The organism is Comamonas sp. C24C (assembly GCF_053345995.1).
The window spans coordinates 55,683-113,353 of the sequence record NZ_JBKFBC010000006.1 but is presented as its reverse complement, the minus strand read 5'-3'; the positions used below and the strand labels follow the sequence as shown (position 1 = coordinate 113,353).

The window sequence follows — 57,671 nt, the reverse complement described above, 5'->3', positions numbered from 1 at the left end:
GCTTGCGGCGCCCTGGAGATGGTGGGCGTCACCGCTCCGGCGCAGGTGATGCGCAGCATGGAAGCTGCGGTCAACCGCTTCGTACAGCGTCCCGAATACTGCACGCAGGAAGCGGCGACCACGCTGGAGCGCACGCATTTTGCGTTGATGGAATTCCTGGAGGCCGTGCTGGCCGGTCAGCAGGTCTCTGCCGTAGCCTTGTTCCCCCAGTACCGCGAGACCCAGGTGCTGGCCGGCAACGACAAGGCACACCCGGCAGACCTGTGGCCTGCGGAGCGCCGTGCGCGCGAGCCCCGCTGGACCGGGACCATGCCCGAGCCGCTGGCCTATGGTCCGCATGCACGTGCCATGCTGGACGGCGTGGTGCTGCGCATGGTCAAGAGTGACGACCAGGAAGCAGCTGCGCAGATGTGCGAGCTCTGCCGGCGCTTTGCGGCCGCTCAGTCCGAAGATGTGGCGGCGCGCAGTTTCTGGAAGATTGCCGCGGCCTTCTTTGACGGCCTGGCACGCGGACTCATCACCGCCGACATCTACGTCAAGCGCATGGCTTCGCGCGTGCTCATGCAGTACGCCAGCATGGCCAAGGGCGACAGCCTTCCGCCCGCCCGCCTGCTGCAGGATTTGATGTTCTTCTGCGCGCAGGCCAAGCCCCGCGAGCAGGCCGGCGAGAGCCTGAAGGCCGTGCACGAGGCCTATGCCATGGAGCATATGCCGGTGGTGGACTACCACGTGGCGCGCTATGGGCGTTTCGATCCCTCGGTGCTGGTGCAGGCGCGCAAGCGCATTGCCGCCGCCGCCGAAACCTGGTCAGCGGTCGCCGGCGGCGACCGCAGCAAGATCCGGTCCATGGCCGAGCAGTTCGGGCTGGTGTCCGAGTCGCTGGTCAAGTTGCAGCCTGTCAGTCACGGTCTGGCCCGCGCGCTGATTCGTGTGGCCGAGACGGTGGAGCGCATCGGCGAGCCACCACCGGCCGAGCTGGCCATGGAGGTGGCAACCGCAGTGCTGTATCTGCAGGCCAGCTTCATGACCGCCGGGCATGACGACGAGATACAGGCCGCCCAGTCCAGCGTGCTGGTCCAGCGCCTGGATGCGGCGTTGCATGGCGCGCAGTCCGAGCCGCTGGAAATCTGGATGGAGGAGCTCTACCGTCAGGCCAGCGACCAGCAGACCATGGGATCGGTGGTGGGCGAGTTGCGCATCACCCTGGGCGAGGCAGAGAAGCAGCTGGATCTGTTCTTTCGTAACCCCTCCGACATCTCGGTGCTGGCCTCGGTGCCGGGCCAGATGGCGCAGATGCGCGGCGTGCTGTCGGTGCTGGGCTTCGAGCAGGCTGCGACCGCCATGCAGCGCATGCGTGACACCGTCGAGCATCTGATGCTCGGCGAGGTGGCGGTCGAGAATCAGCCCCGTATCTTCGAGAAGCTGGGCAGCAGCCTGGGCGCCATGGGCTTTCTCATCGACATGCTCAGCTACCAGCGCAATATGGCGCGCAAGCTGTTTGTCTATGACGAGGAAAAGGACGAGCTACGCATCGTCATGGGTCACAGCCGCAGTCGCGGCCCCGAAGCTTTCCGGCCGACCGTGGATATTCCCATGGATGGCGTGCCATCCGCGCAGCCTGCGGTCGCAGCGGTTGCCGCAGCGGCCATCCCAACAGCTGCAGCGGCCATCGAGCCTTCGGTCGCTGCACCGCCGCCGCCCGCCGAAGTGCAGCCTGCGGCACAGCCGCAGCCCTTGCAGGTTGGGCTCACAGACGATGAGGACACCCCGCCCTGGGCCGCAACCGAGCCAGGTGCCTTGCCCGACTTCGAGGCAAGGCCTGCACCTGTTGCGTCCGAGCCGGCGGTGGCAGGCTCCGATGCCCTGGCCGATGCCATGGCCCAGGTGTTTGCGGACATGCAATCGGGCAGACCGGCAGCGGATGAGGCCGTCACTGCTTCTCATGCAGGCCAGGATCCGGCCGGCCCGGGCAGCGCAGCAGTTGCTGCGACAGAGCCCCTGTCTGCTGCTGCCGAGCTGAGCGCCGAAGAGCTGGATGGCGATGATGAGCTGCTGTCCATCTTCCTGGAGGAAGCCCGTGAAGTCGTGGATAACGGCCTGCAGGCCCTTCAGGCTCTGGCCGATGAGCCCGGCAATCTGAGCGAACAGACCACGCTGCGCCGTGCGTTTCACACGCTCAAGGGCAGCTCGCGCATGGTGGGGCTGGATGAGTTTGGCGAAGCCGGCTGGGCCATGGAGCAGATGCTCAATGCTTGGCTGGCAGAGCAGCGGCCCATGCCGCAGGCCATGCAGCAGCTGGCTCAGGATGCACTGAAAGCCTTTGCTGCCTGGGCCCGGGATATCGAGAACCGGCAGGCGCAGAACTGGTCGGCCACGGCCTTCCGAGCTGCCGCCGACGCCATGCGTCTGCAGGGCGAGCGTGCCGACGTGGCCCTGGTTCCACGTCGCTCCGAGCGCGCGGAGCGCATGGAGCCGGTGTTGGACGTGGCCGAGGTGGAAGCCGCTGCAGCGCACGAGCCAGTGCCGGAGCTGCCCCCCGCGCTGGCCGCCGAAGTGCAGGAGTGGCCGCAGGCGTTCGAGGCCGAGGCTGCAGAGCACGGCTCCGATGCCCAGACTGCCCGGAGCGAGCCCGCATTTGCCATGCCAGAACTGGACTTCTCCCTGGAGGAGCTGTCTTCCGTGCCCGGGCAGGAGCCTGTTCCTGAACCGGAGGCGACAACGGCCGACTTTGCCTTGCCGCAGCTGGATATTCCCGACGATCTGTTGCAGCAGCTGGCGGCTCCGGAGTCGCTCGACGCATCCGCGCTGCCTACGCTGGAGTCGGAAGGCGAGCCAGCGCCAGAGCAGACCGAAGGCGCTGCTGTCGATGCCGTGATCGAGGCTCAGTCCTCGCCAGAGCAAAGAAGCAGTGCGGACGAGGTGCAGGAGCTGGACTTCGCCGCCTTCGAAGCGGCCATGCGTGAAAGCGAACAGGCTGCCATTGCCGTGCAGACCGCCCTGGAGGCGGATACGGCCTCCGTGGATACGGCCCCTGTGGAAACGGCCTCCGCTGAGACGGCCTCCGCAGATGCGGCTTCCGTGGAGACGGCCGCCGTGGACACTGCGGCCGAGTTGCCGTCCGCAGAGGCAGTGCTTGAGCTGGAGGCGATTGAAGCCTTGCTGGATGGTGCGCCCGAGCCAGTCGTGGCCGAAGAGTCGGTTCAGGCAGCAGAGTCCGAAGTCCCGGCGACGGAGCAGCCGCCCGAGCAGGCAGCCGAGCCGGACGACGGCTATCGCAATATTGACGGCCTGCGCATCAGCACAGCGCTGTACAACGTCTATCTCAACGAAGCGGACGACTGGTCCGAGCGTCTGGGCGAGGTGTTGCAGCAGTGGCTGCAGGAGCCCGGCGAAGCCATTCCTGACGATGCGATCGCGCTGGCGCATTCGCTGGCAGGCAGCTCCGGCACCGTGGGCTTCAAGGCCTTGTCTGAGCTGGCGCGTTTGCTCGAGCATGCACTGCTGCATCTGCAGCCTCAGGGCTACGCCAGCGCGCTGCAGATTCAGCAATGCCTGAGCGCGTCCGATGAGGTGCGCCGTCTGCTGCATCAGTTTGCGGCGGGTTTTCTCAAGGAAGCCTTGCCCGCCGTCGAAGAGGCGCTGCGCGAAATTCTGGACACCACCATCGATGCCAGCGCCCTGGGCGAGTCGGTCAATCTCGAGCCGGTCGATCTGGTCGGGCTGGACGAGGCAGAGTGGCCCGAGGTGCAGGCGCTGCAGCAGCCCGCCGACCTCAAGGATATGCCGCTGGACTTTGCCGCCGAGCTGTCTGAGGAAGCGTCTTTGCCCTCGCTTTCCGATGCTTTTGCTGAGGAGCCTGTCGATGAAGTCGTGAATGCAGCGGCTGCCGATCCCTTGCTGGATGTGGCGCCGCCCCCAGCGCAGCAGCCGCCGTACTCCATGGTGCCTGCCGGAGGCAGCGTGGAGCATGAGGCCGAGCTGCAACGCCGCATCGATGAAGCCATCGCGCTGGCGGTGCATGCCAGCGATGACGAAGACGACATCGATGTGCTCGATCAGGTCGATCCCGACCTGTTCCCCATCTTCGAGGAAGAAGCCATCGACCTGTTGCCCAAGCTCGGCGCCGCACTGCGCCGCTGGCATGGGCGCCCGGCGCTGGATGAAGCCCGCAACGAGGTCCTGCGTGCCCTGCACACCATCAAGGGCAGCGCCCGCCTGGCGGGTGCCATGCGCATGGGCGAAATGGCCCACCGTCTGGAATCGGCGGTGGAACGCATCGACCAGGAGCGTCCCGCTGCCGACGCGATAGAGCCGCTGCTGAGCAGTTTCGACGCTTTGCAGGCCAGCTTTGATGTGCTGCGCATGGCCGGTGAGCAGGAGCCCGAGCCGCCGCTGGCGCAGCTGGACGACCATCTGGCACCGGCAGCGCTGCATCTGGGTGCGGCAGAGACCGAGGCGACGCCGACCGCGATGGCTGCTGAAGCTGGCGAGAAGAGCGCCGCAGAGACCGCGCAGGCGATTCAGCTGCCGGCGCCGGTGGTGCCACGCGCCGCCTCGCAGCAGACCGTGCGCGTGCGTGCCCAGCTGCTGGACCGCCTGATTTCCCAGACCGGCGAAGTGTTGATTGCGCGCTCGCGCGTCGATGCGCGTCTGTCGCAGGCACGCTCGGCGCTCCATGATCTGACGGGTAACCTGGAGCGTCTGCGCACGCAGCTGCGCGACATTGAGGTGCAAGCCGAAAGCCAGATGCAGTCGCGTCTGGCCCTGTCCAAGGACACGGCGGCCGGCTTTGATCCGCTGGAGTTCGACCGCTTCACGCGCGTGCAGGAACTCACGCGCATGATGGCCGAGTCGGTCAACGACGTGGCCACGGTGCAGCGCAATCTGCAGCGGGATCTGGCGGCTGCCGAAGACGATCTGGTGGCCCAGGGCCGGCAGGCGCGCGATCTGCAGCGCGATCTGCTGCGCACGCGCATGGTGGAGTTCGACTCCTTTGCCGAGCGCCTGTATGCCGTGGTGCGCCAGACCTCCAAGGAGATGGGCAAGCAGGTGCGCCTGAACATTCTGGGTGGCACCATCGAAATGGACCGCGGCATGCTGGAGCGCATGATGCCGGCCTTCGAGCATCTGCTGCGCAACTGCGTGGCTCACGGCATTGAATCGCCCGAGCAGCGCGAGGCGCTGGGCAAGCCGGCTGTCGGCACCATCGAGATCGTGCTGAGTCAGGAGCGCAACGACGTGGCACTGTCGGTGGAAGACGACGGCGCCGGCCTGGACCTGGAGCGGATTCGCAGCAAGGCCATGAGCCTCAAGCTGTGGACTGATGAGCGCCCCATGACGCTGGAAGATGCGGCGCGCCTGATCTTCGAGCCGGGCTTCACCACGGCCACCGAGGTGACGGGCGTTGCCGGTCGCGGCATCGGCATGGATGTGGTGCGCTCCGAGGTCAACGCCCTGGGCGGTCGTATCGAGACCCATACCGAGCCCGGCAGGGGCAGCGCCTTCCGTCTGGTGCTGCCGCTGACCACGGCCGTGACCCAGGTGGTGATGCTGCGCATGGGTGCCGTGTCCATGGGCGTGCCCGCCAATCTGGTGGAAATCGTGCGCCGCGTACCTGTCGATGTGCTGGAGGAAAGCTATCGTAGGCAGGAGTTCCAGGACGGCAGCGAAGTCATGCCTTTTTACTGGGCTGGCGCGCTGTGGCAGACCTCGCTGCGCAGCGAGGAGAACCTCGGCCGCACGCGCCCCGTGGTGATTGTGCGCAGTGCCTCGCAGCGCGTGGCGCTGCATGTGGACGAAGTGCTGGGCAACCAGGAAGTGGTGATCAAGAACCTGGGCCCGCAGCTGTCGCGCCTGCCGGGTCTGACCGGCATGTCCGTGCTGCCCTCGGGTGCTGTCGTGCAGATCTACAACCCGGTGGCGCTGGCCAACGTCCATGGCGAACATGTGCGCGCCATGCTGGCCAGGGCCGAGCAGGCGGCAGCCGAGGGCGGCCAGCAGGCCGAGGCCGGTGGCGTCGATCTGCTCGGCGCCGATGCCGCGCAGACCACGGTGCCGCTGGTGCTGGTGGTGGATGACTCCATCACCGTGCGCCGCGTCACCCAGCGTCTGCTGCAGCGCGAAGGCTACCGAGTCACGCTGGCTGCCGACGGCCTGCAAGCCATGGAGCGTCTGCAGGACGAGCGCCCGACCCTGGTGCTGTCGGACATCGAAATGCCGCGTATGGACGGCTTCGATTTGCTGCGCAATATCCGCGCCGATCAGACGCTGGGAGGCCTGCCCGTGGTCATGATCACTTCACGCATTGCCCAGAAGCACCGTGAAATGGCCCGTGATCTGGGTGCCAATCACTATCTGGGCAAGCCCTATTCCGATGAGGAACTGCTGGGCCTGATCCGGCATTACGCGCTGCAGCGCAGCGGTCCTGCACCCGAGCGCAGCCCGCTTGGCGGGCCTGCCGAGGAGCCGGGAGTGGTGGTCGAATAAGCGCTGCTCCTGATAAGGAAGCGGCTTGCGCAAGTCAGTATTGCATTTCAGGTTGATATCAGTCTGAAATGTAGGAGGGACTTGCGCAAGCCGCTTCTTTTTTTTGAAGACGAACCTAATGGGTACCTGACAGCCTCGTGTAAAGCAGCATGTACCGTGCCTTTGGGCAGGACCGTCACAGGGCCTGAAGGCAGAAAGGCAGATCAGGACTCCTTCTTGAGGATTCCGTAGCGCGCCAGGGTTTTCTCTCGCGCCGCCGCATGATCCACGACGGGCAAGGGATAGTCGCGCCCCAGTGCGATGCCTGCTTCGGCCAGTTCCAGCGGCTTGGCCAGCCAGGGAGCATGCCGCAGCTTGGCCGGCAAGGGCGTCAGCTCGGGGACGTAGCGCACGATGAACTTGCCGTCCGGATCGAATTTCTCGCTCTGGGTCACCGGGTTGAAGATGCGGAACCAGGGCTGGGCATCGCAGCCCGTGGAGGCCGCCCATTGCCAGCCGCCGTTATTGGCCGCCAGATCGAAGTCATTGAGCTTTTCGGCGAAATAGGCTTCGCCCCGGCGCCAGTCCAGACCCAGGTCCTTGACCAGAAAGCTGGCCGTGACCATGCGCAGCCGGTTGTGCATATAGCCGCTGGTATTGAGCTGGCGCATGGCGGCATCGACCAGCGGGTAGCCGGTGCGGCCTTCGCACCAGGCGGCAAAGAGGGTGTCGGCTTCGGCTCCCGTCTCCCATTCGATAGCGTCATAGGCTGGCTTGAAGCTGCGTTCCACGACATAGGGTTGGTGGGCCAGGATCTGGAAGTAGAAGTCGCGCCAGATCAGCTCGCTGAGCCAGGTGGCCGCCCCTTCGCGCGCTGCGGCAGACCAGTCCTCGTTGTGCGCCGCCTCATGGGCGAGTCGGGCCAGCTCGCGTATCGACACGGTGCCGAAGCGCAGATGGACGCTGAGATAGCTGGGCCCCTTGAGGGCAGGAAAGTCGCGCGCCGTCTTGTACTGCGGCAGGCGCGGCAGAAAATCGGCCAGCAACTGGCGCGCACCGCTGACTCCGGTGGGCAGGCGCAGGCCGGCCAGCGTGTCCGGGGCAAAACCCAGATCCGCAGCCGTGGGGATCGGGCGGCGCTCGGTGTCCGGCAGATCGGCCAGCTTGTTCGCCAGATCGCGCTCGCTGGGGTAAGCCGAGAGATAGAACGGTGTGATTTTCCGCAGCCAGGCGTTCTTGTAGGGCGTGAAGACCGAAAACGGCGACAGGCTCTGGGTCAGCACCTCGTCGCGCGCAAAGATGCGGTGGTCCTTGAAGCGCAACAGCAACTGCCCCTGGCTCTTGAGGCTGCGCGCCACCTGGGCATCGCGGGCGAGAGCCGCCGGCTCGTCGTCGTCGTTGCAGAAGACGGCGCCCGCGCCCAGCTCCCCGGCCAGGGCCGGGATGATGTCCTGGGGCAGACCGCGCCGCGTGATCAGCCCTGTCTGCGGGCGCCCCGTGGTCTCGCGCAGGGCCGCATCCAGCTCGGACAGACTCTGGCAGATGAATTCCACGCGGCGGTCGGCGCGGGGCAGGGTGGCAAGAATGCTGTCGTCGAAGACAAAGACGCAATACAGCTTTTCACATTGCTGCAATGCATGATAAAGGGCCGCGTTATCGGCCAGGCGCAGGTCGCGCCGCAGCCAGATCAAGCCCACAGGGTAAGAAGGAGTCATGGATCGCCATTAAAATCGCTGCATGTCTGCAGAATCTGCGCCTATCAACTTGACGCACCACTTCCTGATTGCCATGCCCGGCCTGGAAGATGAGTCGTTTTCGCGCAGCGTTGTTTACCTGTGCGAGCATAGCGAGCGTGGCGCGCTCGGTCTGATTATCAACAAGCCCTCCAAGCTCAGCCTGCAAGGCCTGCTGCAAAAAGTGGATTTGGGTCTCAAGCGCGATGATTTGCGCGATCAGCAGGTCTTTACCGGTGGCCCGGTGCAGACCGATCGCGGCTTTGTGCTGCATGAGCCCATGGTCATCGAAGGCGCACCCGAGAACGAATCGGCCTATGCCTCGACCATGACCATTCCAGGCGGTCTGGAGATGACCACGTCCAAGGATGTGCTCGAAGCCCTGTCTGACGGTGCCGGCCCCAAGCGCGTGCTGGTCACGCTGGGTTACTCCTCCTGGGATGAGGGCCAGCTCGAATCCGAGATCGGCGAAAACGCCTGGCTGACCGTGGAAGCCGACCCCGAGGTGATCTTCAGCACCCCGGTGGACGAGCGCTATGACCGCGCTCTGGGCCTGCTGGGTCTGCAGCGCTGGATGCTGTCCCCGGAGTCGGGTCGCGCATGAACGATATTTCCTCTTCCAACAAGGCCGCCGATGCGGCCTTTTCCTCGACTTTTTCCTCGGCCGAAAATGCGGCTGCCAGGCCTGCAGCGGCACCCGCACCGCAAAAGCCCGAGGTACCGGCCCATTTCCAGCAGTTCCTGGGTTTTGACTTCGGCATCAAGCGCACGGGCTGCGCCTCGGGCAACCGCGTGCTGGGCGGCGCCAACCCGCTGCCCACCATCAAGGCCGAAGGGGCGGATGCACGCCTGGCCGCAGTGGAGAAGCTGATCCGCGAGTGGCAGCCCAATGCCCTGGTGATAGGCGTGCCCTACCACCCAGATGGCGCTGCCCACGAGAACACGGCCCGGGCCCTGAAATTCGGCCGCCAGCTCAGAAGCCGCTTCAAGCTGCCGGTGTACGAGGTGGACGAACGCTACAGCACGACCGAAGCCCTGGCGGGTGGCGCACGCGACGCCGACGCAGCTTCGGCCTGCATCATTCTTGAACAGTTTTTGAGGAGTCTCCCATGAGTGAAACCATTGCGGGTCAGGGCAGCCTGATCCTGGACGCCGAAGCCCTGTATAGCGAGCTGCTGCGCGGCGTGCAGCGCATCATGGGCCCCAATACCCGTCTGGCGGGCATCACCTCCGGCGGGGCCTGGCTGGTCGAGCGTCTGCACAAGGATCTGAACCTCAAGGGCAAGCCCAGCGTGCTGTCTTCCTCGCTGCACCGCGACGATTTTGCCCAGCGCGGCATGGCTTCCAGCGCCCAGACCCAGATCGCCTTCGATGTGAACGGCGCCGATGTGCTGGTGCTGGACGATGTGCTCTACACCGGCCGCACCGTGCGCGCCGTGCTCAACGAACTCTATGACTACGGCCGTCCCGCCAGCGTGCGACTGGCCGTTCTGGTGGACCGGGGAGGGCGTGAGCTGCCCATCCAGGCCGACTTTGCCGCAGCGCGCGTGGCGCTGCCGGCCGACCGTTCCCTGGCGCTGGCGCGCGACGAGAGCGGTGTTTTCCACTTCCGCATTCAAGAGGCCTGATCGTGCTGTACAAGCGCAACCCCCAACTCAACAAGAACGGCGAGCTGATCCACCTGCTCTCCACCGAAGGCCTGTCCAAGGACATCCTGACCCAGATTCTCGACACGGCCAGCAACTTCGTCAGCGTCAACGACCGTGAAGTCAAGAAGGTGCCTCTGCTGCGCGGCAAGAGCGTGTTCAATCTGTTCTTCGAGAACAGCACGCGCACCCGAACCACCTTCGAGATTGCGGCCAAGCGCCTGTCGGCCGACGTGTTCAACCTGGACATCGCGCGCAGCTCGGCCAGCAAGGGCGAGACCCTGCTGGACACCATCGACAACCTCTCGGCCATGGCGGCCGACATCTTTGTCGTGCGCCACAGCGAGTCCGGTGCTCCCTATCTGATCGCCAAGCATGTGGCGCCCCATGTGCATGTGGTCAATGCCGGCGACGGCCGCCATGCCCACCCCACCCAGGGCCTGCTGGACATGTACACCATCCGACACTACAAGCAGGACTTCTCCAATCTGCGCGTGGCCATCGTGGGCGACGTGCTGCACTCGCGCGTGGCGCGCTCGGACATCCACGCCCTGACCACGCTCGGCGCTGCCGAGGTTCGCGTGGTCGGCCCGCGTACCCTGGTGCCCTCGGACATGGCCAGCATGGGCGTGCGCGTCTTCCACAATCTAGAGGAGGGCATCAAGGACTGCGACGTCATCATCATGCTGCGCCTGCAGAACGAGCGCATGAGCGGCGCGCTGCTGCCTTCGAGCCAGGAATACTTCAAGAGCTTCGGCCTGACTGAAAAGCGCCTGGAACTGGCCAAGCCCGATGCCATCGTCATGCACCCCGGCCCCATCAACCGCGGCGTGGAGATCGACTCCGCCGTGGTGGATGGCCCGCAGGCCGTGATCCTGTCTCAGGTGACCTTCGGCATCGCCGTGCGCATGGCTGTCATGTCCATCGTCGCGGGGAATGAGGCTTGAACACCCCCTGAGCCGCTGCGCGGCTTCCCCCTCTCTCGCGATGCGGGAGGGGGACGACACCTCGCGTCGGGGCGGCCCTAGCTCGGTGTCCCGTGCGAAAGTCGACGAAGCAAACTGCAGTTGCTGGTTGTGACGGCTTTTAGAGATGTTTTTATAGCTGCTAGCGCTTGTGTGGCAAGGGCTGGGAGCCAATTTGGTGCCAAACCATGAAGATTCTGATTCGCAATGGCCGGGTGATGGACCCGGCACGAGGTTTCGACCAGCAGGCCGATATCGCCATCGATGGCAGCGTGATCGCCGCCATCGGCACGGTGCCCGATGGTTTTGTGGCCGAGCGTGAAATCGACGCCTCGGGCCAGTGGGTGCTGCCCGGTCTGGTGGACCTGGCCGTGCGCCTGCGCGAGCCCGGCCACGAGCATGAAGGCATGCTGCAGTCCGAGATGGCGGCTGCCGTGGCCGGCGGCGTGACCAGCCTGGTCTGCCCGCCCGATACCGAGCCCGTGCTCGACGAGCAGGGCCTGGTGGAAATGCTCAAGTTCCGTGCCGAGAAGCAGCACAAGTCACGTCTGTTCCCCATGGGCGCGCTGACCGTAGGCCTCAAGGGCGAAACGCTGACCGAGATGGCCGAGCTGACCGAGTCCGGCTGCGTGGCCTTCGGTCAGGCGGACGTGCCGCTGTCCAGCATCACCACGCTCAGCCGTGCGCTGAGCTACGCCAACACCTTCGGCTATGCCGTGTGGCTGCGCCCGCAGGACAAGGATCTGGGCAAGGGCGTGGCCGCCAGCGGCGCGCTGGCCACCCGCATGGGTCTGGCCGGGGTGTCCGTGGCGGCAGAGACGATTGCGCTGCACACCATCTTCGAGCTGATCCGTGGCTCGCAGACACGGATTCACCTGTGCCGCATCTCCAGCGCAGCAGGCGTGGAGCTGGTGCGCCGGGCCAAGGCCGAAGGCCTGAACGTGACCGCCGACGTGTCCATCAACTCGCTGCTGCTGACCGAGAACGATATCGGCTACTTCGACAGCAGCGCCCGTGTGGTGCCCGTGCTGCGCCAGCAGCGCGACCGCGATGCGCTGTCTGCTGCACTGGCGGACGGCACCATCGATGCGCTGGTTTCCGATCACTGCCCAGTGGACGAAGACGCCAAGGTGCTGCCTTTTGCCGAAGCCGAACCCGGTGCGACCGGCGTGGAGCTGCTGCTGTCCATCGCCGTGAAGTGGAGCCGCGACTACAAGGTGCCGCTGAACCGCGCACTGGCAGTCGTGACTTCGGCGCCCGTGGCCGTGCTGGGCAGTGCGCTGGGCGAGCAGCAATCCCTGCTGGGGCAGCTCAGCGTGGGCGGCGTGGCTGATCTGTGCATCGTCGACCCCGAGGCCGAGTGGACGGTCGATCCCAAGGCGCTGCAGAGCCAGGGCAAGAGCACTCCCTTCAATGGCTACGAGCTGCCTGCGCGCGTGGTAACGACTATCGTTGACGGCGCTGTTGCCTATCAACGATAGGCTCCCCTGAGCGGCTTTGCCGCTTCCCCCTCTCGCGATGCGTTGCATCGGGAGGAGGACGAGACCCTTGGTGCGCGGCGGCGCTTGCTCGGTACCTCTGACTTTGCATTGCGCCAGTCTTAGGCGCTTGCCGGTTTCAAGTTGGTGCAACTTGTGCGGGGCGAGTCGCTAAACTCTTTGAGAATCATGGCAAACGGCTTGCACAAAATCAGAACCGGCTTGCGCGCAGTCTGGCGCGGACTGCGTCTGCTGGCCCATGTGGCCAAGGGCGCCTGGATCGTGGCGTTTCGCTTTCCGCAGCTGCACTACCAGCAGCAGCATGAGCATGTGCAGGCCTGGGCCGCAGCGCTGCTGCTGCGCGCTGGGGTGCAGCTGGAGGTCAGAGGCCTGCCGCCAGCCAAAGGGCCGGTGCTGATGGTCAGCAACCATATCTCCTGGCTCGATATTCCCTTGCTGCATGCGGCACGCCATTGCCGCTTCATCTCCAAGTCCGATGTCAAGGGCTGGCCCATCATCGGCACGCTGGCGACGGCAGCGGGCACGCTCTACATCCAGCGCAGCTCGCGCCGCGATGCAGTGCGCATGGTGGGTGCCATGGAAGAGGCCTTCAAACGCGGCGAAATCCTGGCCGTCTTCCCCGAGGGGACGACGGGTGACGGGCGCAGCCTGCTCTCGTTTCACTCCAATCTGCTCGAAGCCGCCGTGCAATGCGATGCGCCGGTGCAGCCCGTGGGGCTGCGCTTTGTCGATGGCAAAACCGGCGGCACCAGCTATGCCGCCACCTATGTGGGCGACGAGACCCTGCTGGGCTCCATCTGGCGCGTGCTTTGCTCGGACCAGCTGATTGCCGTGGTGCATTACGGCGAGGCAGAGACTGGCCATGGACGCGACCGCCGCGCCTGGGCCAAGGACCTGCACACCGAGGTGGACAGGCTGCGCCAGAGCTAGGTGCTCTGCCGGCGCTTTCCGCGGTCGGTCAAACCCGTGTAGGCTGCGCGCATGCACGCCAGAGTTTTGCGCTATCTCGATGAAGTGGTCCGCCGCGGCTCCATCCGCAAGGCGGCCGAGTACCTGCATGTGGCTCCCACGGCCGTGAACCGGCAGATCCTCGATCTGGAGGCCGAACTGGGTGCGCCGCTGTTCGACCGCATCCACAATCGTCTGCGTCTGACGCCTCTGGGTGAGATGGTGCTGACCCATGTGCGCAGCACCTTGCGCGAACATGCAGCGCTGCGCGAGCGCATTGCCGACTTCAAGGGCATGAGACGCGGCGAGATCACGGTGGCGGCGACGTCGGGCCTGGCGGGCTCCTTGCTGCCATCGCTGGTGCATGACTTTCGCAGCAGCCATCCGGGGATGGTCGTGCGTGTCATCGACCTGCCCATACAGGCCATTGTGTCTGCCGTGGAAGCAGGGGAGGTGGACCTGGGTCTTGCCTACGATCTGGCGCCCAGACCCGGTTTGCGCATGCTGGCAGCCAGCGAATGGCAGATCGGAGCCATCCTGCCGGTCAAGCACCCACTGGCCCATCAGTCGTCGCTGCTGCTCAGCGAATGCGTGGGTCATCCGCTGATTCTGCCGGCACCTGCCCTGACCATACGCAGTCTGCTCAACGAAGCCTTCGCGCGCAGTGCCATCGAGGTGACGCCGGTGGCCGAGTCCACCTCCATGGCCTTGATACAGCGCCTGGTCATGCTGGGCGAAGGCATTGCCCTGCTCAACGCGCTGGATGTGCTGGAGGAGCTGGATCGCGGCTCGCTCAGTTTCGTGCCTCTGCGCGACGCACATCTGCAGCGCCAGACCCTGATGCTGTTCGTACGCAAGGGCGCGGAGCTGAGTGCCGCCGCAGCACTCATGGCGGCAAGCATCGAATCCGCGCTGGCGCGGCTCTACGCCAGAAAACACTGATTCTTTGTCCACATTTTGTGGACATGGTTGGCGGAATTCAGCGCTATCGCGCGCCTGGGCGGCTCTCTAGACTTGCGCTTCTTGTTTAGAGAGAAAGAAACCATGACCCTGATAGCCCTGAATGCCGACGTACTGGTCACCATGGATGCGCAGCGCCGCGAGATCAAAGATGGCGCTCTGGTGGCGGACGGCCCAGCCCTGCTGTGGGTGGGCACAACGGCCGAGCTGCCGGCGCAGTATCGCCGCATGGCAGACGAGGGCCAGGCGCGCGTGCTGGACATGCGCGGCAAGGTCGTGACGCCGGGCCTGGTCAACACCCACCACCACATGTATCAGAGCCTGACGCGTGCCGTGCCGGCCGCTCAGGATGCCGAGCTGTTCTCGTGGCTGCAGAACCTCTACATGCTGTGGTCACACCTGACGCCCGAGATGATTCATGTCTCGACCCAGACCGCCATGGCCGAACTCATGCTGTCGGGCTGCACCACGACCAGCGACCATCTTTACCTGTTTCCCAATGGCTCGCGCCTGGACGACTCCATCGCGGCTGCGCAGCAGATGGGCATGCGCTTTCACGCCGCACGTGGCTCCATGAGTCTGGGCCGCAGCAAGGGCGGCTTGCCGCCCGATGTGGTGGTGGAAGAGGAAGAGGCCATTCTGCGCGACAGCCTGCGACTGATCCAGCAGTACCACGACGGCTCGCGCCACTCCATGCTGCGCGTGGTGCTGGCGCCTTGTTCGCCGTTCTCGGTGACCCGCGATCTGATGCGCGAATCGGCGGTGCTGGCGCGCGCGCACGGCGTCTCGCTGCACACCCATCTGGCCGAGAACGACAACGACGTGGCTTTCTCGCGGGAGAAGTTCGGCCTGACCCCGGCGCAATACGCCGAGGACCTGGGCTGGGTGGGGCGCGACGTCTGGCATGCGCACTGCGTCAAGCTCGATCCCGAAGGCATTGCGCTGTTTGCGCGCACCGGCACCGGTGTGGCGCATTGCCCATGCTCCAACATGCGCCTGGCCTCTGGCATCGCGCCCATTCGCAGCATGCGCGATGCGGGCGTTCCCGTGGCCCTGGGTGTGGACGGCAGCGCATCGAACGACGGAGCCCACATGCTGGGCGAGGCGCGCCAGGCCATGCTGCTGCAGCGCGTGGGCTACGGCCCGGCGGCCATGAGTGCCCGCGAGGCGCTGGAAATTGCCACGCTGGGCGGTGCACGCGTGCTCAACCGCGACGACATCGGCGCGCTGGCCCCCGGCATGTCGGCCGACTTCGTGGCCTTCGACATGGAGGCTGTCGGCTATGCGGGCGCAGGCCATGACCCCGTGGCGGCGCTGGTGTTCTGCACGCCGGCCAATGTGTCCAGCAGCGTCATCAACGGCCGCGTGGTGGTCGAGGATGGACGCCTGCTGACTGCCGACCTGCCCGTGGTGCTGGGCCAGCACCGCAATCTTGCGCGCAGCCTGTTCGAGCGGGCTGCAGCAGGACATTGAGACTTTTCGGTGACGGCCATCGCGGGTCCATTGCGATGGCCGGACATCGGTGTGAGAGAGATTCCAAGCCTTTTCGGCACTGGAAGAAAAGTGGGCTCGGGACTGGTGTCAGGTGACTTGGAGTGCCAGAAATTCTTTCTCGATACCGGACAAGCTATACGGCGCCGCGCATGGGCTGTATCGGCAACGGCATATGAGAGCTCCCGGTTGCGTGCTTAGTCTTGTGGCCTTCGCGGGGAAGCCTATTCCCCGGCGATTGCATACCTAAAAAACAGGAGACAAGACCATGGAAAAACTGCTTTACGGGGTGGAAGACCGTCCGCCCAGCCTCATCACCACCACGCTGCTTTCGCTGCAGCATCTGCTCGCTGCGCTGGGCGGCATCATCGCCGTACCGCTGGTGTTCGGCGGTGCGCTCAAGCTGCCGGCCGACCAGATCGTGGCCCTGGTCAATGCGGCTTTGCTGGGCTCGGGCGTCGTCACCATCATCCAGTGCCGCGGCGTGGGGCCTGTCGGCATACGCCTGCCTTGCGTGATGGGTACAAGCTTTGCTTTTGTCGGCGCAGGCATCAGCGTGGGGCTGGAGCATGGCGTTCCCGGCATCCTGGGCTCCTCGCTGGTGGGCTCGCTGGTGATGATCATCGGCAGCTTTTTCATGCCGGTGATCCGTCGCTTCTTTCCGCATACCGTGACCAGCGTGGTCGTGACCATGATCGGGCTGTCGCTCACGCCCGTCGCCGTGGACTGGGCCGCAGGCGGCGTGGGCAGCGGCAGCTACGGCGCCGTGGGCAATCTGGCGATTGCGGGCTTTGTGCTGGCGCTGGTGATCGGCTTTGTGCAATGGGGTAAGGGCGTGATCTCGGCATCGGCCGTGGTGCTGGGGATTGCCTGCGGTTATCTGCTGTGCCTGGCCCTGGGTCTGATCGACTTCACCCAGGTGCGCGAGGCGCCGATCTTCGCGATTCCGCAGCCGCTGCATTTCGGCATGAGCTTTCCGGTATCGGGCATCGTTGCCATGTCCATCGCCTTTCTCGTGACCATTGTCGAGACCACGGGCACTTTCATGGCACTGGGAGCGGCAACGCAGACGCCGATCCGCGGCAAGCGCCTGGCCAGCGGCATGTTGTGCGACGGCGTGGGCTCGGCCTTTGCCGCCGTGATGTCGAGCCCGCCGGTTTCCACCTTCGCGCAGAACGTGGGCGTGGTTTCGCTCACCGGCGTGGCCAGCCGCCATGTGGTGATGCTGACCGGCGTAATGCTGCTGCTGGCCGGACTGTTCCCGGTGCTGGGCGCGCTGGTGGTGACGATTCCCCAGCCCGTGCTTGGCGGCGCGGGTCTGATGATGTTCGCCATGATCATCCTGGCCGGCATCCGCATGCTCAGCAGCGCCGAGCAAACACGCCGCAGCGGTCTGATCATTGCGGTCTCGCTGGGCTGTGGTCTGGCCGTGACGGTGCGGCCCGATCTGCTCTCCAAGATGCCGGCCTTTGTACGCGAGGTCTTCGGCTCGGGCATCACCGTGGGTGCGCTGGTGGCCGTAGGCCTGAATCTGCTGCTGCCTGGGCGCGAGCTCGATGCGCATGAGGAAGAGCTGGAGCCGGCGACGGCTGTCGTGACCGCCACTTCTGCTGCGGCCTGATGCCTCAGTGCTGCCCGCTCACAGCGTCATCTTGCTGTCGATGATGACGTTGCGCCAGCGCGCAAGGTCCCTGGCGATCAGATCGCCAAAGACCTTGGGTGTGCTGGGCATGGGCTGGGCGCCTTCGCTTTGCAGACGTTCCAGAATGGCCGGGCTTTTGAGCGAAGCATTGATCTGCTGATTGATTCTGGCGACCACATCGGTAGGCATGTTGGCCGGGCCGACCACGCCATACCATTGGTCGGCCTCGAAGCCGGGTAGGCCTGCTTCGGCCACGGTGGGCACCTTGGACAGCGCAGGGATGCGTTGCGGTGACGACACGGCTATCGCCTTGATCTGGCCTGCGCGGATCTGCGCAAGCACGGCGGGAATGCCGGTGAACAGGGCCTGTACCTGACCGGCCACCAGATCATTGACGGCGGGGGCCGTGCCCTTGTAGGGCACATGCTGCATCTTCAGCCCTGCTTGCAGGCTCAGATAGGCCATGGTCATATGCGCGGCGCTGCCGTTGCCGCCCGAACTGAAGTTCACCGCTCCGGGATGGGCCTTGGTGTAGCTGATGAACGATTCCAGATCATGGACCGGCAGCGAAGGATGCACGACCAGCACATTGGGCACACGCGCAACCCAGGCCAGGGGCGTAAAGCTCTTGATGGGGTCGTAAGGCAGCTTGGGGTAGAGCGTGGGTGTAACGGCCAGCGTGCCCACATGGCCCATGAGCAGGGTGTAGCCATCTGCACCGGCCTTGGCCACGCGGTCCGCGCCAATGCTGCCGCCTGCGCCGGCAACGTTTTCCGGCACCACACTCTGGCCCCAGGCCAGGGTCAGCTCGTGACCGATGGCACGTCCAAGAATGTCGGCAGAGCCGCCCGGAGTGAACGGGATGACCAGGCGTATGGCCTTGGCGGGGTATTTGGCATCTTGCGCCAGGGCTGTTCCGGCCAGCCCTCCCAGGGCGGCTGCTGCAGCCCATTGGCTCCATTGGCGACGGGTCAGCGTCAGGGGCTCGCGCTCGGTGAAAGCGGTCATTGATGTCTCCTCTTGATGTTTTGCAGACAGTCTATGAGATGGCGCACAGCCTGGCTCTGGCGCTGCCGGCATAGCTGCTATGTGACGACTGCGGGCAAGGCCGGGCTCGCTACACTGCAGCTATGAGTACAAGTACAGACACCCCCGTGAATCGTCCCGACATCACCATCTTCCACAACAACCGCTGCAGCAATTCGCGTGGCGCACTGGCATTGCTGCGCGAGCGTGGCATCGAGCCCAATATCGTGGATTACCTCGCCACACCACTGACTGCGCCGGAGCTGGCCGAGCTGGTGGCGCATCTGGGCGTGCCTGTGCGTGACTTGCTGCGCAGCAAGGAGGCCCAGTTCAAGGAACTGGGTCTGGACAACGCCGCTGTCGGCGATGTGCAGCTGATTCAGGCCGTGGCTGCGCATCCGGTGCTGCTCAATCGCCCCATCGTGGTCACGCCCAAGGGCGCCAGACTCTGCCGTCCGCCAGAGCTAGTGCTGGAGCTGATCTGAGTGAGGCGAGTCTCAGGCGCAAGAGGCCTGAGCTCACGGGGCGGCAAGTGGCGGCGGATGCCGATTCAGGAGCCTTGCTGAAAACCGAGAGCGCCTAAGTCTCGCCTAAGTGTGGATGGTCAAACTTCCCTTCAATGACACCGATCCGGTGCTTTTCTTTGAAAGGATGACCATGAACACAATTCTGTCCACGCCTCGCCGACTGGTGATGGCCCTGGTGGCTGCTGGTGCGATTGGCGCACTGGGCGCCACCGGTGCCGGTCTGGTGGGAACCCGCAGCGCAGCCCAGGCCACCGAGTCTGCTGTGGCTGCACAGCCCGCAGCGCTTAACCTGCCTGCGGTGAATGCTCCCAATTTTGCGGATATCACGGCACGTAACGGCGCGGCCGTGGTCAATATCAGCGTGGTGGGTTCCTCTCGTGCCATGAGCGACGATGAAGGCGACCAGGCCAGCGAACGTCAGCAACAGGGCCCGGGCATCAGCCCTGACGATCCCTTCTTTGAATTCTTCCGCCAGTTCGGCATTCCTGGCATGCCCGGTGGTCAGGGCATGGGGCCGCGTGCGCAGCAGCCCGATACACCCATGCGCGGACAGGGCTCGGGCTTTATCGTGTCCAGCGATGGCGTGATTCTGACCAACGCCCATGTGGTGCGCGGAGCCAAGGAAGTGACGGTCAAGCTCAATGACCGCCGCGAGTTCAGGGCCAAGGTGCTGGGAGCCGATCCCAAGACCGATGTGGCGGTACTCAAGATTGACGCCAGCGGCCTGCCCACGGTCAAGCTGGGCCAGACCAGCCAGTTGCGTGTGGGGGACTGGGTGCTGGCGATAGGCTCGCCCTTCGGATTTGAAAACAGCGTGACGGCCGGTGTGGTGAGTGCCAAGGGGCGTTCTCTACCTGATGACTCCTTTGTGCCTTTTCTGCAGACGGACGTGGCAATCAACCCCGGCAACTCCGGTGGCCCGCTGTTCAATGCTCAGGGCGAGGTCGTGGGCATCAACAGCCAGATCTACACCCGCTCGGGGGGCTATCAGGGGGTGTCGTTTGCGATTCCCATCGAACTGGCAACCCGTGTGCAACAGCAGATTCAGACAACAGGCAAGGCACAGCATGCCAAGCTGGGCGTGAGCGTGCAGGAGGTCAACCAGGCCTTTGCCGACTCCTTCAAGCTGGACAAGCCGGAAGGTGCATTGGTGGCCAGTGTCGAGAAGAACGGCCCCGCCGCCAAGGCCGGGCTGGAGCCGGGCGATGTGGTGCGCAAGGTGGATGGCAAGCCGGTGGTCGGCTCCGGCGATCTGCCAGCCTTCATCGGCCAGGCCCTGCCTGGGCAGAAGGTGACGCTGGAAGTCTGGCGCAAGGGTGAATCCAAGACCCTGAGCGCAACGTTGGGTGATGCCAGTGACAAGGCGGTGAAGGTGGCCAAGTCCTCACCCGATGGTGACAAGGGCAAGCTGGGTCTGGCGCTGCGCCCACTGCAGCCCGAGGAGAAGCAGCAGATCGGCGTGGATTCCGGTCTGCTGGTGGCCCAGGCCAGCGGTCCGGCTGCTGCCGCAGGCATCAGCCAGGGTGATGTGCTGCTGTCCATCAACGGCGCACCTGCCGGGAATATCGACGAGGTGCGGGCCGCAGTCGCCAAGGCGGACAAGACCGTGGCCGTGCTGATCTGGCGCGATGGCAACAAGATCTTTGTGCCGGTGCGACTGGGTTGACTGGCGCCTTGACTACGCAGAAAACCGCTACCGTTTCGGTTGCGGTTTTTCTTTATCCGATATTTATTGATTTAAAACAAAAAACATCTAAATAAATGATTTTTAAGTGGATTTCCCCATGTTGTTGTCATGTTTCCAGAGGTAACGAGTTGCTGAGGATGTAATGCCATAGACTGCCGGCCAAAACATTCATTCGCCTTTTGGCGCCATGCGGTGGCGATTCGGTGTGACCGCAAACAAATCGTGACGGCCCTCGAAGCAGGCGCTGCGAAGGGGACATTCTTGGATCAGCAACACAGTCTGCAAGTGCAAGGCCTGGGCGCTTCATTCGGTCCGCGAGTGGTTTTGGCCGAAGTGGATTTCACGCTGCCGCAATCAGGCGTAACCGCTTTGCTGGGTCCTGCGGGCACGGGCAAGTCCACGCTGCTGCGCACGCTGGCTGGACTGAATGCGAGCAATCCGCGCTTTCGCAGCTGGGGGCAGGTGGTCTATGCCGATCAGCCATTGCACATGCCTTTGAGTGCCGATGGCGAGCAGGTCTTGCCTCGCCTGGTGCAGCAGCATGCCAGGCTGATGCGCGCCAACACCCTTGATGCGCTGATCGAGAAAGCACGCCATAGCGAGTCACGTGCACCACTGCAATGGCGTCATTGGGTGAGCGAGCAGCTGCAGCACTATGGCCTGGCCGAGCTGGCCCAGGTACTGGACAAGCCCACCATGCTGTTGAGTGCGGTGCAGCAACGTGCCGTGGCTATTTTGCGCGAGGCCTGGGCCAGGCCGGCGGTGTTGATGATCGATGAGCCCACGGCCGAGCTGGAGGGCTATGAGGCTTTTTTACTGCTGGACGTGATCAAGCAGATCGGTCAGCAGCGCAGTGTGCTGCTGGTCACGCACCAGCAGCAGCATGCACAGGCTGCTGCGCAGCAGATGCTGTTGCTCGCCGGCGGGCGTATCCAGGAAGCTGCGGCAATGGCGGAGTTCATCCAGCATCCGCTCAGCGCTGCCGGTCAGCAGTTTGTGCGCAGCGGCAGCTGCGCCGTCCCCATGCCGGGAACGCCTGTGCATGAGCTGGCAGACGATGTGCTGCCGCCGCCTCCCTTGCCTGCCGCAGCTCTGGCCGCCATTGCTGAATTTGCCGACCTGCGCATATCGTCTTCAGCCGTGAGCGAGGTCGTGGAGCCCATGCTGCCTGCGGCAAAGCCTGTATCGGCATCAGAGCCTGCGGCGCCTAGGCCGGTCGCGGCCGCAGCGCTTGTGGCATCTGACACGACCGCTAGAGACCGCCATCAGCCTCGCCCCGTCAATGCGGCCGTGCTGATGGAAATGCAGCCATTGCAGGCCGCTGAAAATGCCGTGCCAGCCAGCCGTGGTCCGAGCGGATTTTCCTGGCTGGTGCCAGGGCGGCTGGCAGGTACTCCCTGGCCAGGCGTGGTGCACGACATGGACGCCGATCTCAAGGCTTTGGGCCGCTGCGGCGTCACCATGCTGATCACGCTGACGGAGAGGGATTTCCCGCAGGAAGCGCTGACCCGCAACGGGCTCAGGAACTTTCACCTGCCGGTCTATGACCACGAGCCGCCGACCGTGGCGCAGATGCAGATGCTGCTGGCGCGCATGTCTGCCGCCCTGCGTCGTGGCGAGGTGTTGGCCGTGCACTGTCTTGCCGGATTGGGTCGCACCGGCACCGTGCTGGCGGCCTGGCTGGTGCGCGAGGGCCTGACTGCCGAAGAGGCTTTGCGTCGCGTGCGATTGATTGACGCTCAGTACGTGCAGTCCGAGGCGCAGGAGGCGCTGCTATATGAATTCGAAAACGCATTGCTGCAAAAGATGGCGTGATGTTTTCAAGACCGCTTTGACATGTTCCCTGCCGACGGCGAAAGGGTGCATGACGCCAAAGATAAGCAATAGGAAAGAGAGAACCCAATGAGTTTGGATGCTGTGTTGACGCAGGCCGTGGCTTTGGTGCCTGAATGTCTGGCTGCTGGTTACGTGGATGCTGCCTCGGGCATGCTGCTATCGATCCGCACCGTGGATTCCCACCCGCGCGAAGTGATTGATCTGGTGGCGGCTGCCACGGCCGATCTGTTCAACGGCCCCAACGTCTCCATGATCGAGACCTTGTTCAAGCGTTCGCGCGGCATCAGCGATGATGGCCATCACTACTTTCAGGAAATCATCATCAACAGCGATAACCTGATTCATGTCTTTCTGCGCAGCAAGGCAGTCCCCGACTATGTGGCTGTCTTTGTCTGCCGCCGTACTGCCAACCTGGGCATGGCATTGACCAAGGCGCGTATGGCGATGCCGGGCATCGAAGCTGCGGTGTAACCGGCAGCCCTTCATGTGAGGTGTCGGCTTGCCCGCTTGGGGTGAGGCTGCATCGCTTGTCACGTTTCGCCTTGCGTGGATGCATGCAGGTGGTTTGCGATGCACCCTTTGTTTCTGGTACCGGGCATTCCCGCTTTAGCGGCGCTATCCTTGCGCCATGCGTTTACTGCTCGTTGAAGATGACACCATGATCGGCCAGGCCGTGCAGGCACTGCTGCGTGGTGAAGGCTATGTGGTGGACTGGGTTCAGGACGGAGCCCGGGCCGATACGGCCTTGCGCGGGCATCAGTACGATCTGGTTCTGCTCGATCTGGGGCTGCCGGAAATGGACGGCCTGCAGGTGCTGCGCCAGCTGCGCGCGCGCAAGGACGCAACGCCCGTGCTGGTCGCCACGGCGCGTGATGGGGTGCGTGATCGCATTGCCGGCCTGGACGCAGGGGCCGATGACTATGTCATCAAACCCTATGACATGGATGAGCTGCTGGCCCGCATTCGTGCACTGGCACGCCGCGCGGCCGGGCATCTGGAGGCTGTGTACGAGCATGGCGGCATCATGCTGAACCCCAATACCCGCGAAGCCAGCGTGAATGGTCAGCCGGTCACCCTGTCAGGCCGTGAATGGGCGGTGCTGCAGGCATTGCTGGCAAGGCCCGGGGCCACGCTGTCGCGCCAGCAGCTCGAAGACAAGCTTTACGGCTGGGGCGATGAGGTCAGCAGCAATGCCGTGGAGGTCTATATCCACGGGCTGCGTAAAAAGCTCGGTGCCGCAGCAGTGCTCAATGTGCGCGGTCTTGGATATATGGTGCCCAGACCATGAGCAAAAACCAGGCATTGAAGCGGCTGAAACTACCCGGTTCGCTGGGCGGACGTCTGCTGCTGTTCATCGGCATGGCGATTTTGCTGGTGGCTGTTCTGCAGGGGGCATTTGCCTATCGCAATGCACTGGAGCAGACCGATACCTTGTTCGATTACCAGATGCAGCAGACGGCGTTTGCGCTGCGAGCGGGTCTGCCAGTCGATGTCAAAGGCCGGGCGCAGGGGGCACCGCCCGAAGATGAGAACAACGAATTCATCGTGCAGGTCTGGACCAATGAGGGCCTGAGAATCTTCGAGTCGGCCCTGGGCGAGGCTTTGCCCCAGATGGCTGTGCTTGGTTTTGCCGATGTGCCGGCACGTGGCACCACCTATCGTGTGTTCTCGCTGCAGACACGCTCTCAGGTGATTCAGATTGCCCAGGACATGCGCGTGCGTCAACTTCTGGCGCGCGCTGCGGCCTGGCGCAGCCTGCTGCCTGTGGTCTTGCTGCTGCCGCTGCTGGCTTTGGCTGTGTGGTGGGTGATTCGCCGTTCGCTGACGCCCGTGCAGCGGGTGCGCAGGGAGTTGGCCCTGCGTCAGCCCCAGGATCTGGCGCCGGTTGCGGAGCATGATTTACCGGATGAAATGCGCCCTCTGGTGCAGGAGTTCAACAGCTTGCTGCAGCGCGTGCGCGAGGCTTTTGAGACTCAGCAGAATTTCGTGGCAGACGCAGCACATGAGTTGCGCTCGCCGCTGGCCGCCCTGCAGCTGCAATTGCAGCTGCTGCGTAAAGCTACGGACAGCACCGAGCGTGAGGCGGCGCAGGCGCGCCTCGCGGAAGGTATCGAGCGCGCCAGACGCCTGGTGGAGCAATTGCTGGCATTGGCCAGGCAGGAGGCCAAGCCGCAGACCGAAGGCGCACCGCTGGCCGATTTGCGCTTGCTGGTGGAACAGGCGCTGGTGGATGCCGCACCGGCAGCCCAGGCCAAAGGGCTGGACATGGGTTTGAGTGAGGAGCCGCAGCAGCAGTCCTCATTCAGCGTGCCTGCCGACACGGAGGCGCTGGCAGTACTGCTGCGAAATCTGCTGGACAACGCGATCAAGTACGTGCCCGCAGGCGGGCGTGTCGACGTGGGCTGGCTGCAGGACGAGCAAGGCCGGGCGCTGGTGGTGGAGGATTCGGGCGCTGGCATCGCCGCGGCCGAGCGCCAGCGCGTTCTGCAGCGCTTTGTGCGTGGCCAGGGAGCTGGTGGCATGGCCGGCGGCAGTGGACTGGGGCTGGCAATTGTGCAGAGCATTGCAAGAAGCAGTGGTGCTGAGCTTTTGCTTGACGAGTCACCGCAACTGGGCGGCCTGCGTGTGAGAGTGATCTGGCCTCAGGTCTAGTCCCACAGTCGATTGCATGAAAATACGGGCGTTGAAATCCGGCATTCATTGCATGATTGGCGGATTGTCTGAGCCGCATGCAAGCGATGATGTCGAGACTTCAGACCTTGTTTGAGCAGCCGCACTTGTCGTGTGTTCCTTCCCCAAAATTGCACCATGCCATCAATTGTTCAGCGCCTTTCCCGGACCGTATCCAATTCTCAGAACCTGCCCAGCTTCACGCGGCCTCTGCTGGAAATCATGGTCGAGGTGACGGATCTCGAGTCGGCCTATCTCACCACCGTGGACGAGGGACGCGGCATTCAGAATGTCCTGTATTCGCTCAACACGGGAGGGATGACGATTCCCGAAGGACTGGAGGTGCCATGGAACGACACCTTGTGCAAGCGCTCGCTCGATGAAGGGCGCAGCTATACCGGCAATGTGGCCGAGTGCTGGGGCGACTCGGATGCCGCGCGCCAGCTGGGTATCCAGACCTATGTGAGCACGCCCGTGCGCTTTTCCGATGGCGCATTGTTCGGCACTTTGTGTGCCGCCAGCGATCACTCCGTCGCGCTGGCGGGCGAGGCCGAGGATTTGCTGCGCCTGTTCGCCAAGATCATCGCGGGCTTTGCAGAGCGCGAGCAACTGGTGCGCTCGCTGCAGCATGCCAACGAGGAGCTGGCTTCGCTCGCCATGCTTGATGCCCTGACCGGATTGCCCAATCGCCGCTGCGTGACCGAGGAACTCAACCGGCTCATCGCCCATTGCCGACGCACCCGTGAATGGGTGCTGGTGGGCTTCGTGGATCTTGATCGCTTCAAACAGATCAATGACCAGTTTGGTCATGAAGCCGGGGATGCATTGCTGCGAGTCATGGCCGAGCAATTGCGCGCCGGCCTGCGCAGCAGTGACATGCTGGCTCGCTTTGGCGGAGATGAATTCGTCATGGTCGGCACAGGGCCCTTGCTCGATGAGGACGGTGACAGCGTGATCAGGGAGATGCAGCTCAGGCTGAGCAAGGCCTCTGTCGCCAGCTTGCAGCTGGCCGATGGGCGCAAGATCGACTATGCCGGCGCCAGCGTGGGCATGGTCTGCTTGATGCCTGATGAGACCGATGTGGACGATGCTCTGCAGAAAGCCGATGCCGCCATGTACAAGGTGAAAGCCGCAAGGCAGAGGCTGCCCGAGGCGATCTGAGCCGAGAGACTCCTGCGGGAGTCTTTTTTCATGGCGCCGGGACAGCCCATCGATCCTGCGCAAGAGGGCATGCGCACAGGCCTGTCGTCTCGGTAATAATTGTTGACGGAGGTATCGTTTGTGAAAAATTCTCTCGCTGAAGGTCTGGACTTTGAGGATATGTTCAACCTGGCTCCGGTATCGCTCTGGATGGAGGATTACAGCGGCCTCAGACAGATATTCGATCAGTGGCGAGCGGATGGAGTCCGCGATCTGCTGAGCTTCCTCAGAGAGGATCCGGAGCGGCTCAAGCTGTGCAGTCAGTCCTACAAGGTGCTGCGGGTCAACCAATACACGCTGGATCTGTTCAAGGCCGCAGACGAGCAAACCCTGAAGAGCCGGCTGAGCGAAGTCTTTCGCGGCGACATGCTCGACAGCATCATGAACGAGCTGCTCGCTCTCTGGGACGGGGTGCTGAGTTTCGAGACCCGTTCGGTCAACTATGCCCTGGATGGGCGGCGACTCGATGTGCAGGTGAGGGCACGTGTGCTGCCGGGCTACGAGCAAAGCTGGAGCCGGGTGCTGGTCTCCCTGGAGGATGTGACGGCCGAAGTGCAGAGCACGACGCGGCTGCAGAGCAGCGAGCAGTACGCCAGGGACCTGTTCGAGTACTCTCCGGTGTCGCTGTGGGTTGAGGACTTCAGCGTGGTCAAGCGCCTGATGGACGATGTTCGGGCGCGCGGGATCACCGATTTCAGAACCTTTCTGAAGGTGCACCCGGAGTTCGTGACGCGCTGCATGCAGGAGATCCAGGTCCTTGATGTGAATCGCCAGACGCTGCAGATGTTCGGTGCCGAGAGCAAGCAGCAGTTGCTGCAGAACCTGTCCAGGGTTTTCAGGGGCGAAATGTATGACTCGTTCGCCGAGCAGCTGATAGACCTGTGGGATGGCAAGCTGGTGCAGCAGCGGGAAGTGGTGAACTACGGCCTGGCCGGTGATGTGCTCCATATTCACATGGAGTTCGCCATCATGAGCAGCCACGCGGAAAAATGGGGCCTGGTGCTGCTGTCGCTGGTGGATATCACGGCCCGCAAGAAGGCTGAGGCTTATCTTGAATATCTGGGCAAGCATGATGTACTTACACAGTTGCGCAACCGCGCTTTTTATACCGAAGAACTGAACCGGTTGTCGCGCAAGGGCCCCTGGCCCTTGTCCATGATCGCCATAGATATGAATGGCCTCAAGGTCGTCAACGACGAACATGGCCATACGGCAGGCGATGCCATGCTGAGGCGTATGGGAGAGGTTCTGACCAAGGCCGTCGATGCGCCGGCCTGCGCAGCCCGTATCGGCGGTGACGAGTTTGTCGTGCTCCTGCCGGGAACCGATGAGCGCGGTGCCGTGGCATTGCAGGAGCGCATCTTGTCCTTGCTGGAGTTGAACAATCAGTTCTATCCGGGCCACAGTATTCAGGTCTCGATGGGCCATGCCTGCGGCCAGGAGGGCACCTCTATAGAGAGCATTGTTCAGGGGGCCGACAAGGCGATGTATGCTGAAAAGGCGCGCCTGTATCGGGACAAGGAGCGCGACAGGCGTGTGAGCCCTGTCTGAAATCAGGTTGGGTGCGGCGCGGTCCAGATCGCTCGGCAGGCGTTGGAGCTGGCATCGACCGCACATATTGCCCAATGACTGCCTCGGTCCTGCTTTGAAATGTCAGGGGAGAAATCTATGAGAGTCGCCGGATCCGCCTTGTTCATCGCCATCGCTGTCAGTGCCTGCAGCGCTGTGCCACCTCGGGATGCGGAGCGTGAAGTAGCCTTCACCTGTACCAATGGAGAATCGATCTCGGTGCGTTTTTTGCCGGCCAGCAGCAAGGCGGTCCTGATACGTGGCGGTCAAAGCGTTGAGTTGTCGCAGCAACCCAGCGGTTCCGGGTTTGTGTACAGCAACGGGCCCAACACCATTCGAGGCAAAGGGCTGGACCTGACGGTGGAGATCGGCCGCATGGTGCCGATTCAATGCAAGGCCCGTTGAGACCGAGCTTGCCTGTGATCACTCCATTCCAGTCTATGGGCTCGGTCGAAGGTACAGACTTATAGCCACACCGTCTCTGATGCGGCAGGCCGGGTGAGAGACCGGCCTTTTTCGCGAATCTGATCGCCTTATGCTGTCAGCTGCTTTTGCAACTCCTCGATAAAGCGTTGCGTGCGCTCCGAAGGAGCGGAATGACCTGGCAGTGCCAGCACGACTTCTACGGAGCATTCGGGGAGAAAGGGCTTGATGCAGAGGCTTGAGGCAAACGTTGCCGCCACATAGGGATTCACCACACCCAATCCCGTACCTTGCGCAGCTAGGCAGCAGATGGTGGAGGAGTAGGTGGTTTCGACGGTTGATCCTGGATGGACGTCATGCTCGAGCATGGTTCGCTGAAGCTGCAGGTAGATGTTGTCGTCCGAATTCAAGGTCAGCAGCAGCTGGCCCTCCAGATCTTTGACATGCAGGCTGCTGCGCTGAGCCAGCGGATGGTCTGGATGCATGACGCACACTGCCCGGGTCTGGTGCAGCACGCTTGCGTTGAGCTCGGGCGAGCCAATGGCCATGGTGCTGACCACCAGATCGAACTGACCGTGCAGCAGCCCTTCCCGAAGATGCGTGGTGCCTAGCGTCTGCAGGCTGATGTGGGTGCCCGGGTAGTAGGGCAAGAAGTTGTGCAGTGCTGCAGGAACAATGGATAAGCCCAGTGCCGGAGTGCAGCCTATGCGCAAGGTGCCGGCACCGAATTGCCGCAGCCCCTGCAGGTCGCGCTCTATGCGGTCCAGACCGACGAAGTGCTGCTGCACGGTCGAGAACAGCTCTCTTGCCTCTGCGGTTGGGCGCAGCCGTCCTTTATGCATATCAAACAGCTTCAGGCCTGCGCCTGTCTGCATCTGAGCCAGCAGGCGGCTGATGGACGGCTGCGTGGTGTGCAGCAGCTGGGCCGCAGCGGTCGTGGTGCCGGTTTGCATCACGGCACGAAAGGCTTCGATTTCCTTAAAACTCAAGGGGCGTGGCATGGCGCAGGCGGTTCGATGGTGAGATGCAAGGGTATACCAGCTGCGTATAGGTAGGTTTGAAAAATGAATTTTTCTGAGTAGGGCTGGCTTCCTACACTGACTTCCAACGAAACAATGCATGCGCTTTCTGGCATCGAGAGCGCAGAAATAAATCCAAGGAGTCATTAGATGGTTTGCATTAGCGCTCGTCGCTCTCTGTGTCTGGGTGTGCTGGCTGCCGCAACACTGGCAGGAATCGGTTCTGCCCAGGCTGAAGGAAGCTCTGCATATCCCAATCCTGCTCGTCAGATTCGCATCATCGTGCCGTTCACTGCAGGTGGCAGCTCGGATGTGCAAGCCCGCATGCTCGCCGATAGGCTGGGTCGTCTGTGGAACCAGCCAGTGGTGGTGGAAAACAAGCCTGGGGCGGGCGGTCATCTGGGCGGGAAATACGTGTCCGACCAGCCCGCGGATGGCTATACGCTGATGGTGGGGTCCATAGGACTGCATGCTGCCTACGCTGTCTACAAAAAATTGCCTTACGACCCCGCCAAGGAACTGCGCGTTGTCACCGTGCTGGCAGAGATGCCTCATGTGGTGGTGGCAACCCCCAATCTGTCAGTCAGGAACCTGCAGGAGCTGACCGCGCTTGCCAAGCAGGAGCCAGGCAGCATCAATTTTGGCTCTGCCGGCGTGGGCTCGTCGGTTCACATGATGGGGGAGTTGTACAAGCTGCAGTCCGGTGCGCCTATCGTTCATGTTCCCTATCGTGGCAGCTCGGCAGCGCTCAACGATTTGCTGGGTGGCCAGATCCAGCTGATGTTCGAGAACCCTCCGACAGTGCTGGCGCACGTCAAGGGCGGCAAGCTCAAGGCGCTGGCGGTGACCGGCAATGAACGCCTGGCCGCATTGCCGGATGTTCCGACGGCCAGTGAGGCCGGAATGAAGGACTATGTGGCCACGTCATGGACCACTGTCGCCGTGTCTTCCAAGGTGCCCCAGGCCGTGGTGCAGAAGCTCAGCGAAGACATCCGCAAGGTGGTCAATACGCCCGAGTTCCGCAAGGGGCTGCAAGAGCAGGGGATGAGTGCCGTGGCCAATACCTTGCCAGAAGCGCAGAGCTTTGTGGCCAGGGAAAAACAGCGCTGGGATCAGGTGATCGCTGCCGGAAAGATCACGGCGAACTGACCAGAGCCGGGCCTCTGTGCAGGCCTGGAACCGCTTTCGAGTCGCAGCCCGACGCTGCGACGCTACTGCTTGACATCCAATGACTACTTCCTTTGACTCTTCCTTTGTTCCCTGCCGACGCGTGGGCAGCAGCAACCTGCACCACTTCTTCGGCTACTACAACAAGTCCAACTGGGACAGGAGCAATAGCCTGCTCGCGGCGCAGCAAACACCCTGGATGGACATCTATCTGACCCCAGAGGCCAGGGCCACGATCGGCTATTTCGACACCCACGACGGCGACCGCTTTCACGCGGTGGGCGAGACTGGCGCCTGGAACTTCCAGATGGGCAGCCAGCTGCAATGGCTGGACGGTGCCTCGGGCCGCAAGCTGATCTATAACGATCGCACGGGCGATATGGCCGCTCCCTACCCGGGCTTTGGCGCCGTGGTAGTGGATGTGGATACGCAAGAGCGCCGCGTTCTGCCCATGCCCGTGTACGTGGTGGCACCCAGCAGTGACTGGGCACTGTCGGTCAACTACCGGCGCCTTTACATCACGCACGAGACCATTGGCTACAGCGAGCCGGGCCAGCCGTTTGAGTTGCCTCTGGCGCCCGCCGATGACGGCATCTGGCGCATGGAGCTGGCGACAGGCGATGCCCGGCTACTGGTCAGCTATGCGCAACTCAAGGCATTCCATCCAGTGGCTTCGATGGACAAGGCCATCCACTGGGTGAGTCATATCGAGGTCAATCCGGCCTCCTCACGCATACTTTTTCTGCATCGCTGGACAGAGCGTGTGAAGGACGAGACCTGCTTTTTGCACCGTCTTATCACCATGAATCCGGACGGCACCGACATGCGCCTGCTGGAGTGCTCCGATCATCCGCTGCCGCAACTGGCCGACGACTTCGACCCCGATGCCGTAGGCACGTTTGACTATGAAAAGTCGGAGTACCAGATCTCTCACCCGCTGTGGCAGGACAACGAGCACATCATCGTCTGGGGGCCGCATGCCGGCGAGATCCACTACCACCTCTACCACGATGTCGACGAAGGCGAGGTACTGGTGATCGGCCGCGATGTGCTGGTGGAAAACGGCCATATGACCTTCTCTCCGGTCAGTACCCGCTGGATGCTCAGTGATACCTATCCCGACGACAGCACGCACGAGCGCTTTCTGTTCCTGTTCGACATGCAGACCGGCCAGCGTCGCAATCTGGGCAGCTTCTATGCCACTCCGGAACTGAGCAAGGAAAACCGCTGTGACCTGCACCCACGCTGGAGTCGGGATGGCAAGCAGGTCTGCATTGACTCGGTGCACGAGGGCCAACGCCAGATGTATGTGCTGGATGTCTCGTCGATTTTGGATGCAGCCTGAAGACTGAAAGCAGCTCTATCGGTGATGAGGTTTTGTCGATCCGAGCTGCACTGTGCCTCAAGGGAGTGAAAGCTCTGGCGCCTGGTGGCTTCGTCTGCAGGAGATATCTGAGGCGAAGAAGCCCTGGGCGTAGAGGGCTGATATGCTTTTTTCGCTGGAACACAGCAAGTGCGGTTGTGTTCCATGTGCTGGCGCTGCTTTCGGTGACTGCAGACTTTATCCTCGGCATGTACGAGCGCCCGGGCGACTGGGCTAGAATTTCTGCATCGGGAAAGCAGCCTCCCGTCCCGCAAGGGTAGACGGTGTCCCGTCCAAGAGCTGGATATTCCCTATGGAGCTTTTATGGACACCGCTTTGCCCAGGCCCACCAATCCGGTTGCGCCCGTCTCTCTTTCGCTTTCAGAAGCGCTGCGTTTCTGGTTGAAGCTGGGCTTCATCAGCTTTGGTGGCCCCGCAGGTCAAATAGCACTCATGCATGAGGAGCTGGTAGATCGGCGTCGATGGATTTCCGAGAAGCGATTTCTTCACGCCCTGAACTACTGCATGCTGCTGCCGGGGCCCGAGGCGCAGCAGCTTGCCACCTACCTGGGGTGGTTGCTCCACCGGACATGGGGCGGCATTCTGGCAGGGGTTCTCTTTGTCTTGCCATCGCTGTTCATCATCATGGCTCTGGCCTGGCTGTATATGGCCCATGGCGACATACCGCTGATTGCGGGCTTCTTCTACGGCATCAAACCAGCGGTGACGGCGCTTGTGGCTCAGGCCGCTTACCGGGTGGGCTCCAGATCGCTCAAGAACAGCTGGCATTGGGGCATTGCGGCAGCTGCCTTTCTCGCCATATTCACACTCAATATTCCGTTTCCGCTCATCGTCATTGCGGCTGCAGCCATCGGCTTCGTTGGGGGTAAATTGCGTCCCGAAGCCTTTGGAGGCCCCAGCCATGAAAAAGGCAATGCGCATCAGTCACCAGGGGCTGCATTGATCGATGACGACACTCCCACTCCGCCGCATGCGCGATTTTCCTGGCGAGGATTCTGGCGGGTATTGCTGGTCTGCCTGACGCTGTGGGCCGGCGTGATGGGCGTGCTCGCCACGGCGTTTGGCCTGGAGTCTGCCTTGGTGCAAATGGGGTGGTTCTTCACCAAGGCCGCGCTGATGACCTTTGGGGGTGCATATGCGGTGCTGCCCTATGTTTACCAGGGCGCGGTGGAGAACTTCCATTGGTTGACGGCAACACAAATGATCGATGGGCTGGCTTTGGGAGAGACCACTCCAGGCCCTCTCATCATGGTGGTGTCCTTTGTGGCCTTTGTAGGCGGCTGGACCAAAGCGATCTTCGGTGCGGATTCGCTGCTGCTGGCCGGAGTCGCCGCAGCAGTGATCGCGACCTTCTTCACTTTTCTACCGTCGTTCTTTTTCATTTTGCTGGGCGGCCCCTTCATAGAGTCCACCCACGGCAAGCTGAAGTTCACTGCGCCACTGGTCGGCATCACCGCTGCGGTCGTGGGAGTCATCCTGAATCTGGCCGTCTTCTTTGCCTACCACGTCATTTGGCCCCAAGGCTTTGCAGGGCGCATTGAGTGGCCCTCGATTGCCATCGGGCTGGCAGCAGGCATCGCCTTGCTCCGCTTCAAGATCAATGTCATCTACGTCATCATTGCTGCCGGGATGATGGGGCTGCTCATGCAATTGTGGAGATAGGGCAAGACCTCGCACTGGGGGAAGTCATGGGCGTTCAGCGACTGCCACTGGCCGGGAGCTCTGGTTAAACTTGACCTCCCGTACCATCCACCAGGCTCCCGTTTCCTTGCCACGAGCCGTGCTGGTACTCATGCCGCATAGGTCCAGGTGATGCCTTCCGTCAAATCCGTCATCCCGCTCGAATTGGCTCCGACCCTGTTCAAGAGCGCCAAAGCCTTTGAGGCCTGGCTGAAGAAGAATCACGCTGCTTCCGAAGGGCTCTGGCTCAAGATCGCCAAGCGAGGAGCCAATGAGCCCAGTGTCACCTATCCCGAGGCGGTGGAGATTGCGCTGTGCTGGGGCTGGATCGATGGACAGAAGAAAAGTCTCGACGACCAGCACTATCTTCAGCGCTTCACGCCGCGTCGCGCGCGCAGCGTCTGGTCAAAGATCAATGTCGAGAAGGTGCAGGCTCTTATTGAGGCGGGCCGCATGCAGGCACCGGGTCAGGCCCAGATAGAGGCAGCCAAGGCTGACGGGCGCTGGGCGCGCGCCTATGACGGTGCGCGTACCTCTACCGTACCCGAGGACCTGCAGGCTGCGCTGGAAGCCGAGCCTTTGGCCAAGGCTTTTTTTGCTGGCCTCAATGCCTCCAATCGCTACGCGATACTGTGGCGTATCCAGACGGCCGCCAAGGCCGAGACACGTGCCAGGCGCATCGAGCAACTGGTGGCTATGCTTGCTCGCGGTGAGACCATCCATATCTTCAAACCCCGCCCCAAGGCCTGATTGCGCAACACGTGTACGCCCTTGTTTTGGGCGTTGAGCTGCCCGTGCTTGGGCGGCGGTGGCCAAGCCTCCGAGTCATGCGCCAAGGCTGCGGCAGAGCTGACAGGAATGTCATCGCGCTGTCCTGATTTTGATGGGCTCCGATCTCTAGCATCCACACATCTTCTCCTCAGCTTGAAGCAGGCCAAGGAGTTGTGTTCCCTAGACTTTTTTGGAGCCAACCATGTCTCAACATCGCATTTCACTGTCCCTTGCACTGGCCGGTGTGGCCACAGCCTTCACGCTTGCACTTCCCGGTACTGCTGCTGCCGCCTACGAGCATCCGGCAAACAATGAACAAGGCGTGACCGTTCATCCGGACCATTTCGTGAGCCAGAAAACCCGAGCACAGGTCAAAGCCGAGACCGAAGCAGCCCTCAAGCAGGGAGGTCTGTCGTTTGGCGAAAGCAGTTTTCCGAGAGAGATTCCCCGCAGCGGGTCCAGCAAAACCCGCGAGCAAGTGATTCAGGAATTGCGTGACGAATCGCCGTCCGCGCGAGAGGCGCGCCTGCGTTCCATCTCGGGCTAGGGAAACTTGGCGCACAGCAGCAAGTGCGAGTGTCTGGCTCAGGCAAACTCATATTGAGCGGCAGAATGTGCAGGCGGAAAGGATGTTTGCACATCTGCAAGTCGGTCTTCAGTCCTAGGGCATGTCCGCGCGCCAGTCTTGGCGACGGGGCATGATCAGTTGCTCTTTTCTGGATAATGAAAGGTGATAGCTCAGCTCGCCACTACTGGAGAGTACTGGCGATGCAAGGATGAGGTCGCCTTCTGTTCGACGCTGATAATTCCTGAGCTTGTCCATCGACGGTTTTACGGCTGGAGTGGACAGGCGCCCGAACCGCCGCCATACGATGCGTTTGAGTTGAGAGCTACTGTCATGACCACACAGTCCAATGGAAGAAGAGTGTTGCTGGCGGGCGCAACGGGCCTGGTCGGCAGCATGATGCTTCAAGCCTTGCTGGCCGACGCACAGGTCGAGCGGGTACATGCACTGAGTCGTCGGACGCTGAACATCCGCCATCCCAAGCTCCAGGTGCATATCGTCGATTTCAGCCACCTTCCCGCGCTGCCTGAGGTCGATGAGGTCTATCTGGCTTTGGGGACGACCATCAAGGTGGCGGGCAGCCAAGATGCATTCCGTGCCGTCGACCTGGACGCAAATCTGGCCGTGGCCAGGGCGGCGGTGGCTGCGGGAGCCCGGCGAGTGGGTCTGGTCAGTGCCGTGGGGGCCAGCGCACGCTCTTCGACGTTCTACAACCGCGTCAAGGGCGAGTTGGAGGATGCGTTGAAGGCGCTGGATCTCCTGACGCTGGTAATCGCCCAGCCATCGCTGCTTCTCGATAAACGTGATGGCCTGCAGCAACCTCCGCGCCTTGGCGAGCGGTTTGCAATTCCAATCGCCAGGCTGTTGGCTCCGCTGCTCCCCGGCAAGTACCGGCCAGTCCATGCACGGGCAGTCGCTTTGGCGCTGTTGCATACCGTACCGGTGGCACTGGGGCTGGTCGTTCTGGCTTCGGACGAGATGGCTCGCCTGGAGGTCGGCCGCTGAAGTCGACGGCATGATGGAAATAGAACTCTGACGGCTGATTCTTCGGTTCGGTAAAAAAGAGAACACTGCCAGGTTCTTTTCATGAAACGCAATGAAAGCCTTGGACGCATGTCCGCATTCGTCATTGTTAAAGCGATGAATGAAAGTGGCGTCAATACCCTAGCTTCAAAGCTAGGTTCGCTATTTTCAGTACTGATTGAATACCCGGAGATATTATTGAGCTGAGTCTTTATTGGTATTTATGGGAGATAAAGCTGCTCGGCAGTTTTATTTTCAGCATCAGTTTCTGGTGTGCAGCATGAACTGGCCGGCTCGGTCTCTGCTGCTCAGGTGCGCAGGGACCTCTGCAGATAGGCATCTGCAGTTGCGGCGTCACATCTTGCGGCGCGAGTGGCAGACTGGATGAGCATACGAAAAAGAGATTTTGTATTCGTATTTTCTTTGATCTGATTCTGATTTAAATCAATAAAATCAAGTGAGGAGTTGTTTCCAATGGGAGTGGTTAACTTTATTCTTAAGTCGTTCATGACTATTTCATCGAATTGCCTGCAGTCAGTTTTCCATTTGGAGATCTCCATTTAAATATATGCAATTGTGAATGCAGATAATTATTATTTCACCGACAAAGGAGTAATTGATGATCAAGGAAGTTAGCGGCGATATTCTCTTGAGCAATGCAGATTTGCTGGGGCACGGTATCTCGGCGTTCGATCCCTTTGACAGTGGCCTGGCTCTGGCCTTGCGTGAGCGCTGGCCCTCTCTGGTGAAGGATTACCGTCACGACACGCGCAACAAGTCCATTGTTCCCGGCGATGTCTGGGGCTGGACGGGCGTGCAGGAAGGTGGCGGTGTGCGCAAGATCATCAATCTGGTCACACAGAACACGATGGGGCAGGGGCCTGGCGCCAAGCCCGGCAAAGCGAGCGTGGAAAACGTGCGCCGCGCACTGCAGAACCTGTCGAGATATATCAAGGAAGAGAAGATCCAAAGCGTTGCATTGCCCCGTCTTGCAACCGGTGTGGGCGGCTTGGAATGGGAGGATGTGAAACCTCTTATTTCTCAGTACCTTGGTGAGGCGGGCATCCCGGTGATCATTTATTCGACTTATCGCAAGGGTGAGAAGGCCGACGAGGGTCTTTGATCGACAATATCGACCTCGCGGTGCAAGGCAGCTTTTAGGCTGCCTTTTTTATGCCGGGCATCGCGCTGCTATTGCACGTCTGTGCCGCATCCGCTGTTGGCGCCTTCTCTAGGCGAGGTGGGAGGCGGAGCGATTCGACGCGCATGCAGGTACCCGATCTCTCAAGCTCTGAGCCAGTCAGCCACCGACTGCTGTGGGGCAGGCGGTTCGATTGAATGCATTGGAGTGGTTGAGCGGTGCCTTGGAGCATCGCCATGCCTTGAGCTGCAAACCGAACTGCTCAAGCGGATGTCCGTCTGCGAGCTTGCGGCACAAAACGACATCAGAGCCCCCACTGTTGACAATAGCCTGCAAGAGCAATCTGTTGCCGCGTATCGCTTCGGCAATGCCTGCCAGGCATCGGGCAGGCATTGGAGATGTCGGTCACGTTCTATGGGGGTGAAACTCTGCCGTTGCTGGCACGTTTGATACCTTCAAGAAGTGGCAGTGCATGAAACATGCGAGGTTTCAAGCTCATCGGGCGGCCTATGCGGCACAGCTTTTCGTCCCTTGAAGATCGGTGGAAAACAGGTGCTCAGGGGGCGTGGGCTATGGTGTTCGGATACCACTCCGAAATGGTCATTGCTGCATGTGCATGGGCCAATCGCCAGTGATCCTTTGGAGTGCTGCCGGGCCGATCGGGTAATTCAATATGCCGGTCGGCCGCCCTGATCGCAAACCAGAGCCCGCTGCCCCAGCCGTTGTTGAGCGGTGGCTTATGAAGTGCTGGTGAAGTAATCACAATCACCCTCTTGTTTGTCGCACGTGCGTAGCCGATCTCAACCATGGTGCCATAGGCTTCAAGGTCTTCGAGATAGGCTACAACGACATCGGCCCGTGAGATGCCTTGAAGAGCTCCACGGTATGCGGCATTCTGAGCTCGATCGGGCGAGGATGAGCTGGCGCCATTCGGGTATCCGTGGTCGATGCTCTGAGCTTTCCAGGGACCTGAATACATGAACCTCGTACGCGTTCCGTGAAAGACCATTTCTCGCGGCGGAGCAATCAGCACATCGGTTTCCGAACTTTCACTTCCCAAATTCCCGCGAGCACTGGATCTGGAAACGTCGAAGATTCGCCAGCAAGAGAAATTGCTGTCTGGCTTCTGGTTACCTTCAGGCCCTCCCATTTTTCCTGCCATGTAGATAACGGGAAGCGCGAGGTTCGCTTGACGATTTGCTTTGCTTGTCTGTAGCCAGTTTTCGACATCAACCTCGAACCAGCCAATGCTTCTGTTGCTCATCGGCGTGGGATGGGGAAACTTGTCTTGCCGCAAAAGCTTGTAGAGCGTTGACTTGGAAAGCGCTGTCCGTGCCAGAACCTCATCCATGGGAATGACATGCTTGGTGGAACGTAACGTGCTTTTCCTCGGCATATGGTCTCTCTAGCTCGGACGTCGGGTGAATGAAGCGTAGTTGATCGATGCAATAAGTATTGATTTTCGATAGTTGTGTTCAATGTAGGCGAGACTCTAACATTGCTGTGAAATACGAACGATTTTTATTTCACGGCTTTCGCTTGACCACCTTTCGTCCTTGACGTCATTGCCACGCCTGATGCTTCGTGCAGTTCCAATTACGACCCCATCGGTCGAGCACGGGTCCTTCCGGCTTGGACTGGAAGAGGGCACTTCAGCCAAGTTGTCGGACTGTTTGATGAGCTGCCTGAGGGGGAGTCAAGTGAAAGGTGCTTCCACCGAACAGCAGGGAGGGCGCTGGGTAGTGAGAACCGGCGCAGGCAAACGCCAAAGATCAGGCGAATCCGGGCTACGCGCCTGATGACTGGAATGCATGGGCGAATGAGATATGCCCCAAATGTGCCCCAGGAAGTCCTCGGATTGAGGCACTGTCTACGGGCTTCAGCGTACTTCCAACTGAAGTCTGCAAAGGGAAAAGAAAAAGGCCGGAAGGTTATGCACCTTCGCGGCCTTGAATTTGGTCCCCGACAGAAATCACACTCTGCCCGCTAACCCGCATGGATGTTAGGTCTCGTACAAACGAGCCTAAGATGTACCCCCAAATGTACCCCCAGCCATGCGAGGATGCCCATGAAACTGACCGACGCCAAGCTGCGCAACCTGAGCGAGACCGGCAAATACTTCGACGGCGGCGGGCTGTTTCTTGACTACGCCAAGACCGGCGGCAAGTACTGGCGGCTCAAGTACCGTAGCAACGGCAAAGAGAAGCTGCTGGCCCTGGGCGTCTATCCGGCAGTCGGCCTCAAGGATGCACGGGAACAAGCCGTGCAGGCCCGCATGCTCATCAAGTCCGGCATTGATCCGGCAGAGCAGCGCAAAGTGGGCAAGGCCAAGGCCGAGAAAGAGGCCGTCAACACTCTGCAGGCCGTGACCGCCGAATGGCTGGAGCACCAGGCCGCCCGGTGGGAGCCCGTCACGCTGCAGCGCATACAGGCCTCTCTGGAAAACGACATCCTGCACATCCTGGGCGCAAGGCCGCTGGCCAGCATCACGCCGCTGGAGGTCATGGCCGCCGTCAAGGTGATCGAGGCCCGTGGCGCGGGCGAGCAGGCAGGAAGGGTGCTGCAACGGGTCAAGGCCATCTTTCGCTGGGCCGTCATTCACGGGCGGCTGCAAAGCAACCCCATGGTGGATCTGGTGCCGTCCGAGATCCTGCGGCCCCGCGAAGTCAAACACCGTGCGGCCATCGACGACCGCGAACTGCCCGAGTTCCTGGCCCGGCTCGATGCCTATGACGGCGAGCTGCACACCGTCAGTGCCTTGCGCTTGCTCATCCTTACCGCCACCCGACCTGGAGAAGCACGCGGTGCCCGCTGGGATGAAATCGACCTGGACGCAGCTGTGTGGACTATCCCTGCCGAGCGCATGAAGATGCGGCAGGAACACCGCGTGCCCCTGTCGCGGCAGGCAGTGGCCGTACTGCAGCAGATGCGGCCCATCTCCGAGCGGCTGGAGCTGGTCTTTCCCAGCCCGTTCTACAGCACGAAGCCGCTAAGCGAGAACACCTTCAACTCGGCCATGGCCCGCATGGGCTACAAGTACCTTGCCACGGCCCACGGCTTTCGGGCGCTGTTCTCGACCGTGGCCAACGAGGCAGGCTGGCGCCCGGACGTAATAGAGCGGCAACTGGCCCACAAAGAGCGCAACCAGGTGCGGGCCGCCTACCACCGCAGCACCTATATGGCAGAACGCACCCAGCTCATGCAATGGTGGGCCGACTATCTGGAGGCACGCAGAGTGGGGCAGATGCTGGCCATGCCGCAACAGGCTAGAGGTTAGACCGCTCCAGGCATAAGAGACTGATTACCAGCCGCCCGTCGAGGCGGCTTTTTTGTGTCTGCTAACCGAGAAGTGTCTTTTTGTTACAACGCATTTTGCTTCGGGACTATTTCTGCAAAAACCGTGGGAACGCGGGAACAAGCGCAGCAGAAATACCGGAAATGCTGATGCAGCAAGCATTAGGTGCTATCAAAAGCTGTGGGAACACAGTGGGAACAAGAAGGGAACATAGTGGGAACAAAGTAGATTTATTCAATTATTTTTATATAGTTATGGTATTCATATTCAACACATATAAGGAAGTAATCCATGGAGCAGATGTTAAAAAGAGCGGTTATTCATAAAATAGACAAAGTTGCAGGATTACCTGCTGAAATTAAGGATGCGAAAGCCTGTCTAAGTGTTGAAGATGCTCCATTGAAAAGCCTTGTTAATCAGGTTCATTCAGTCTATTCCGGAAAATCTTCAAAGAGCTATGGAAAATTCAATGAGGATTTGACACTCGTTTCAGCAGAAAGACATCTTATTCCGATAAGAGATGATAAGCCCGATGCTGACTTCCTAAGCATCACAGTAAATTTGATGAAAATTCTCAAAGCAAAATCCGATGGTGAGAATTTTTCTACTGGAGGTCATGTATTGTTTGCGGAATCGACCTCTTCAAACATCAAATGGCTACTAATTGCCGTTCTTAATAATAAAGATGGAACTACCATTGATGATGATTTAAAAGTCCTTCAATCTACGCACTTAGATATAGACGGAATAAGATTTGCTGGCCGAGTAAATATGACCAGCTGGAAAGATAGTGAAGCAGATAGGTACATCAGTTTTCTTAAGGGAAAAAATAACGATGTCTCAAAATATTTTCAGGAATTTCTTGGATGCAATGCTGTGCAGCAAGAGCTTAGTGACACTAGAAACCTAGTTGCTGCTGTAAAGAAGTTTGCTGATTCAAATTGCAAAACGGAATCAGCAAAAGAGGATTTGCTCAAAGAAGTTTACAAATATGCAGATGAAAAAATAAAAGAAGGAAAAACAATAGATCTGGTAGAATTGTCAAACAGAATTTGGCCTTCAGAGCCAAAGTTGCTGCAACAGACACTTAACGAATCAGATCCGCCAATTCCAGACGATTTCAGGCCTATCAAAAGAGGTCTTGATGGACTGAAGCGATTTACAGCTAAAGCTAAAAATTGGAAGTTGGATTTTGATAGAGATGCAATACAAACAAGAACTATTGAGTTTGATCAAGAAAAGAAAACGCTAACAATCAAAAATCTTCCTGAAGATATATTGAGTGAACTCATCGCAGAGTTCAAGCCAGACGAAGATGAAGCCGAAACTGAGTGATCTAGTAGAAATTTGTAGAGCCATGAAGTCACCCTCCTGGAGTGAGGGGGGGATTCGTGGCGAGCTAACCATCTCTGCTCAGGAGATTGCCGATAAATTAAATAATATTCTTAAAAATGATTATGTGGATGAGTTCCCCTGTTTCCTTGAAAAAGGAAATGAATCCGAATTAAAAATTAATGATGAATTAATTATTAAATTCACTCCGCCCCGTGCAGCTATCGGTTTCATATTCAAAAACATAGAGCATCTTCTGGAAAATAATGAGATTTCCTCTGGAGTTTCAAAGAGAAAATGGTATGTGCTTGAAGAGGATACGGCAAGTTGGGAATCGGGGAAAGAATTAAATAAAAAGCTGGCCACAGTCGGGAAGTTGGTTAAAACTCTTTCTTCGTCTGCAACAGTTTTCAATGAGAAAAAATCAGAATTAATATTTATTAATGGAGCAAGATTTGATATCTCTATAAATTATAGCGAGGCATTCTTAGATAAACTTGATGCTGATTTAATAGAGAAGATATACAATTCATTTCAGTCAGAAGACGTACACCTTGAGCAGAAACGTCAAATATATGCCACGAGTATTTGTAGCATGCTCGTAAATACATCGATTGATGAACGTTTTTCTAAAATATTAGATAACTTAGATGAGCTTAAAAGAAATTACGATGATGGATATAAGCTTTTTGCGTCGTCTTTTTCTTTCGATAAAATAAAAGATGAGGCTGAAGCATTAAGAATAGAATATTCAACAAAAATACATAAAACAATCTCAGATATTCATAGCCAAATATTAGGTATACCAATTGCTACTGTCGTTGTGGCGAGTCAATTCAAAGAAGTTACTTCATCGGCACATCAAATTTGGATAAATATTGCCGTGATGTTTGGTGCAACTATATTTTGTTTTGTTCTTTTTTTTGCTATTATTAATCAATGGCATACATTATCTTTAATTAGTACTGAAATAGATCGACAAAGAAAGTCGTTTGAAAAACAAAATAGAGAACTTGCTGATAGATTTTCTTCAAAATTTGACGATCTTAATAATCGAATATTTTGGCATCATGTTGCATTGGCTTTCATTCTCTCAACAGCCGCCACAGCGTGGGTGTTCAGCTTGGGGGTTTTCTGGCTGATTAGTAAAGTCCTTTTGTAGAGAGCACTTCTTCTGGCACAATCCACCCCAGCCCCCTGTCCCGGGGCTGGTGCTTCAAAACACCTGTCAACCACGGTGCAACCTCCCCGATAGCGAGGTTTTGTCACGTCTGAACACTGGAAAAGTGGGCACAGCGCCTGCACATCCACACGGTTACGGGCGGGATGGGGCTATCCGTAAGGACGTCCGCACGCCTGGTTGCGTGTTTTGAACATCCCGTCCACCTGTTTCGTGCTTCAAAACGCGGTGCAGGTGGTTCAAGTCTCAACCAGGAGCACGGAACCATGAACACCGTATCTCGCCCCCTGGCCAGCGCCCAGCCTTTTGGTGCTGCATGCCTGTCTCTGCCCGCTACGGGCAACATCCCTGACCCTATCCAACTGCACATGCAGGCGATCAACAGCCTGAGCCGCTGCAAAGCCATGCTCACGGCCCGCGAGCCTATGTACCTGTTTGCCCAGCAACTGCTTGCAGAGGCACAGCAGGCCATTGCCACGCTGCAATCTATCGACCTGAACCCAGAGGGCTGAGCCATGACAGCCCTCAACGCATCTGCTGCCCGCAACGCAGTGGCAGCGCAGCCGCTCCCGCCTTTTGCGCCGCTATACACAACCCCCATCGACGCCACCTCCGATCCGCAGGCCCGGCTCTCGCACCGCGAAGCGCGCCAGCTCGTGTGCGAGATCCGCACGTGGGCACGCCAGTTCAACGCACCCGATGCAAAAGCGCTGGCCGCAGCCATGGATGACATGGAACGCCTGCTGCTTTGGCTGTGGACGGAGATGGATGAAAGCCTGCTGCGTTTGACGCTGGCCGAGTCCGCATCGCCCCCCGAAAAAGCCGCTGAACTGCGGGCCGTGGCCATGCAGTTTTTGGGCCGCTGGCTGGGCCGAAAAAGCACCGATCAGGGCTGAAAAAACCGCTCTGGAACAGGCCGCAGGGGGCTTGTCCCCCTGAATGTCAGTGGGTCATGCGATATCAGAGAGTGATTTTTTCGGTTTTTTCAGGTGAGCTTTTGGCGTAGTTGCTAGCTCTCCGCAGAGTCGAAAAAAAGGTGCTTCAAGTTGCAACGAAAACATGCGTTTGCTATTGATTTGATTGCATTAAATCAATGCCTGATAACAGATTGATTGCAGTTACAAAATATGGCGACATGTTTTACATGGACTTGTCCGCGTATCTCTTGGACGATCGCCCGCGCTGACTTTCTTGGACTTCTTTGCACTTTGTTGGAGAGACAAAAACATGCATCACCGATCACAAGCAACGCGTGCCGTTTTGGCTGCCAGTGCCCATTACTGGCGCATGCACATCAATGCCCGCCAGTCACTGCCGAACCATGCGCCGCGCCGCTTCGCACGCATTGCTGCAGGCCCGTGCAAACAGGCTGCATCCACCGCGCCGGCCAAGTTGCGCCAGGGCTGAGGTTTTCACTTTTCTACGGAGAGCAAGACATGAACGTGCATGACATCCACGCCGCGCCGTCCCGCCAAGAAGCCGATGCCTGCAAGAAGCGCCGCCGCTCCGTGCCGGTGGCGGTGTATGCCAAGGGCGGCTTGCAGCCGGGCGATCGCCTGCTGCCGCTGGCCGAGGTGGAGCGCATGACTTCGGCCAAGAAAAGCTGGATTTATTACCGCATCGGGCAGGGGCTGTTTCCCCGTCCGATTCGCCTGTGTGCAGGTCGCCGCGTGGCATGGAGCGAGCGGGCCATTCAAGCCTGGATCGAGGCCCAGTCTGCCGGTGAGGGCGGCCTGAGCAATGTGCCTGAAAGCAATATCGAGGGAGAAAAGGTATGAGCCGATTACCCGATCAATGGACGCCCAGCCCCGCTGCCGAGAAAGCCATTCAGGCTGCGCAGTTGCAGGCGCAGAGGCTGCTGCAACTGGCCGCAGAGCATCTGCAGAGCAACAAGGTGCCGGAGGATGAAGTGCTTTATCAGCTGCGGATTCCTGCAGACCCTGGCAACCCGCATGCGGTGCTGCAATTGCAAATTGCTTGGCCCGGCGTGCTGCAGCTGGTGAATGCCCGCGTTGGCTTGCTGCAAAGCGCCAACCTGGCCGATGCGGACTGGGTGATGCGAGCTAGGCTGCCCCAACTGCGTGCCCGCTGCCCGGCTGATCGCGTGCTGCTCAAGGCGACCATGCGCCGCCCCCACACCCTGCCGGTGAAAGTGACGTTCGACGCTTCTGGCGTGTTGCGTGTGATGCATGCCCGCACCCACAAGCTGCTGGCGGTGTCTGCACAGGGCGCACCGTTCAAGCTGTCGCCCGATTTTCAGGCGCTGACCTTTCATGACCTGATGCCGAGGCTGCGATGACTGGAACGCCAATTTCTGTCGCCCTGTTGGGCGAGGCGCTGGGCTTTATCCCGGCAAGCCTGCCGCGTGACGAATGGGCACGCGTGGGCATGGCGATCAAAAGCGAGTTCCCGGACGATGCGGGCTGGGGACTGTTTCGAGACTGGAGCGCCAGCGATGCGGCCAGCTTCGACGAAGCTGCGGCGCTGAGCACATGGCGCAGCATCAAGGCCGGTGGCGGGGTGGGCGTGTCCACCTTGCTGTATCTGGCCAAGCAACACGGCTTCAAGCTGCCGCGGCGAAGCAAGGGGCCGCATCTGCCGGGCAAGTCCTTGCCGGGCAGGGCAGTGCAAAAGTCTGTCGCCGCCAAGGCCGCCGAAGAGGCGCAGCAGAAGGCCGCCCAGCAAGCCGTGGCACAGCAGGCCGTGCAGCAGTGGGAGGCCGCCAGCACCACGGGCAGCAGTGCTTATTTGCAGCGCAAGGGCGTGATGGGCTACGGCGTGCGTTATGCCGCCGATGGCTGCTTGCTGGTGCCGCTGCGTGATGAAAAAGGCGAGCTGTGGAATGTGCAACGCATTGCCCCGGTCAAGCCCGCGAAGGGGCCGGACAAGCTGTTTTTGAAGGGTGGCAGAAAGTCGGGCCTGTGGCACATGCTGGGCAGTGCAGACGCTGCCGAAACCGTGCTGCTGGCCGAAGGCTATGCCACTGCCGCCAGCTTGCGGCAGGCCACGGGATTGCCAGTGGCCATGGCCTTTGATGCGGGCAATCTGCTGCATGTGGCCAAGGCCTTGCATGAGCTGATTCCCGACGCCTTGCTGGTGGTGTGCGGCGATGACGATGCCGACGCCGAGCAGAAGATGGGCCGCAATACCGGGCGTAGCAAGGCCAGTGCAGCCGCTGCGGCGGTGGGCGGTGCGGCGGTCTTCCCCACGGATCTGCCGGACGGCGGCAGCGACTTCAACGACATGCATCTGGCCCGCAGCCTGGAGGTCGTGAAGGCGTGCGTGATGGATGCGATCGAGCAGCACCGAACGAATGCCGCCAAGGCTGCAGACTCACAGCAAGGGCATGAGTTGGGGCCGGATGCTGGGCCTGTGCAAACGGGCGACGACCCGTTCAGCGTGACGCAATACGGCGTGTGGTTTCATGGCCGCGACAAAGACGGCAATCTGGCCCGCCCGCTGTGGTTGTGCTCGCCCTTGCAGGTGGAGGCGCTGACGCGCAATCAGGAGGGCATGGGCTGGGGCTACCTGCTGAGTTTTGAAGACCCGCTGGGCGTGCCGCGCCAGTGGGCCATGCCTGCCCGCATGCTGAGCAGCGATGGCGGCGAGTACCGGGGAATGCTGCTGAACATGGGGCTGCGCATTGCCACTGCACCCATGGCCAGAAACCGGCTGACTGAGTACATCCAGACCCGCAAGCCAGGTGCGTTTGCCAGCTGCACCGACCGCATCGGTTGGCACAAGCGGGCCTTTGTGCTGCCGCACGAAACCATTGGCGACAAGGACGAGCGCATTGTTTTTCAGTCGGATGCTGCGATGGAAAACACCTTCCGCATCAAGCGTGGTGTGGATGACTGGATCGAGCACGTAGGCAGCTACTGTGCGGGCAATAGCCGCATGGTGTTTGCGGTGTGCTGTGCGTTTGCCGGGCCGATGTTGCGGCCTGCGGGCATGGAGAGCGGCGGCTTTCACATTCGGGGCGGCAGCTCGTCGGGCAAGACCACGGCGGCGCGTATTGCTGCCAGTGTTTACGGCGGCCCGGACTATATGCAGCGCTGGCGCACCACGGACAACGCACTGGAGGTGATTGCGGCCCAGCATTGCGACAGTTTGCTGATTCTGGACGAGCTGTCTCAGGTGGACGGCAAGGTGGCGGGCGACTGTGCCTACATGCTGGCCAACGAACAGAGCAAGGCGCGATCGACACGCACGGGCGCTGCACGCTCGCGGCTGTCGTGGCGGTTGCTGTTTCTGAGCACGGGCGAGCTGAGTTTGACTGATCACATGGCCGAGGGCGGCAAGCGATCCAGAACCGGCCAGGACGTACGCATGGCCGATATTCCAGCCGAAGCAGGCAAGGGTTGGGGAGCCTTCGAGCATCTGCACGGCCAGCCGGATCCGGCCTCTCTGGCTGCGTTGCTGACCCGTGAAGCCGAGCGCTGTCATGGTGCTGTCGGTCGTGCCTTTTTGCAGTGGGCCACGGCCAATGCCGAGACCTTGCCCAAGCGCTTGCGGGATGCCGTGAGCGTGCTCACCGCCGCCTGGATGCCGCAGGGTGCGAGTGGGCAGGTGGCGCGTGTGGCAGCCCGTTTTGCTTTGGTTGCAGTGGCCGGTGCCATGGCGACCGAAGCGGGCCTGACTGGCTGGAATGAAGGCGAGAGCGAGGACGCGGTGAAAGCCTGCTTTGATGCATGGCTGGCAGGCCGTGGCGGATCCGGCAGCGGCGAAGTGACGGCCATGCTGCGGCAGGTGCGGGCCTTCTTTGAAGCGCATGGCGAGGGCCGCTTTACGTGGTGGCATCGAGCCGCCGACGATCACAGCGTGAAGACGTTGCAGCGTGCTGGGTATCGGCGTCTGGTCGATGAAGAGGGCAAGCCCGTGAAGGCCGAGCCGAAGGTGAGCGGCCCACGCCTGAATGGCGACGATCAGCGGCTGTATGACGAGCTGGTGCCTGCGGTGGCCACAGAGGATATGCAGGTGGAGTTCTTTGTGTTGCCCGAGGTGTTCCGCAACGAGGTCTGCAATGGCTACGACTACACGGCGGTGTGCAGCGTGCTGCTGCAGCATGGCTGTTTGAAGCCAGGCAAGGGCCGCAGCTACGACGACAAGCAGCGTCTGCCCGGACTGGGGCAGGCACGCTGCTATCGCATCACGTCAGCGATCTATGAACTGGAGGTGTGAGTGACCGAGTGCAAGCGAACGAGGCAGGCCAGCCGCCTGCCGGAGAACCCCATTCGGCGCATGCGCATTGCAGCCCGTTTGCTGCGTGAGCAGCACGGCGAGCTGGCTGCATGGTTGGAGGCTGCGGTGCAGGAGCACATCCAGCAGGGCACCGATATGGACAGGGCGCTGGGCTTTGCGGGCACGCTGGGCCGCACGCCTCGTTTTGATGTGCTGCGCGTGTGGCGCAACCGCCTGTTGTCGCGTGCATTGCTGCATCTGCATGGCGATATGCGGGCGCTGCACCGTGAGGTGCTGTTGTACCTGGAGCGGGTTCCCGAGTACCTCAAAGACCGGCAGCAGCCGGATATGAACTGGACTGCCGCACGCCGTTTGATACACCGTGCCCATCGTCAGGGGCTGGGCCTGCCTGCCACGCTCGACGGGCTGCGCAAGGCCTTGCGAAACATGGGCTGCAGCTGAGTTGAATGTGTGAAATCGCAGCCTGAATACGCGGCCTGTGGCTGTTGATTCTAGGGCTGCAGGGCGAGCATGGCTCTTGTCACAACGGCACTTGAACGGAGAGCACATGCCAAGCTATGACAAGGCAAAGATGATGCGACTGCTGGAGGCAAAGCGGGCCATCCATCTGACCTCGAATGATTTCTACCACCGCCTGCGGGAACTGCGAGAGCACATCGGCGGCAAGCGCACCTTCATGCGCAGCAACGCCAACATGTACGAGAGCCGAGATCAGGTGGAGTCCATGCTTGAACTGCCGCTGGAAAAGGCCCGTGCGTTGACGCGAGAGCAGGTCGAAAAATTCCAGCGCCCCACATACACCGGCTCAGGCACTCAACACGACGACGCACCAACGGGCATCAGCTACGGCCTGTGGGGCGAGTACCTGCAACTGCTGGAGCGCCAGCAGCGCCTGGAGGCTGAAAAAGAGCGCGTGAAAGCGGCCCAGAGCGAGCAATTTGCATGCGTGGATCCGCTGGTGAAAGCCGTCATTCAATGGGGCTTCAACTCCCCCGAGCACGAGCTGTGAGGTTGAGCATGGAACTGATTCAAAAAATCGACAAGCTGCGCGAGCAAATCGCGCAAATCAAGGAAGAGATTGATTGGCTGGTGCAAGCACCGCTGTCCCGCGAAGACCTCAAGGCCCGTGTGTCCGCGTGGTTCGATCGCATGTCGAGCGATGCCTCAGAGGTCAACAACAAGTTCCTGAGCCTGCGCAATCCGGGGGCATCTATCACCGAGGTGAACCCCTTGGGCGTGACGCAGGGGGTGAATTTGCCGGTAGGGCAAAGCAATGCTTCGGGGATGCTGAATATCTCGATCGCACCGCAGCTGATCTGGCTGTTTGGCGACACGATCAAAAAGGTATTTCTGGCCAAGGTGGACGCCATGGACTATGTGCCCGGCCTGCCACTGACCGAGCGCACCACGCGCCGCGAACAGCTGACCATGCAGCTGCGCACGCTGGAGGAAAAAGAAGAAGAGCTGATCTGTGAAGCCGAGCTGGCCCACCTGCCGATCTACCGCCGGGCCGACGCCGACCCCGCTGTGGTGCTGGCCTACGACCCGGACGGAGACATGGGGGCACAAGGCGCACGGATGGTGAGTGTCAGCAGCAGCGCCCCCACATCGAACCCAGCCGCGCCCTAGAGCGAGAGCGCTTGCAGGTTTGTGGTGACGGGCTTTACTCCTTCGCCCACGAATTGACCACCACGGGCCTGCAAGCGTGAATGGCTGACATGACAGAGCTGCGGCTGTCATTGCCTTGTGACAGAGGCTTCAAGGACTCCTTCGGGAGTCCTTTTTTTGTTGAGGCCGTCGAGGGCTAAGAGTAGCAAAGGATCCAGCAGATTTATGGAGCTGCAGGCTTACGCTTGCGTCGCTTCTTCTTAGGTTCTGGTGGCTTTGCATGCAATGCGGCCCGGAACTCGGGACTCTGCAAATGGGCTGCCATCATTTGATGCCCTTCGTACGCACACTTGGCAAACTCCCATATGTTGCGTAGGTGGGTGTCGAAAAGCTGGTGTGTTTCGTTGAGATATGTCAGTGAAGCCTCGCAGCCTTCAGAAGTCTGCAAGTCGAAGTTTCCAAGAAAGTGATGTACGAGCTGGTTTCGACGCTCAAGCACGATTGACAGGTCCTGCGAAAGGCTCGCGTGATATTCGGAGGGCACCTGAACGTTGAATCGAAATGCCAGGTGTCCTTTGGACTCTGCTTTGTCGAGCTCACGGGTATCCTCTGCAGAACCTTCAATCCTCAAGTATCTGGCAAGTAGCTCTTCTTTGAGCCAGCCAAGCGTGGATCCGTCCACCGTCTCTTTGCGAGCGTGGGCGTCCGCTTTCACATTTTCCGGAGCCATGGAAACAAAGCGACCAACCACGAGACCCTTGAGCATTCGTTCTAGGTGCTGGCATCGCAGAAGTGCACGGCCCAGCGAGCAGTGAATGTCTGTCAGTAAAGATTGGCTCGGTGGGTCGTGGCTCATTAGGCGAAGCGTCGATTTTCAGTGGATTTGTGACTGTGCTTGTCCGCTGTGGCCGATGGCTCGGCACACAGCGGATGTTGAGTAGTTATTTTCTCGGAAGAGCGTCGAGCCTACTTCTTACCACCCCCAGCTGGTGCATTGCTACGGCCACCGCCCGAAACATTGCCTGTGGTGCTTGGCCAGCCACCGGCGTTGCCCTGGCCTCGGCCGCCGCTGGAGCCCGAGCTGCCTCCTTTGCTGCCGCCACCCTGAGATCCGCTGCCACCTTGTGAGCTGCCACTGCGACCGCCACCACCGCTCATGCCACCTTTGCTCATTGCTGTCTCCTGGCCGGTTTGAGTAGGCGACGCGTCACTATCCGGCTTTCGTAGCGCGTCGTAGAGAACGATGAACCGTATCAAGCTGCCTTGCTGTCGAAGATGTTAAGCGAGGTGAATCTGTTCCCACGTTCCCGCTGCGAATTTGGCTGTTCCCACTGAAAGTGGGAACACTTTTATTGAGCGAATTCAAAGGCTTGCAAGCGTTTTTCGCGTTTGTTCCCACGTTCCCACTAAAAAATAGTCATACCCCGAAGGAAGTGCGGTTGCATGCGTGCCTTGAGCTGCAATCTGTTCCCACGTTCCCACTGCGAATTTGGCTGTACCCACTGTGAGTGGGAACACTTTTATTTAATGAATTCAAAGGTTTGCAAGCGTTTTTTGCGTTTGTTCCCGCGTTCCCACTAAAAAAGAGTCATACCCCCGAAGGAAGTTGCATGAGTGCTTGCAGTTGCCGCGCCTGTTCAACGAGTTTTGAGCGAGCGAATGCAGTTTTAGTGGCGGCCCCGGAGGGGGCTGGGCAAGGCCTTCTGTGCGCTGCAGCGGGTAGCAGTGAGGCAGGCATGGGCACCAGAGAGGACAGTGCTCGTGCAACCTTCTGGCGCAGATACAGGCGTGGATGGCTGTGGTCACGGCCTGCAGGGCATGCCAAAACACATTTCTCTATGATGCGGATGCCCCGAGCCGCATGTGCCCGCTGTTCTACGACCCTCTATAGGGGGTTGTGTAGTGAGACCGGCCACGGGTCCTTCCCGCATAGCTTGGATGCGGGTAATTCGAGCCGCGTTGTCGGACTGTTCAGCGGGTTGCTAAGGGGGTTAAGTGAAGATCTGAACTCTACGAATCAGCAGCGTTGTGCAGTCGTAAGTTTTGAGATGGCAACCGCAGGGGGTTAAGTGAACCTGGCCTCTGGGGGTATCTGGCCCGGATCCTTGGGGGTACATCGGCAGGATCTGGGGGTACATCCTGCAGAGTGCCTTGGGGGTAGAAATGAAATGTACCCCCAAATTTCGCTGCAGTACCCCCAAAAGTACCCCCACATATGCGTGGATGCTATTGGACTCCGATGGACTCTCGTGGAAAGAAAAAGGCCGTTTTCAGAGGAGAAATAAAAAAGTCCGGAAGCCTTTGGAAGCTACCGGACTAGAAAATGGTCCCCCCGACAGGAATCGAACCTGTATCTGTCGCTTAGGAGGCGACCGTTCTATCCATTGAACTACGGGGAGGGACGCTGGATTCTACCTGCGTTACCAGCCTGCTGATTTCAACCGACGTATTTATGCCGGCTCTGTGCGGTTGACTTCGACAGAGACGTGGGTGAGTTCTTCGTGCACCGACAGCAACTGGCGAATGTAGTCGGGGGTGACGGTGGCAGCGCCCTCGACTGCGATGATGCAGGCATAGTGATTCTTGCCCACGCGCCAGACATGAAGATCAGTGATGTTGACGGGCTGCGGGCCTTGCGCGATGGCATCACGCACCTCTTGCACGACGGGGGCGTCCATTTCGGCATCGAGCAGCACGCGGCTGCTATCGCGCAGCAGACTGAAGGCCCACGTAGCGACCATCACGGAGCCGACCAGGCCCATGACCGAATCCAGCCAGGCCAGGCCCAGCAACATGCCGCCCAGCAGGGCTGCGATGGCCATGACCGATGTGGCTGCGTCTGCAATCACATGCAGATAGGCCGAGCGCAGGTTCAGGTCGCCATGCGCATGGTCGTGTCCATGGTGATGATCGTGGTGGGAGCCATGGCCGTGGTGATGGTGGTGCCCGTCCTTGAGCAGCCAGGCACAGGCCAGGTTGACCAGCAGGCCAAGAGTGGCTACGCCTATGGCTTGCTGATAGTGAATGGCGGCAGGCGAGAGCAGGCGTTGTACCGACTCAAAAGCCATCAGGGCGGCAACCAGCAGCAGGCAGATGGCGCTGGTGTATCCCGCCAGGATTTCTATCTTCCAGGTGCCGAAACTGAAGCGCCTGTCATTGGCCAGCTTGCGGGCCGCGGCATAGGCGCTGACTGACAGGCCCAGTGCCAGAGCGTGTGAACTCATATGCCAGCCATCGGCCAGCAGGGCCATGGAGTTGAAGTAATAGCCGGCGGTGATTTCCAGCACCATCATGGCCAGCGTCAGCAGCATCGCCAGCTTGGCATTTTTTTCGCCCAGCGGATTGCCCTGGTCAAAGCTGTGGGAGTGTTGTCGGGACAGGGGGGAGTCGGTGTATGAGGTCATGATTGGCTTGGTTTCATATACTCTACCCCAGTATATTTTCCATGCCGGCAGGAGGACTACAATTCCTGCATATGTCGCATACCGTTTCGAATCAAAAACCGTTGCTCGCGCGCATCCGCCGCATCAAGGGGCAGACGCAGGCTCTGGAGCGGGCTCTGGAAGAAGGGCAGGACTGTTCCGTGGTGCTGCAGCAGCTGGCGGCCGTGCGCGGGGCCGTCAACGGCTTGATGCTGGAGTTGCTCGAAGGCCATGTGCGCGAGCATCTGGGCGCCGAGGCCGCGAAGCCCGAGCAGCGTGAACATGACCTGGAGCTGGTCGTGAAGGTGCTGCGTTCCTACGTCAAATAGGGCTGGGCTGCAGGCGCGGGCGGCCTGCATGGATGAAGCGGTGGATCAGGACTGCACCAGCGCCGCCAGATCATTGACGAATGGCTGCACGTCAGGATGGCCGTGCAGCCATTGCCTGCCCAGAAATTCTTCGATCGACTGCTGCTGTAGCCCGAGGCCGGGCCGGCGCTTTGATGCGGCCTGCAGCAGGTCATGGGCGCGGTTCATGACCTGCTCGCTGTCTGCAGCCGCAGGCTCGCCCAGCTCCTGCATCCATTCCTGCTGGATGCGAAGTATGAGCTTGCCAGCGGCTCGCTCCAGCGCGGTGCGGCTGCGTGACATTTCAGAATTGATAGCTTCTATCGCTTACCAGTAAAGGGATAGAGTCATATTTCATGCTTAATCCTTGCGAACGGTATAGACGATGTCCATGGCGCTGGTCATGCCGGTTTGAGCGCGCAAGGTGACGCTGCGAGACAGGTCGTAGAAGATGTAGATGATGCCCATGGCTCCCGACAGGCTCTGCTCGTAGGTCAGATAGAGCTTGTCCGAAATGCGCTTGCCCATGGTCAGCGCAGCGCCCGCTGCATCCGTTCCGTCCCCACCGCCCTTGAAGCCGACTTCATCGAGCCCCAGGCTGCCCGCAATCTTGCCGCTGGAACTGTTGCCGCCAGCCAGCAAGGCCATGGCGGCCTGCTGAAGCAGGGCGCTGCTGGCCCCGCCGGAGGCAGGGTCGCGGCCCATGACTACCCAGGAGAGCTTTTCCGCGTCGGGCAGGGCCGGGTCCGAGTACAGCAGCACGCGTGGCGCACTGGCTGTGCCCAGCACCTGCACACCGGCCTTGACGGCAATATTCGGGCGCAGCGCCAGTATGTCCAGCGAGGGGTTGTTGTAGGGGCCATTGAAGCGAATCAGTCCGGTTTCCACATTCAGCGACTGTCCCCAGGCGCGGTAGCGGCCTTCCTCGGTACGGATTTCTCCGGTCACGCTGGGCGGGCCGCCGATGTAGCTGGCGCCTCGCACTTCAAGCTGACCCAGCAGTCGCGTGGTGATGCCAAAGCCTTGCAGCGCAAAGTCACGTCCCATGTCGAGCTTGACGAGAATGTCTGGCACCTTGCGTGGCGTGGCGCGGGCCTGCTCCTTGCGGGCCTGTTGTTCGCTACGCCGGCGCTCCTCCTCTTCGGCCTTGCGCGATGCCGCCGAGCGCACCACCACATCCTTGTCCAGCGATGGCGCGGATTCTTCGGGCAGGATGATGGAGGCTCTGTCGACCGTCAGGTCGCCGCGCAGCGTGAACTGGCCTTGCTCCAGCCGGGCCTGCAGATCACCGGAGACGCTGACCTGACGGTCGGCGCGCACCAGGACTTGCAGCTTGCTGGCCTTGGCCTGCAGATTCATGCTCAGGCCCGATTCGGCTCCCGTACCAGGTGGTGTGAACTGGGCATAGCCCGAGCCGGTAAGCTGGCCGCCGTCTTCAGGAGCTCGGGTCAGATTGCCGCTATAGCCCAAAATACGCGCCTGGCTGCCTTTTCCGCCCTTGAGGCGCAGTTCGGTGATGTCCAGTCTGGTGCCTTGCAGCTTGGCCCGCAGAATGCCGTCGCGCAGGTCCACGCCATCTAGCAGGGACACGATGTTGAGCCCATCGGCCTTGATATCGCCCTGCCACTTGGGGTCCTGCAAGGTGCCGCTGATGCTGGCATCCGCCGCCAAGCTGCCCTGAATGCGCCAGCCTGGTGGCGCAAACAAGGACCACAGCCCCATATCGGGCATATTGGCGTGCAGCTGACCGGACAGAGGCGCGGTGGCGGGTAGCATCCAGCCGTCTTGCTGGTAGCTGAGCTGGGTGCGCAGGTCGGCACTGAGCTTGCCTGCTCGCTCGCTGTCCCAAAGCAGTTTGGCGTTGACCTGGCTGCCCTGGGCCTGCACGTTGAGGCGCATCTCCTTGATGCGCGAGCGCATGCCTGCACCGCCGATCTGGCGCGTGCGCGTGCCGCCGGCGCGTGTGGCAGTGGGGCCGGTAGTCTGGATGACGGTGGTGCTGGAGCCATCGTCCACCGCCAGCCGCAGATCGCCTGCGGCGCGCTCGACCGTGAGATCGGCCTTGAGATCCTTGCCCAGGGTGTCCAGGTTCCAGCGCGCGTTGAAGCTCAGGTCGCCGGAAATCCCGGCGGCTTCCAGTGGCGGATCGTCATCGCCCAGGCTGAAGGCATCGACCCAGGCCAGTGGAATTCCAAGTGCCTGCCCTGCGCTGCGCACGCCCCATTGGCCGCTGCCGGCACGGGTGACGGAGCTCGCCTCCCATGTCAGCTGGGCGGGAGGCAGTGGCTCGCTGCTGGTACGCCGGAGGTCCAGTTTCGGAGGCGTGATCTGCAGCTTGCCGGCGCTGAGTTGGTAGACGGTGCTGAGCACCGTGCTGCCGCTGGTGCGCTGTTGGATCTGGATGGGGGCACCGGGCTGAAGCTGCACGACCCAGGGGCCGGGCTTGTTCTTGTCAGGAGTGAGCTGGGCCTGCAGCTTTTCCAGGCTGGCCTGCCAGTCCAGCGGGGCCATGCCCTTGCCGCTGGCCAGGCCGGCTTGCAAAGCGGTGTCGAGCTGAATGCTCTTGCCGGCTTGCTGGGCCTGCGCAGTCAGGCCGACCTTGGCATTTTCGGGGCTGCCGTCAATGCTCAGTGTCAGCGCAGGCAGGACGGCGCTCTGCTCGACTGCGGTGTCGGCGGGCAGATAGCGAATTTTCTCGGCGCGCAGCTTGGCCTGAATCTGCAAGCCGCTGGCGGGAATGGCCGAACCATGGGCGGCGCTCAGGCGCTTGAGCAGATTTTCCCAACCGCCCTTCAGGGCCAGTTGTAAATCTGCGCTGCCATCAAGCTGCGCACCGCCCAGTGGGTCCTTGACGCCCGGCAGCTTGCGCAGCCATTGCGTGAGCGTGCTCATGGAGCCGAGCTGCAGCTGGCTTTGGACAGCGCCGCTGGCGGGGCCCATCTGCCCTTCGATGCTCAGTTGCGCACCGGGAGCAGCGGCCTTGAGCCTGGCCTTGGCCTGCTGGGTTTCGGTATTGAACTCCACGGACCTGGCATCGACGCTGGCCTGCATTGCTTGCAGCTGCAGCTTTTCCAACTGCAGCAGCGGGGCCTGCCACTGGCCGCTGGCAGCCAGGGTTTGAATGCGCAGCGCCGAGCTGTCGCGCTTGCCGCCTGCCGCTTGCAGGTTGGCGTCAAACACTATCTTGCTGGCTGCTGGATCGCTGCTGTCGACATCGGCCTGCACGGCCTTGGCACTGATCCGGCCCTGCAAGGGCGAGGCTTCCAGCGTGCTGTAGAGATCGGCCGGGTTGAGCTGTTCCACCGTGGTCAGGCCTTCGAACAAGCGGGTGCTCGGAGTGAACTGACCGCCGAGTGCGATATGGCCCTTGCCAATCTGGATACGGGAGTCGTCCACCTGCCATTGCTGGCCATCGAAATTGATTCGGGCTGTCAGCTCGGCCACGGGCAGGCGCTGCTTGTCCCAGGGGCCGGGCAGTGCGTTGCTGAAGCGGGTGTTGAGCTTCCAGGGCTGAGCTTCCAGACTCGCAGCTGTGGGAGCGGTCTCGTCTGGGCCGGCCTGCAACTGGCCGGTCAACAGGGTGCGTGGCCCTTGAGGCCAGAAGGCCGAGACATCGAGATTCTGGAGCAGGGCCTTGGCTGCCAGTAGCGGCTGGCTGCGCCAGGGCATGATGCTGGCTTCCACATCGGCCTGCATGGGGCCCACCTCTGCCGTTGCTTCTTTGGACGGTCTCCCGCTCTTTTCCCGCTTAGGCTCGATTGCCTGCGGGTCTTGAGTTCCCGGGCCGGGGGGCGATGCTTCAGCGCTGGCATTGGCCTTGATTGCCAGCCTGGCCGCTTCGGTGGCCAGCGTGCCCTCGACCGTCACCTTGGCTTGCACGGCAATGGTGGCGCCGGCATCGCCGTCCTTGTCCAGCGGATTGGGCACTTGCACATCGCCTGTTGCTTCGGCCTGCATCGCCATGGGTGCGGCGCCCTGCAGCTTTAGCTGGGCCTGGTAGGCACCCTGGGCAAAACGCAGGCTGCTGACCTTGAGTTCATGGTCTGTGCCCGTGTATTCATAGCGACCGCGAAGGTCCTGAACCACGGCGTCGGGCGGGCCTTGCCAGATGATCTGATCGATCCTGAAGGGCAGCTCTATCTTCACTGGCAGGGTCAGCGACTGCAGTGGTTCGCTGGCGGGTTTGTCGGGGTCGGGGGTGCTGGCAATGCGCAACTCGGCGATATGGACTTCGCCCAGCTTGAGCGT

General features: G+C 60.9%; 48 protein-coding genes and 1 tRNA gene (2 of these 49 cut by a window edge). 39 read left to right on the top strand and 10 right to left on the bottom strand.

Features of this window, described 5'->3' with window-relative positions:
• Window positions 1-6,486, top strand: the 3' portion of a protein-coding gene (locus tag ACLBXN_RS12880) for an Hpt domain-containing protein (protein WP_447612384.1). It extends 222 nt beyond the left edge of the window; 6,486 of the gene's 6,708 nt are visible here — the last part of the coding sequence; the start codon falls outside the window, past its left edge; it ends in the stop codon at window positions 6,484-6,486.
• A 203-nt stretch (window positions 6,487-6,689) separates the two neighbouring features.
• On the opposite strand, the gene ACLBXN_RS12875 is transcribed toward ACLBXN_RS12880, so the two are convergent.
• Window positions 6,690-8,180 carry a cryptochrome/photolyase family protein gene (locus tag ACLBXN_RS12875; RefSeq protein WP_447612383.1) on the bottom strand — a complete coding sequence of 497 codons (1,491 nt, stop codon included), beginning with the start codon at window positions 8,178-8,180 and terminating at the stop codon, window positions 6,690-6,692.
• A 22-nt stretch (window positions 8,181-8,202) separates the two neighbouring features.
• Here ACLBXN_RS12875 and ACLBXN_RS12870 point away from each other — a divergent pair, with 22 nt between their 5' ends.
• From ACLBXN_RS12870 to ACLBXN_RS12830, 9 genes are all read left to right on the top strand, one after another.
• Window positions 8,203-8,802: a YqgE/AlgH family protein gene (locus ACLBXN_RS12870; protein WP_003051525.1), complete on the top strand. Its 600-nt coding sequence runs from the start codon at window positions 8,203-8,205 to the stop codon at window positions 8,800-8,802.
• On the top strand, window positions 8,799-9,311 hold the full coding sequence (gene ruvX / locus ACLBXN_RS12865; RefSeq protein WP_039049773.1) for a Holliday junction resolvase RuvX: 513 nt from the start codon (window positions 8,799-8,801) through the stop codon (window positions 9,309-9,311). The genes ACLBXN_RS12870 and ruvX overlap by 4 nt, the downstream gene beginning before the upstream one ends.
• Complete coding sequence (pyrR, locus tag ACLBXN_RS12860; RefSeq protein WP_034366447.1) at window positions 9,308-9,826, top strand: bifunctional pyr operon transcriptional regulator/uracil phosphoribosyltransferase PyrR; 519 nt, start codon at window positions 9,308-9,310, stop codon at window positions 9,824-9,826. The genes ruvX and pyrR overlap by 4 nt, the downstream gene beginning before the upstream one ends.
• Window positions 9,827-9,828: 2 nt before the next feature.
• The gene (locus tag ACLBXN_RS12855) at window positions 9,829-10,791 is read left to right on the top strand and encodes an aspartate carbamoyltransferase catalytic subunit (RefSeq protein WP_003051536.1); all 963 of its coding nucleotides are present in this window, start codon (window positions 9,829-9,831) and stop codon (window positions 10,789-10,791) included.
• Window positions 10,792-10,997: 206 nt separating this feature from the next.
• A complete protein-coding gene (locus ACLBXN_RS12850; protein WP_343678443.1) occupies window positions 10,998-12,290 on the top strand; it encodes a dihydroorotase in 1,293 nt (430 codons plus the stop codon).
• A 186-nt stretch (window positions 12,291-12,476) separates the two neighbouring features.
• Complete coding sequence (locus ACLBXN_RS12845) at window positions 12,477-13,238, top strand: lysophospholipid acyltransferase family protein (protein ID WP_447612382.1); 762 nt, start codon at window positions 12,477-12,479, stop codon at window positions 13,236-13,238.
• A 51-nt stretch (window positions 13,239-13,289) separates the two neighbouring features.
• Window positions 13,290-14,198, top strand: a complete 909-nt coding sequence (locus ACLBXN_RS12840) for a LysR family transcriptional regulator (protein ID WP_039049770.1) — start codon at window positions 13,290-13,292, stop codon at window positions 14,196-14,198.
• Window positions 14,199-14,300: 102 nt separating this feature from the next.
• Entirely contained in the window at window positions 14,301-15,689 is a 1,389-nt protein-coding gene (locus ACLBXN_RS12835; protein ID WP_043006387.1) for an 8-oxoguanine deaminase, read from the top strand.
• A gap of 286 nt (window positions 15,690-15,975) precedes the next feature.
• Window positions 15,976-17,328: a nucleobase:cation symporter-2 family protein gene (locus tag ACLBXN_RS12830; protein ID WP_043006386.1), complete on the top strand. Its 1,353-nt coding sequence runs from the start codon at window positions 15,976-15,978 to the stop codon at window positions 17,326-17,328.
• A gap of 18 nt (window positions 17,329-17,346) precedes the next feature.
• Here the strand turns inward: ACLBXN_RS12830 and ACLBXN_RS12825 are convergent, their stop codons facing one another.
• Window positions 17,347-18,357, bottom strand: coding sequence for a Bug family tripartite tricarboxylate transporter substrate binding protein (locus ACLBXN_RS12825; RefSeq protein ID WP_447612381.1), 1,011 nt, complete (start codon window positions 18,355-18,357; stop codon window positions 17,347-17,349).
• Window positions 18,358-18,479: 122 nt separating this feature from the next.
• On the opposite strand from ACLBXN_RS12825, the gene arsC reads away from it, so the two are divergent.
• From arsC to ACLBXN_RS12780, 9 genes are all read left to right on the top strand, one after another.
• Window positions 18,480-18,860 (top strand): arsenate reductase (glutaredoxin), encoded by a 381-nt coding sequence (arsC, locus tag ACLBXN_RS12820; protein ID WP_343678441.1) that lies wholly within the window; start codon window positions 18,480-18,482, stop codon window positions 18,858-18,860.
• Between the two features lie 172 nt (window positions 18,861-19,032).
• A complete protein-coding gene (locus ACLBXN_RS12815) occupies window positions 19,033-20,568 on the top strand; it encodes a Do family serine endopeptidase (protein WP_211457006.1) in 1,536 nt (511 codons plus the stop codon).
• Between the two features lie 282 nt (window positions 20,569-20,850).
• Window positions 20,851-22,404: a phosphatase domain-containing protein gene (locus tag ACLBXN_RS12810; RefSeq protein ID WP_447612380.1), complete on the top strand. Its 1,554-nt coding sequence runs from the start codon at window positions 20,851-20,853 to the stop codon at window positions 22,402-22,404.
• 87 nt (window positions 22,405-22,491) lie between these two features.
• Window positions 22,492-22,896, top strand: coding sequence for a hypothetical protein (locus tag ACLBXN_RS12805; protein ID WP_447612379.1), 405 nt, complete (start codon window positions 22,492-22,494; stop codon window positions 22,894-22,896).
• Window positions 22,897-23,053: 157 nt separating this feature from the next.
• Entirely contained in the window at window positions 23,054-23,713 is a 660-nt protein-coding gene (locus ACLBXN_RS12800) for a response regulator (RefSeq protein ID WP_003051565.1), read from the top strand.
• Window positions 23,710-25,077, top strand: coding sequence for an ATP-binding protein (locus tag ACLBXN_RS12795; RefSeq protein ID WP_447612378.1), 1,368 nt, complete (start codon window positions 23,710-23,712; stop codon window positions 25,075-25,077). The genes ACLBXN_RS12800 and ACLBXN_RS12795 overlap by 4 nt, the downstream gene beginning before the upstream one ends.
• A gap of 156 nt (window positions 25,078-25,233) precedes the next feature.
• The gene (locus tag ACLBXN_RS12790) at window positions 25,234-26,256 is read left to right on the top strand and encodes a sensor domain-containing diguanylate cyclase (RefSeq protein WP_447612377.1); all 1,023 of its coding nucleotides are present in this window, start codon (window positions 25,234-25,236) and stop codon (window positions 26,254-26,256) included.
• Window positions 26,257-26,376: 120 nt separating this feature from the next.
• Window positions 26,377-27,846 carry a diguanylate cyclase domain-containing protein gene (locus ACLBXN_RS12785; protein WP_447612376.1) on the top strand — a complete coding sequence of 490 codons (1,470 nt, stop codon included), beginning with the start codon at window positions 26,377-26,379 and terminating at the stop codon, window positions 27,844-27,846.
• A 138-nt stretch (window positions 27,847-27,984) separates the two neighbouring features.
• A complete protein-coding gene (locus ACLBXN_RS12780; RefSeq protein WP_230630214.1) occupies window positions 27,985-28,269 on the top strand; it encodes an MliC family protein in 285 nt (94 codons plus the stop codon).
• A gap of 128 nt (window positions 28,270-28,397) precedes the next feature.
• Here ACLBXN_RS12780 and ACLBXN_RS12775 read toward each other — a convergent pair whose 3' ends face one another.
• On the bottom strand, window positions 28,398-29,288 hold the full coding sequence (locus ACLBXN_RS12775; RefSeq protein WP_447612375.1) for a LysR family transcriptional regulator: 891 nt from the start codon (window positions 29,286-29,288) through the stop codon (window positions 28,398-28,400).
• Window positions 29,289-29,456: 168 nt separating this feature from the next.
• Here ACLBXN_RS12775 and ACLBXN_RS12770 point away from each other — a divergent pair, with 168 nt between their 5' ends.
• From ACLBXN_RS12770 to ACLBXN_RS12740, 7 genes are all read left to right on the top strand, one after another.
• Window positions 29,457-30,455 carry a Bug family tripartite tricarboxylate transporter substrate binding protein gene (locus ACLBXN_RS12770; RefSeq protein WP_447612374.1) on the top strand — a complete coding sequence of 333 codons (999 nt, stop codon included), beginning with the start codon at window positions 29,457-29,459 and terminating at the stop codon, window positions 30,453-30,455.
• Window positions 30,456-30,534: 79 nt separating this feature from the next.
• Window positions 30,535-31,818 (top strand): hypothetical protein, encoded by a 1,284-nt coding sequence (locus tag ACLBXN_RS12765; RefSeq protein ID WP_447612373.1) that lies wholly within the window; start codon window positions 30,535-30,537, stop codon window positions 31,816-31,818.
• A 342-nt stretch (window positions 31,819-32,160) separates the two neighbouring features.
• Window positions 32,161-33,519 carry a chromate efflux transporter gene (gene chrA / locus ACLBXN_RS12760; protein WP_447612372.1) on the top strand — a complete coding sequence of 453 codons (1,359 nt, stop codon included), beginning with the start codon at window positions 32,161-32,163 and terminating at the stop codon, window positions 33,517-33,519.
• Between the two features lie 150 nt (window positions 33,520-33,669).
• Entirely contained in the window at window positions 33,670-34,287 is a 618-nt protein-coding gene (locus ACLBXN_RS12755; RefSeq protein ID WP_447612371.1) for a YdeI/OmpD-associated family protein, read from the top strand.
• A 223-nt stretch (window positions 34,288-34,510) separates the two neighbouring features.
• The gene (locus ACLBXN_RS12750) at window positions 34,511-34,855 is read left to right on the top strand and encodes a DUF4148 domain-containing protein (protein WP_447612370.1); all 345 of its coding nucleotides are present in this window, start codon (window positions 34,511-34,513) and stop codon (window positions 34,853-34,855) included.
• Window positions 34,856-35,206: 351 nt separating this feature from the next.
• Window positions 35,207-35,878 (top strand): NAD(P)H-binding protein, encoded by a 672-nt coding sequence (locus ACLBXN_RS12745; RefSeq protein ID WP_447612369.1) that lies wholly within the window; start codon window positions 35,207-35,209, stop codon window positions 35,876-35,878.
• 81 nt (window positions 35,879-35,959) lie between these two features.
• Window positions 35,960-36,103, top strand: coding sequence for a hypothetical protein (locus tag ACLBXN_RS12740; protein WP_447612368.1), 144 nt, complete (start codon window positions 35,960-35,962; stop codon window positions 36,101-36,103).
• Window positions 36,104-36,204: 101 nt separating this feature from the next.
• On the opposite strand, the gene ACLBXN_RS12735 is transcribed toward ACLBXN_RS12740, so the two are convergent.
• Window positions 36,205-36,456, bottom strand: coding sequence for a hypothetical protein (locus ACLBXN_RS12735; protein WP_447612367.1), 252 nt, complete (start codon window positions 36,454-36,456; stop codon window positions 36,205-36,207).
• 59 nt (window positions 36,457-36,515) lie between these two features.
• Between ACLBXN_RS12735 and ACLBXN_RS12730 the strand changes: the two genes are divergently transcribed.
• Window positions 36,516-37,019 (top strand): macro domain-containing protein, encoded by a 504-nt coding sequence (locus ACLBXN_RS12730; RefSeq protein ID WP_211456995.1) that lies wholly within the window; start codon window positions 36,516-36,518, stop codon window positions 37,017-37,019.
• A 574-nt stretch (window positions 37,020-37,593) separates the two neighbouring features.
• Here ACLBXN_RS12730 and ACLBXN_RS12725 read toward each other — a convergent pair.
• On the bottom strand, window positions 37,594-38,433 hold the full coding sequence (locus tag ACLBXN_RS12725) for an AlpA family phage regulatory protein (RefSeq protein WP_447612366.1): 840 nt from the start codon (window positions 38,431-38,433) through the stop codon (window positions 37,594-37,596).
• 672 nt (window positions 38,434-39,105) lie between these two features.
• Here ACLBXN_RS12725 and ACLBXN_RS12720 point away from each other — a divergent pair.
• From ACLBXN_RS12720 to ACLBXN_RS12670, 11 genes are all read left to right on the top strand, one after another.
• Entirely contained in the window at window positions 39,106-40,314 is a 1,209-nt protein-coding gene (locus ACLBXN_RS12720) for a tyrosine-type recombinase/integrase (RefSeq protein ID WP_447612365.1), read from the top strand.
• A gap of 309 nt (window positions 40,315-40,623) precedes the next feature.
• Window positions 40,624-41,667, top strand: a complete 1,044-nt coding sequence (locus ACLBXN_RS12715; RefSeq protein WP_447612364.1) for a nucleoid-associated protein — start codon at window positions 40,624-40,626, stop codon at window positions 41,665-41,667.
• Between the two features lie 22 nt (window positions 41,668-41,689).
• Window positions 41,690-42,826, top strand: a complete 1,137-nt coding sequence (locus ACLBXN_RS12710) for a hypothetical protein (protein WP_447612363.1) — start codon at window positions 41,690-41,692, stop codon at window positions 42,824-42,826.
• A 284-nt stretch (window positions 42,827-43,110) separates the two neighbouring features.
• Window positions 43,111-43,356, top strand: a complete 246-nt coding sequence (locus tag ACLBXN_RS12705) for a hypothetical protein (protein ID WP_447612362.1) — start codon at window positions 43,111-43,113, stop codon at window positions 43,354-43,356.
• Window positions 43,357-43,359: 3 nt separating this feature from the next.
• Window positions 43,360-43,740, top strand: coding sequence for a hypothetical protein (locus ACLBXN_RS12700; RefSeq protein ID WP_447612361.1), 381 nt, complete (start codon window positions 43,360-43,362; stop codon window positions 43,738-43,740).
• A 540-nt stretch (window positions 43,741-44,280) separates the two neighbouring features.
• Window positions 44,281-44,622: a helix-turn-helix transcriptional regulator gene (locus tag ACLBXN_RS12695; RefSeq protein ID WP_167004670.1), complete on the top strand. Its 342-nt coding sequence runs from the start codon at window positions 44,281-44,283 to the stop codon at window positions 44,620-44,622.
• On the top strand, window positions 44,619-45,143 hold the full coding sequence (locus ACLBXN_RS12690) for a hypothetical protein (protein WP_447612360.1): 525 nt from the start codon (window positions 44,619-44,621) through the stop codon (window positions 45,141-45,143). Before ACLBXN_RS12695 ends, ACLBXN_RS12690 begins: the two co-directional genes overlap by 4 nt.
• A complete protein-coding gene (locus tag ACLBXN_RS12685; RefSeq protein WP_447612359.1) occupies window positions 45,140-48,025 on the top strand; it encodes a DUF927 domain-containing protein in 2,886 nt (961 codons plus the stop codon). The genes ACLBXN_RS12690 and ACLBXN_RS12685 overlap by 4 nt, the downstream gene beginning before the upstream one ends.
• A complete protein-coding gene (locus ACLBXN_RS12680) occupies window positions 48,026-48,487 on the top strand; it encodes a hypothetical protein (RefSeq protein WP_447612358.1) in 462 nt (153 codons plus the stop codon).
• A 106-nt stretch (window positions 48,488-48,593) separates the two neighbouring features.
• A complete protein-coding gene (locus ACLBXN_RS12675; RefSeq protein WP_447612357.1) occupies window positions 48,594-49,055 on the top strand; it encodes a hypothetical protein in 462 nt (153 codons plus the stop codon).
• Between the two features lie 8 nt (window positions 49,056-49,063).
• Window positions 49,064-49,675, top strand: coding sequence for a hypothetical protein (locus ACLBXN_RS12670; protein WP_447612356.1), 612 nt, complete (start codon window positions 49,064-49,066; stop codon window positions 49,673-49,675).
• Between the two features lie 202 nt (window positions 49,676-49,877).
• Here ACLBXN_RS12670 and ACLBXN_RS12665 read toward each other — a convergent pair whose 3' ends face one another.
• The 3 genes from ACLBXN_RS12665 to dmeF all read right to left on the bottom strand — a co-directional run bounded on the left by ACLBXN_RS12665 (window position 49,878) and on the right by dmeF (window position 53,058).
• A complete protein-coding gene (locus ACLBXN_RS12665) occupies window positions 49,878-50,510 on the bottom strand; it encodes a hypothetical protein (RefSeq protein ID WP_447612355.1) in 633 nt (210 codons plus the stop codon).
• A 1,468-nt stretch (window positions 50,511-51,978) separates the two neighbouring features.
• A tRNA-Arg gene (locus ACLBXN_RS12660) sits at window positions 51,979-52,053 on the bottom strand.
• Window positions 52,054-52,104: 51 nt separating this feature from the next.
• On the bottom strand, window positions 52,105-53,058 hold the full coding sequence (dmeF, locus tag ACLBXN_RS12655) for a CDF family Co(II)/Ni(II) efflux transporter DmeF (protein ID WP_447612354.1): 954 nt from the start codon (window positions 53,056-53,058) through the stop codon (window positions 52,105-52,107).
• A gap of 71 nt (window positions 53,059-53,129) precedes the next feature.
• On the opposite strand from dmeF, the gene ACLBXN_RS12650 reads away from it, so the two are divergent.
• Window positions 53,130-53,405: a metal/formaldehyde-sensitive transcriptional repressor gene (locus ACLBXN_RS12650; protein ID WP_447612353.1), complete on the top strand. Its 276-nt coding sequence runs from the start codon at window positions 53,130-53,132 to the stop codon at window positions 53,403-53,405.
• 45 nt (window positions 53,406-53,450) lie between these two features.
• Here the strand turns inward: ACLBXN_RS12650 and ACLBXN_RS12645 are convergent, their stop codons facing one another.
• Together ACLBXN_RS12645 and ACLBXN_RS12640 are read right to left on the bottom strand one after the other, a co-directional pair.
• The gene (locus ACLBXN_RS12645) at window positions 53,451-53,726 is read right to left on the bottom strand and encodes a hypothetical protein (protein ID WP_447612352.1); all 276 of its coding nucleotides are present in this window, start codon (window positions 53,724-53,726) and stop codon (window positions 53,451-53,453) included.
• Between the two features lie 57 nt (window positions 53,727-53,783).
• On the bottom strand, window positions 53,784-57,671 hold the 3' portion of the coding sequence (locus tag ACLBXN_RS12640; RefSeq protein WP_447612351.1) for a translocation/assembly module TamB domain-containing protein. Its footprint extends 348 nt past the window's final position; 3,888 of the gene's 4,236 nt are visible here — the last part of the coding sequence; the start codon falls outside the window, past its right edge; the stop codon is at window positions 53,784-53,786.

Coding starts and splice junctions, on each gene's coding strand:
- ACLBXN_RS12875 (WP_447612383.1), bottom strand. CDS start 8,180: ATGACTCCTTCTTACCCTGTGGGCTTGATCTGGCTGCGGCGCGACCTG.
- ACLBXN_RS12870 (WP_003051525.1), top strand. CDS start 8,203: ATGTCTGCAGAATCTGCGCCTATCAACTTGACGCACCACTTCCTGATT.
- ruvX (WP_039049773.1), top strand. CDS start 8,799: ATGAACGATATTTCCTCTTCCAACAAGGCCGCCGATGCGGCCTTTTCC.
- pyrR (WP_034366447.1), top strand. CDS start 9,308: ATGAGTGAAACCATTGCGGGTCAGGGCAGCCTGATCCTGGACGCCGAA.
- ACLBXN_RS12850 (WP_343678443.1), top strand. CDS start 10,998: ATGAAGATTCTGATTCGCAATGGCCGGGTGATGGACCCGGCACGAGGT.
- ACLBXN_RS12845 (WP_447612382.1), top strand. CDS start 12,477: ATGGCAAACGGCTTGCACAAAATCAGAACCGGCTTGCGCGCAGTCTGG.
- ACLBXN_RS12840 (WP_039049770.1), top strand. CDS start 13,290: ATGCACGCCAGAGTTTTGCGCTATCTCGATGAAGTGGTCCGCCGCGGC.
- ACLBXN_RS12835 (WP_043006387.1), top strand. CDS start 14,301: ATGACCCTGATAGCCCTGAATGCCGACGTACTGGTCACCATGGATGCG.
- ACLBXN_RS12830 (WP_043006386.1), top strand. CDS start 15,976: ATGGAAAAACTGCTTTACGGGGTGGAAGACCGTCCGCCCAGCCTCATC.
- ACLBXN_RS12825 (WP_447612381.1), bottom strand. CDS start 18,357: ATGACCGCTTTCACCGAGCGCGAGCCCCTGACGCTGACCCGTCGCCAA.
- arsC (WP_343678441.1), top strand. CDS start 18,480: ATGAGTACAAGTACAGACACCCCCGTGAATCGTCCCGACATCACCATC.
- ACLBXN_RS12815 (WP_211457006.1), top strand. CDS start 19,033: ATGAACACAATTCTGTCCACGCCTCGCCGACTGGTGATGGCCCTGGTG.
- ACLBXN_RS12805 (WP_447612379.1), top strand. CDS start 22,492: ATGAGTTTGGATGCTGTGTTGACGCAGGCCGTGGCTTTGGTGCCTGAA.
- ACLBXN_RS12800 (WP_003051565.1), top strand. CDS start 23,054: ATGCGTTTACTGCTCGTTGAAGATGACACCATGATCGGCCAGGCCGTG.
- ACLBXN_RS12795 (WP_447612378.1), top strand. CDS start 23,710: ATGAGCAAAAACCAGGCATTGAAGCGGCTGAAACTACCCGGTTCGCTG.
- ACLBXN_RS12790 (WP_447612377.1), top strand. CDS start 25,234: ATGCCATCAATTGTTCAGCGCCTTTCCCGGACCGTATCCAATTCTCAG.
- ACLBXN_RS12775 (WP_447612375.1), bottom strand. CDS start 29,288: ATGCCACGCCCCTTGAGTTTTAAGGAAATCGAAGCCTTTCGTGCCGTG.
- ACLBXN_RS12770 (WP_447612374.1), top strand. CDS start 29,457: ATGGTTTGCATTAGCGCTCGTCGCTCTCTGTGTCTGGGTGTGCTGGCT.
- ACLBXN_RS12765 (WP_447612373.1), top strand. CDS start 30,535: ATGACTACTTCCTTTGACTCTTCCTTTGTTCCCTGCCGACGCGTGGGC.
- chrA (WP_447612372.1), top strand. CDS start 32,161: ATGGACACCGCTTTGCCCAGGCCCACCAATCCGGTTGCGCCCGTCTCT.
- ACLBXN_RS12755 (WP_447612371.1), top strand. CDS start 33,670: ATGCCTTCCGTCAAATCCGTCATCCCGCTCGAATTGGCTCCGACCCTG.
- ACLBXN_RS12750 (WP_447612370.1), top strand. CDS start 34,511: ATGTCTCAACATCGCATTTCACTGTCCCTTGCACTGGCCGGTGTGGCC.
- ACLBXN_RS12745 (WP_447612369.1), top strand. CDS start 35,207: ATGACCACACAGTCCAATGGAAGAAGAGTGTTGCTGGCGGGCGCAACG.
- ACLBXN_RS12740 (WP_447612368.1), top strand. CDS start 35,960: ATGAAACGCAATGAAAGCCTTGGACGCATGTCCGCATTCGTCATTGTT.
- ACLBXN_RS12735 (WP_447612367.1), bottom strand. CDS start 36,456: ATGGAGATCTCCAAATGGAAAACTGACTGCAGGCAATTCGATGAAATA.
- ACLBXN_RS12730 (WP_211456995.1), top strand. CDS start 36,516: ATGATCAAGGAAGTTAGCGGCGATATTCTCTTGAGCAATGCAGATTTG.
- ACLBXN_RS12725 (WP_447612366.1), bottom strand. CDS start 38,433: ATGCCGAGGAAAAGCACGTTACGTTCCACCAAGCATGTCATTCCCATG.
- ACLBXN_RS12720 (WP_447612365.1), top strand. CDS start 39,106: ATGAAACTGACCGACGCCAAGCTGCGCAACCTGAGCGAGACCGGCAAA.
- ACLBXN_RS12715 (WP_447612364.1), top strand. CDS start 40,624: ATGGAGCAGATGTTAAAAAGAGCGGTTATTCATAAAATAGACAAAGTT.
- ACLBXN_RS12710 (WP_447612363.1), top strand. CDS start 41,690: ATGAAGTCACCCTCCTGGAGTGAGGGGGGGATTCGTGGCGAGCTAACC.
- ACLBXN_RS12705 (WP_447612362.1), top strand. CDS start 43,111: ATGAACACCGTATCTCGCCCCCTGGCCAGCGCCCAGCCTTTTGGTGCT.
- ACLBXN_RS12700 (WP_447612361.1), top strand. CDS start 43,360: ATGACAGCCCTCAACGCATCTGCTGCCCGCAACGCAGTGGCAGCGCAG.
- ACLBXN_RS12695 (WP_167004670.1), top strand. CDS start 44,281: ATGAACGTGCATGACATCCACGCCGCGCCGTCCCGCCAAGAAGCCGAT.
- ACLBXN_RS12690 (WP_447612360.1), top strand. CDS start 44,619: ATGAGCCGATTACCCGATCAATGGACGCCCAGCCCCGCTGCCGAGAAA.
- ACLBXN_RS12685 (WP_447612359.1), top strand. CDS start 45,140: ATGACTGGAACGCCAATTTCTGTCGCCCTGTTGGGCGAGGCGCTGGGC.
- ACLBXN_RS12675 (WP_447612357.1), top strand. CDS start 48,594: ATGCCAAGCTATGACAAGGCAAAGATGATGCGACTGCTGGAGGCAAAG.
- ACLBXN_RS12670 (WP_447612356.1), top strand. CDS start 49,064: ATGGAACTGATTCAAAAAATCGACAAGCTGCGCGAGCAAATCGCGCAA.
- ACLBXN_RS12665 (WP_447612355.1), bottom strand. CDS start 50,510: ATGAGCCACGACCCACCGAGCCAATCTTTACTGACAGACATTCACTGC.
- dmeF (WP_447612354.1), bottom strand. CDS start 53,058: ATGACCTCATACACCGACTCCCCCCTGTCCCGACAACACTCCCACAGC.
- ACLBXN_RS12650 (WP_447612353.1), top strand. CDS start 53,130: ATGTCGCATACCGTTTCGAATCAAAAACCGTTGCTCGCGCGCATCCGC.
- ACLBXN_RS12645 (WP_447612352.1), bottom strand. CDS start 53,726: ATGTCACGCAGCCGCACCGCGCTGGAGCGAGCCGCTGGCAAGCTCATA.